The organism is Halomonas salinarum, assembly GCF_012062845.1.
GTDB lineage: Bacteria > Pseudomonadota > Gammaproteobacteria > Pseudomonadales > Halomonadaceae > Onishia > Onishia salinarum.
Map to the genome: position 1 here is coordinate 57306 of NZ_WWNB01000005.1, position 57671 is coordinate 114976.

Annotated in this window: 44 protein-coding genes (1 of these 44 only partly in view); 13 read left to right on the forward strand and 31 right to left on the reverse strand. The window is 62.9% G+C overall.

Translation table 11 applies throughout. The annotated features are described in order from the left end of the window. Both HF027_RS05500 and HF027_RS05505 read left to right on the forward strand, forming a co-directional pair. Nucleotides 1-116: the end of an alginate lyase family protein gene (locus HF027_RS05500; RefSeq protein WP_168013659.1), read on the forward strand. 1132 nt of this gene lie to the left of the window's left edge; 116 of the gene's 1248 nt are visible here — the last part of the coding sequence; its start codon lies off the left edge, out of view; its stop codon occupies nt 114-116. A 38-nt stretch (nt 117-154) separates the two neighbouring features. Next, nucleotides 155-2920, forward strand: coding sequence for a tetratricopeptide repeat protein (locus HF027_RS05505; RefSeq protein ID WP_168013661.1), 2766 nt, complete (start codon nt 155-157; stop codon nt 2918-2920). Nucleotides 2921-3053: 133 nt separating this feature from the next. Here the strand turns inward: HF027_RS05505 and HF027_RS05510 are convergent, their stop codons facing one another. The 11 genes from HF027_RS05510 to HF027_RS05560 form a co-directional block, all read right to left on the reverse strand. Then, on the reverse strand, nt 3054-4349 hold the full coding sequence (locus HF027_RS05510; protein WP_168013663.1) for an adenylosuccinate synthase: 1296 nt from the start codon (nt 4347-4349) through the stop codon (nt 3054-3056). A gap of 52 nt (nt 4350-4401) precedes the next feature. After that, the gene (locus HF027_RS05515; protein ID WP_168013665.1) at nt 4402-5583 is read right to left on the reverse strand and encodes an ATP phosphoribosyltransferase regulatory subunit; all 1182 of its coding nucleotides are present in this window, start codon (nt 5581-5583) and stop codon (nt 4402-4404) included. A gap of 258 nt (nt 5584-5841) precedes the next feature. Next, a complete protein-coding gene (gene hflC / locus HF027_RS05520) occupies nt 5842-6726 on the reverse strand; it encodes a protease modulator HflC (RefSeq protein ID WP_168013667.1) in 885 nt (294 codons plus the stop codon). Further along, nucleotides 6726-7964 (reverse strand): FtsH protease activity modulator HflK, encoded by a 1239-nt coding sequence (hflK, locus tag HF027_RS05525; protein ID WP_168013669.1) that lies wholly within the window; start codon nt 7962-7964, stop codon nt 6726-6728. Before hflK ends, hflC begins: the two co-directional genes overlap by 1 nt. Nucleotides 7965-8125: 161 nt before the next feature. Next, a complete protein-coding gene (gene hflX / locus HF027_RS05530) occupies nt 8126-9442 on the reverse strand; it encodes a ribosome rescue GTPase HflX (RefSeq protein ID WP_168013672.1) in 1317 nt (438 codons plus the stop codon). 14 nt (nt 9443-9456) lie between these two features. Continuing rightward, entirely contained in the window at nt 9457-9702 is a 246-nt protein-coding gene (gene hfq / locus HF027_RS05535; RefSeq protein WP_136253071.1) for an RNA chaperone Hfq, read from the reverse strand. Nucleotides 9703-9826: 124 nt separating this feature from the next. Continuing rightward, nucleotides 9827-10789 carry a tRNA (adenosine(37)-N6)-dimethylallyltransferase MiaA gene (miaA, locus tag HF027_RS05540; RefSeq protein WP_168013674.1) on the reverse strand — a complete coding sequence of 321 codons (963 nt, stop codon included), beginning with the start codon at nt 10787-10789 and terminating at the stop codon, nt 9827-9829. After that, nucleotides 10789-12759, reverse strand: a complete 1971-nt coding sequence (gene mutL, locus HF027_RS05545; protein ID WP_168013676.1) for a DNA mismatch repair endonuclease MutL — start codon at nt 12757-12759, stop codon at nt 10789-10791. Before mutL ends, miaA begins: the two co-directional genes overlap by 1 nt. Nucleotides 12760-12878: 119 nt before the next feature. Continuing rightward, nucleotides 12879-14207 carry an N-acetylmuramoyl-L-alanine amidase gene (locus HF027_RS05550; RefSeq protein ID WP_425338666.1) on the reverse strand — a complete coding sequence of 443 codons (1329 nt, stop codon included), beginning with the start codon at nt 14205-14207 and terminating at the stop codon, nt 12879-12881. A gap of 95 nt (nt 14208-14302) precedes the next feature. Next, on the reverse strand, nt 14303-14788 hold the full coding sequence (gene tsaE, locus HF027_RS05555) for a tRNA (adenosine(37)-N6)-threonylcarbamoyltransferase complex ATPase subunit type 1 TsaE (RefSeq protein WP_168013680.1): 486 nt from the start codon (nt 14786-14788) through the stop codon (nt 14303-14305). Next, nucleotides 14766-16271, reverse strand: a complete 1506-nt coding sequence (locus HF027_RS05560; RefSeq protein ID WP_168013682.1) for an NAD(P)H-hydrate dehydratase — start codon at nt 16269-16271, stop codon at nt 14766-14768. The genes tsaE and HF027_RS05560 overlap by 23 nt, the downstream gene beginning before the upstream one ends. 116 nt (nt 16272-16387) lie before the next feature. Here HF027_RS05560 and queG point away from each other — a divergent pair, with 116 nt between their 5' ends. After that, a complete protein-coding gene (gene queG / locus HF027_RS05565) occupies nt 16388-17494 on the forward strand; it encodes a tRNA epoxyqueuosine(34) reductase QueG (RefSeq protein WP_168013856.1) in 1107 nt (368 codons plus the stop codon). An 83-nt stretch (nt 17495-17577) separates the two neighbouring features. Here queG and orn read toward each other — a convergent pair whose 3' ends face one another. Then, on the reverse strand, nt 17578-18165 hold the full coding sequence (gene orn / locus HF027_RS05570) for an oligoribonuclease (RefSeq protein ID WP_168013684.1): 588 nt from the start codon (nt 18163-18165) through the stop codon (nt 17578-17580). A 58-nt stretch (nt 18166-18223) separates the two neighbouring features. Here orn and rsgA point away from each other — a divergent pair, with 58 nt between their 5' ends. From rsgA to asd, 3 genes are all read left to right on the forward strand, one after another. Continuing rightward, nucleotides 18224-19249 (forward strand): small ribosomal subunit biogenesis GTPase RsgA, encoded by a 1026-nt coding sequence (gene rsgA / locus HF027_RS05575; protein WP_168013686.1) that lies wholly within the window; start codon nt 18224-18226, stop codon nt 19247-19249. An 85-nt stretch (nt 19250-19334) separates the two neighbouring features. Further along, nucleotides 19335-20165: a sulfurtransferase gene (locus tag HF027_RS05580; protein WP_168013688.1), complete on the forward strand. Its 831-nt coding sequence runs from the start codon at nt 19335-19337 to the stop codon at nt 20163-20165. 79 nt (nt 20166-20244) lie between these two features. After that, the gene (asd, locus tag HF027_RS05585) at nt 20245-21117 is read left to right on the forward strand and encodes an archaetidylserine decarboxylase (protein WP_168013690.1); all 873 of its coding nucleotides are present in this window, start codon (nt 20245-20247) and stop codon (nt 21115-21117) included. A gap of 70 nt (nt 21118-21187) precedes the next feature. On the opposite strand, the gene epmA is transcribed toward asd, so the two are convergent. Together epmA and efp are read right to left on the reverse strand one after the other, a co-directional pair. Next, nucleotides 21188-22162, reverse strand: coding sequence for an EF-P lysine aminoacylase EpmA (epmA, locus tag HF027_RS05590; protein WP_168013692.1), 975 nt, complete (start codon nt 22160-22162; stop codon nt 21188-21190). Between the two features lie 118 nt (nt 22163-22280). Continuing rightward, nucleotides 22281-22847 (reverse strand): elongation factor P, encoded by a 567-nt coding sequence (efp, locus tag HF027_RS05595; RefSeq protein ID WP_168013694.1) that lies wholly within the window; start codon nt 22845-22847, stop codon nt 22281-22283. A 97-nt stretch (nt 22848-22944) separates the two neighbouring features. On the opposite strand from efp, the gene epmB reads away from it, so the two are divergent. Then, nucleotides 22945-24003: an EF-P beta-lysylation protein EpmB gene (epmB, locus tag HF027_RS05600; protein ID WP_168013696.1), complete on the forward strand. Its 1059-nt coding sequence runs from the start codon at nt 22945-22947 to the stop codon at nt 24001-24003. A gap of 165 nt (nt 24004-24168) precedes the next feature. Here the strand turns inward: epmB and leuA are convergent, their stop codons facing one another. The 3 genes from leuA to HF027_RS05615 form a co-directional block, all read right to left on the reverse strand. Continuing rightward, complete coding sequence (leuA, locus tag HF027_RS05605) at nt 24169-25884, reverse strand: 2-isopropylmalate synthase (RefSeq protein ID WP_168013698.1); 1716 nt, start codon at nt 25882-25884, stop codon at nt 24169-24171. A 349-nt stretch (nt 25885-26233) separates the two neighbouring features. Continuing rightward, complete coding sequence (locus HF027_RS05610; RefSeq protein ID WP_168013700.1) at nt 26234-27061, reverse strand: ion transporter; 828 nt, start codon at nt 27059-27061, stop codon at nt 26234-26236. A gap of 426 nt (nt 27062-27487) precedes the next feature. Further along, a complete protein-coding gene (locus HF027_RS05615) occupies nt 27488-27745 on the reverse strand; it encodes a TIGR02647 family protein (protein ID WP_168013702.1) in 258 nt (85 codons plus the stop codon). A gap of 261 nt (nt 27746-28006) precedes the next feature. On the opposite strand from HF027_RS05615, the gene HF027_RS05620 reads away from it, so the two are divergent. After that, complete coding sequence (locus tag HF027_RS05620) at nt 28007-30148, forward strand: PAS domain S-box protein (protein ID WP_168013704.1); 2142 nt, start codon at nt 28007-28009, stop codon at nt 30146-30148. Nucleotides 30149-30167: 19 nt separating this feature from the next. Here HF027_RS05620 and serB read toward each other — a convergent pair whose 3' ends face one another. The 5 genes from serB to pgi form a co-directional block, all read right to left on the reverse strand. Beyond that, nucleotides 30168-31394: a phosphoserine phosphatase SerB gene (serB, locus tag HF027_RS05625; protein ID WP_168013706.1), complete on the reverse strand. Its 1227-nt coding sequence runs from the start codon at nt 31392-31394 to the stop codon at nt 30168-30170. An 11-nt stretch (nt 31395-31405) separates the two neighbouring features. Then, nucleotides 31406-33658 carry a DNA topoisomerase IV subunit A gene (gene parC / locus HF027_RS05630; protein ID WP_168013708.1) on the reverse strand — a complete coding sequence of 751 codons (2253 nt, stop codon included), beginning with the start codon at nt 33656-33658 and terminating at the stop codon, nt 31406-31408. 250 nt (nt 33659-33908) lie between these two features. Further along, nucleotides 33909-35789, reverse strand: a complete 1881-nt coding sequence (parE, locus tag HF027_RS05635; protein ID WP_168013710.1) for a DNA topoisomerase IV subunit B — start codon at nt 35787-35789, stop codon at nt 33909-33911. Between the two features lie 113 nt (nt 35790-35902). Continuing rightward, nucleotides 35903-36541 carry a YqiA/YcfP family alpha/beta fold hydrolase gene (locus HF027_RS05640; protein ID WP_168013712.1) on the reverse strand — a complete coding sequence of 213 codons (639 nt, stop codon included), beginning with the start codon at nt 36539-36541 and terminating at the stop codon, nt 35903-35905. A 28-nt stretch (nt 36542-36569) separates the two neighbouring features. Then, nucleotides 36570-38306 (reverse strand): glucose-6-phosphate isomerase, encoded by a 1737-nt coding sequence (gene pgi / locus HF027_RS05645; protein WP_168013714.1) that lies wholly within the window; start codon nt 38304-38306, stop codon nt 36570-36572. 125 nt (nt 38307-38431) lie between these two features. Between pgi and cmoA the strand changes: the two genes are divergently transcribed. Both cmoA and cmoB read left to right on the forward strand, forming a co-directional pair. Then, on the forward strand, nt 38432-39175 hold the full coding sequence (gene cmoA, locus HF027_RS05650) for a carboxy-S-adenosyl-L-methionine synthase CmoA (protein WP_168013716.1): 744 nt from the start codon (nt 38432-38434) through the stop codon (nt 39173-39175). A 3-nt stretch (nt 39176-39178) separates the two neighbouring features. Continuing rightward, the gene (cmoB, locus tag HF027_RS05655; RefSeq protein ID WP_425338667.1) at nt 39179-40180 is read left to right on the forward strand and encodes a tRNA 5-methoxyuridine(34)/uridine 5-oxyacetic acid(34) synthase CmoB; all 1002 of its coding nucleotides are present in this window, start codon (nt 39179-39181) and stop codon (nt 40178-40180) included. Nucleotides 40181-40206: 26 nt separating this feature from the next. Here the strand turns inward: cmoB and HF027_RS05660 are convergent, their stop codons facing one another. From HF027_RS05660 to HF027_RS05685, 6 genes are all read right to left on the reverse strand, one after another. Next, entirely contained in the window at nt 40207-41028 is an 822-nt protein-coding gene (locus HF027_RS05660; protein ID WP_168013720.1) for a peptidylprolyl isomerase, read from the reverse strand. Between the two features lie 129 nt (nt 41029-41157). Continuing rightward, nucleotides 41158-41835 (reverse strand): respiratory nitrate reductase subunit gamma, encoded by a 678-nt coding sequence (gene narI, locus HF027_RS05665; RefSeq protein WP_168013722.1) that lies wholly within the window; start codon nt 41833-41835, stop codon nt 41158-41160. Further along, nucleotides 41832-42614: a nitrate reductase molybdenum cofactor assembly chaperone gene (gene narJ, locus HF027_RS05670; protein ID WP_245184540.1), complete on the reverse strand. Its 783-nt coding sequence runs from the start codon at nt 42612-42614 to the stop codon at nt 41832-41834. The genes narI and narJ overlap by 4 nt, the downstream gene beginning before the upstream one ends. Further along, complete coding sequence (gene narH, locus HF027_RS05675; protein WP_168013724.1) at nt 42607-44190, reverse strand: nitrate reductase subunit beta; 1584 nt, start codon at nt 44188-44190, stop codon at nt 42607-42609. Before narH ends, narJ begins: the two co-directional genes overlap by 8 nt. Then, nucleotides 44187-47951 carry a nitrate reductase subunit alpha gene (locus HF027_RS05680; protein WP_168013726.1) on the reverse strand — a complete coding sequence of 1255 codons (3765 nt, stop codon included), beginning with the start codon at nt 47949-47951 and terminating at the stop codon, nt 44187-44189. Before HF027_RS05680 ends, narH begins: the two co-directional genes overlap by 4 nt. A 61-nt stretch (nt 47952-48012) precedes the next feature. Next, nucleotides 48013-50667 (reverse strand): nitrate/nitrite transporter, encoded by a 2655-nt coding sequence (locus tag HF027_RS05685; protein ID WP_168013728.1) that lies wholly within the window; start codon nt 50665-50667, stop codon nt 48013-48015. 232 nt (nt 50668-50899) lie between these two features. Here HF027_RS05685 and HF027_RS05690 point away from each other — a divergent pair, with 232 nt between their 5' ends. Next, a complete protein-coding gene (locus HF027_RS05690; protein WP_168013730.1) occupies nt 50900-52252 on the forward strand; it encodes a histidine kinase in 1353 nt (450 codons plus the stop codon). Then, nucleotides 52239-52892, forward strand: a complete 654-nt coding sequence (narL, locus tag HF027_RS05695) for a two-component system response regulator NarL (protein WP_168013732.1) — start codon at nt 52239-52241, stop codon at nt 52890-52892. The genes HF027_RS05690 and narL overlap by 14 nt, the downstream gene beginning before the upstream one ends. A gap of 19 nt (nt 52893-52911) precedes the next feature. Here the strand turns inward: narL and HF027_RS05700 are convergent, their stop codons facing one another. From HF027_RS05700 to hmpA, 3 genes are read right to left on the reverse strand one after another with little or no spacing between them, the layout of a single operon-like run. Beyond that, a complete protein-coding gene (locus tag HF027_RS05700) occupies nt 52912-53304 on the reverse strand; it encodes a SirB2 family protein (protein ID WP_168013734.1) in 393 nt (130 codons plus the stop codon). Nucleotides 53305-53326: 22 nt separating this feature from the next. Continuing rightward, a complete protein-coding gene (locus HF027_RS05705; protein WP_209316412.1) occupies nt 53327-54559 on the reverse strand; it encodes an NnrS family protein in 1233 nt (410 codons plus the stop codon). 11 nt (nt 54560-54570) lie between these two features. Continuing rightward, nucleotides 54571-55752 carry an NO-inducible flavohemoprotein gene (gene hmpA, locus HF027_RS05710; RefSeq protein WP_168013736.1) on the reverse strand — a complete coding sequence of 394 codons (1182 nt, stop codon included), beginning with the start codon at nt 55750-55752 and terminating at the stop codon, nt 54571-54573. Between the two features lie 290 nt (nt 55753-56042). Between hmpA and norR the strand changes: the two genes are divergently transcribed. Further along, nucleotides 56043-57611: a nitric oxide reductase transcriptional regulator NorR gene (norR, locus tag HF027_RS05715; RefSeq protein ID WP_168013738.1), complete on the forward strand. Its 1569-nt coding sequence runs from the start codon at nt 56043-56045 to the stop codon at nt 57609-57611. Nucleotides 57612-57671 lie beyond the last annotated feature (60 nt).

Sequence of the window (57671 nt, forward strand, 5' to 3'; positions counted from 1 at the left end):
GCAGCGCCGGCGGTTACATGACGCTTTACTTCATGGACCCCGATGCACAGCGCCATATCGTCATGAATCAGGAGAAGCGCGAAACCACGGCGTTCAAGGGGCTCGGCCAGGAGTGATGCCGTCCCTTAACGCTCAACACGAGGTCAAAAAACACATGTATAAGTCTCTCTCCCTACCCCGAACCACCCGCCCCCAGGGGGTGACGCCCTGGCTCACCCTTACGGCCATGCTGCTGGTGATGACGGGCTGTGCCAGTACCGCCCAGGATCTAGGCACCCACGGCACTGCCGCCCTGCCTGCCGAGTATCAGGACTGGTTCGACGGCGGGCAGCCCAAATATCTGGAGTTCCGCCACAAGAATACGGTCCGCAAGGCCGACGAGGCACTGGCCGCCGGCAATCCGCGCGAGGCGATCCAACTCTTCGAGAGCCTGACCGCCCAAGGACTACCGAAAGGATATTACGAACTGGCCAAGGTCTATGACCATGGCGAGGAAGTACCTCGCGACCCGGCCAAGGCGGCGCAGCTGTATGGCCAGGCCGTGAGCACCCCGTCCTACATCCTCGGCAATGCCTCGCTGAACCTCGCCAAGCTATACCGGGAAGGCGACGGGGTCGAACGCAACGACCTGCTGGCGTACTACCTGCTGCAGCAGGCCATAGAAGAAGAGGTCGGGCGCGACGCCCCCGTGATGCTGGCCGAGTTGCTGGCCAAGGGCGCCGAGGGTATCAAGGCCGACCCAGCGCTCGCGGCGTCTCTGTATCGCAAGGCCGCCGAACAGGGCCAACCCGATGCCTTGCTTGCTCTGGCCAAGGCCCATCGTGCCGATGGCTGGCTGGCCGCCTCCCCCGAACAGGCCAACGATTACGCACAACGCTATGCCCGGGCCCTTGAGCGCCAGGCAGGCGACGGCGACGTGAACGCCATGATCCAGCTCTCCAAGCTCTACACGCCCACCGGCCTGCTGGGTGATCAGCCGCAGCAGCAGCTTCACTGGCTGATGCAGGCCGCCCAGGCGGGCGACACCGGCGCCCTGCAGCAAGCCGGTAAGGCATTGCTGGAACGCGGCGACGTGGAGCAGGGGCTATCCATGCTGCAGCGTGCCGCCAACAACGGCGATGTCGACGCCATGGGCACGCTGGGCAAGGTGCTACTCGAAGACCGCCTGGTACCGGCACGTCCCGATAGCGCACAGCGCTGGCTGAATACAGCCCTCGAGCAGGGCTCCACCGATGCGGCCGTGATTCTGGGACGTGCCTTGGTCGCAGGCGACGGCATGCCCGCGAATCCCCAGCGCGGCATTGCGCTGCTCAAGCAGGCCGCAGCTCAGGACGATGGCCTGGCACTGGCGGCACTGGGTGATATCTATCTGAGTGGCGAAGAGGTCCCGACCCAGCCGTATATGGCCGCCGACTACCTGAAGCGGGGTAGTCAACTCGGGCACCCCTATGCCAAGCAACAACTCGGAGAGCTCTACCTCAATGGTCGCGGCGTGACCCCCGACCCTGAACGCGCCGAAGCCTTGCTGCGCGAGGCGGCCGAGCAGGGACAGACCGGGGCCCTGCGGGTGCTGGGTGAAGGCTATTTGTCAGGCGAGGTGCTCCCGGCTCGCCCGCAGCAGGCCAAGAGACTACTGCAAAAAGCCGTCGATGCCGGCGATACCACGGCTATGACACGCCTCGGCGAAGCCTACATGCTGGGTCAGCTGCCCGCCGACCGGCCCTCTCAAGGGCTGGCATTGCTGGAGCAGGCCGCACGGGAAGGCGATGCCTACGCCATGGTGGTCATGGGGCGCGCCTACCGCGACGGCGAGGGCGTGTCGCGTGATCTTGCCAAGTCAAACTACTGGCTAGAGAAAGCCCGCGATGCTGGCCACCCCTCGGCGGAAGAAGCCCTCAGCCGCACCCGTCAGGACCAGGGGGCGGCCGGCAATATACGCGCCCTGGTCGAGGCCGCCGAGAATGGTCATCCTGGCTCCATGGCCGATCTCGGCGAGGCCTTTCTCAAGGGCCAGGGTGTCCAGCAGGATCTGGCGCGTGCCAGCCGCTGGCTCCGCCGGGCCGCCGACCAGGGACATGCCGGCGCGGCAGCCAGCCTGGGCCGCATGTATCTCGACGGCACCGGCGTGACCCGCGACCCGGCCAAGGGCCTGCACTATATCGAGCAGGCGGTCGCCAGGGGACATGCAGGTGCAAGGGCCGACCTCGGCGAGATGCTACTGAACGGGGAAGGCACCACGGCCAACCCCGAGCGAGGCATCCGCCTGTTACAACAGGCGGCCCGCGGCGGCCACCAGAGCGCACGTTTGAGGCTGGGTGAGGCCTACCTGTCAGGCGAGCACGTGGCACAGGATACCCAACGGGGCCTCGAGATGATCCGCACTGTTGCTGAGAGAGGCGATGAGTATGCCGCCCAGATTCTCGGTAAGGTCTATCTGGAAGGGACCGGTGTCGACGCTGACCCGAACAAGGCGGAACGCTGGCTGACCCAGGCCAGCGAAGCAGGCAACCTGTCGGCACAGTCGCTGCTCGGCACCGCTCTTCTGCGTGGCGACGGCAGTATGTCTCAAGATACGGCTCGGGGGGAGCGCCTGCTGACACAGGCCGCCGACCGAGGTCATGCCGGCGCTCAGGCGACCCTGGGGCGTGAATACCTGCGGGGTGATCACATCGAGATGAACCGTCGCCAGGGGGCCGACTACCTGCTAAAGGCAGCCCGCCAAGGGCATGAAACCGCACGCCTGGCGTTGGCCAAAGCCTACCTGTCCGCCAACGGGCTGGAGAATGCCAACAACGAACAGGCGCTGGTATGGCTGGACGGCGTAATGGGCGGAGATTCAGAGATGGCCTCTGAGACGCTGCATGAACTCCTGTCAGATGAAAGTGCACTCGCGTCTATACAGGCTACTGCTAGTCGCTAATCAAACCGATGGGGCAGAGCGCGTCTCCCCCATCGACAAGATGAACGCAGAAGATAGATACACAAAGGCCGGCAATATTGCCGGCCTTTGTGTGTTACTTACTTGTGTCATGCGCTGATGTGGCTTCGACGGCTCACTCGTCGAACGGGTTACGCAACACGATGGTTTCGTTGCGGTCCGGCCCGGTGGAGATGATATCGATCGGCGTGCCGACCTGTTCTTCCAGGAAGTGGATATAGCCACGGGCGTTGACCGGCAAGTCCTCGAGACGCTTGGCACCCAGGGTCGATTCGCTCCAACCCGGCAGATCCTGATACAGCGGCTCGATGGCTTCATACCCTTCGGAATCCACCGGCGTATCCAGCACCTCGCCATCCTTGCTGCGATAGCCGATGCAGACGCGGATGTTTTCCAGACCGTCGAGTACATCAAGCTTGGTCAGGCACAGGCCAGAGACCGAGTTGATCTGTACCGCATGGCGCAGGGCCACGGCATCGAACCAGCCGCAGCGCCGCGGACGCCCGGTAGTCGCACCGAACTCGTGCCCCTTCTCGGCCAGGTGGCGACCGTGATCATCGAATAGCTCTGTGGGGAACGGGCCGGAACCGACGCGGGTGGTATAGGCCTTGGTGATACCCAAGACATAATCGAGATACAGCGGGCCGACACCCGAGCCGGTCGCGGTACCGCCAGCCGTCGTGTTAGAGCTGGTAACGAACGGGTAGGTGCCGTGGTCGATATCCAGCAGGGAACCCTGGGCACCCTCAAAGAGGATGTTCTCGTCGGCCTTGCGGAAATCATGAACCAGGCCCACGGTGTCGCAGACCATCGGGCGCAGGTCCTCGCCCATCTGCATGGCCTCGTCGAGTACTTCCTGGAAATCGACCGGCTCTTCACCGTGATAGCGTGTCAGCACAAAGTTGTGATACGCCAGCACCTCGCCGAGTTTGGAGGCAAAACGCTCACGATGTTGCAGATCCCCCAGGCGTAAGCCACGACGGGCAACCTTGTCTTCGTAAGCCGGGCCGATGCCGCGACCGGTGGTACCGATCTTGGCCACGCCGCGATCCTTCTCGCGCGCCTGATCGAGGCGCACATGATAGGAAAGAATCAGCGGGCAGGCCGGCGACAGGCGCAAGCGCTCACGCACCGGTACGCCCTTTTCTTCCAGCTCGTGGATTTCCTTGATCAGCGCCTCTGGTGAAAGCACCACCCCGTTGCCGATGACGCAGGTCTTGTCATCCCTCAGGATGCCGGAAGGAATCAGGTGCAGGACGGTTTTTTCACCGTCGATGACCAGGGTATGGCCGGCATTGTGGCCGCCCTGAAAGCGCACCACCGCGGCGGCTGATTCTGTCAGCAGGTCGACGACCTTGCCCTTGCCTTCGTCACCCCACTGGGTGCCCAGTACGACTACGTTCTTGCCCATTGCTCTCGTCTCTTGATCAAAGAATCCGTCAATCGAAGCCTCATCACCGGCCTCAGGCCAGGTGAGACACCTGCCAGTCATCGCCCATGCGCACCAACTGGCGATTGCAGCGGTGCTCGGCGGGTCCAGTGCGTTGGCCGGGCAGAGCCTGCACGACACGCTCTCCGGCCTGGCGCAGGCCCTGGACGGCCTGGGCAAGGCCCGGGGCATCGTCGGCCGGGGCCCAGATACCGTCGCAGGGAGGCTGCTGCTCATCAAGGGTCGCCAGCAGCTTCAGGTCCATCGAGAAGCCGGTGGCCGGGCGAGCACGCCCAAAGGCTCGCCCGGTATCGTCATAGCGCCCACCCTTGGCCAGCGCCTGGCCATATCCCGGGACATAGGCCGCAAACATCATGCCGGTGTGATACTCATAACCACGCAGTTCGGCAAGATCGATATACATATCGAGTTGCGGGTCGGCCGCCGCCACGCCATCACACAATGCCGCCAATTGATCCAGGGCCGCAGCGACCGGTGCCGGCGCTTCGGCGAACACACGCCTGGCCTCATCAAGCACGTCAAGCCCGCCATGCAGGTCGACTAGCGCGAGGAACATCTCGGCAAGTGCCGGGTCCGTGACGCTCGATTCGACGCAGGCTGACAAATCGCCAGGTGATTTGAGTTCCAGCGCCGCGAAGATAGCGCGCTCCTCGTCTCGATCCAGCTCGGCCGCCTGCACCAGGCTGCGATAGAGGCCGATATGCCCCAATGCCAGATGGACTTCATGAGCACCGGCAGCCTTGACGCTAGATAGTGCCAGACGAAGGATCTCGAGATCCGCTTCGAGGCCGGCATGACCGAACAGCTCGACGCCAACCTGGACAGGGCTGCGACTGCCCTGGTGCTGATCAGACTTGGCCCGCAGCACGTTGCTGCAATAGCAAAGCCTCACCGGCCCCTGGCGTTTCAGGGAGTGCGCATCCATCCGCGCGACCTGAGGGGTCACGTCGGCACTGGCCCCCATCATGCGCCCGGTAAGCTGATCGGTAAGCTTGAAGGTCTGCAGGTCAAGGTCGGTACCGGTCCCGGTCAGCAGCGAGTCGAGAAACTCGAGCGGGGGCGGCATCACTTGGTCATACCCCCAGCGATGGTAGAGGTCGAGCAGCGCCCGACGCAGCTCTTCCATGCGCGCCGCCTGGGGCGGCAGCACTTCATCCATGCCGTCGGGGAGCAACCAGCGGTCAGCGATGGTCATGTTCTGTCCTGCCAAGGTTGAATGGCCTAACCGGGCGCTGGCCGGGACGACAAGACCGTCAAAAGGCCTCGGAATCCATGCCATGGAATGCATACCCCGTGAGAACGGAGTCGCACGATCCGTAGAAACGCCCACAAAAAAACCGGGCAACGCCCGGTCTCAGGATTCTACCACGTTTGCTGCAGTGATGAACCCTGAGCGGGGTGATCGTAACCCCGCTCGTTGGTTCACGCTAACGCACGCTTCACGCCGGCGCGATCACTGCTCGCCCTCTGGCGACGGGCTCTTGAGGTAGCGGAAGAAGTCACTCGACGGATCGAGCACCATCATGTTGCCACCACCGTCAAAGCTCTGACGATAGGCATCAAGACTGCGCCAGAAGGAGTAAAACTCCTCATCCTGCTGATAGGCCTCGGAGTAGATGGCTGCCGCCTCGGCATCACCTTCACCACGCAGCGTTTCAGAACGCGACTGAGCCTGCGCCAGCAGCACCTGGCGGCGACGGTCGGCATTGGCGCGGATACGCTCGGCCTCTTCCTGACCCTGCGCACGCCATTCCCGTGCCTGACGCTCACGCTCGGAGCGCATGCGGGAGTAAACCGCCGAGGATACGTCTTCCGGCAGGTCGATGCGCTTGACGCGGATGTCGCGAATCGCCACACCCAGTTCTTCGCGCATTAGCCTGTCAAGTTCCTGCGTCGGACCGGTCATCAGGTCATCACGGCGCTCGGAGATGATCTGCTGCAGATTGAGGCGACCGAACTCGTTACGCAGACTCTCGTCGACGCGGGGCTGAATCAGACGCACGGCCATCATCTCGTCACCGGCAGTCGCCTCGTAGTAACGGGTAGGGTTCACCACCTGCCACTTGACGTAGGAGTCGACGATCACCGCTTTTTGTTCACGTGTCAGGTAGCGGCTGGCATCGGTATCCAGCGTCAGCACACGCGTGTCGAAGGTCCTCACTGTCTGGGTGATGGGAATCTTCACGTGCAGGCCAGGCTGAATATTTTCTTCGATGATCTCACCAAAGCGCAGTTTAACGGCGCGCTCGGTTTCATCAACGATATACAGGCTGTTGCTGGCCAACCAGGCGGCAGCGGCGAGGCCGCCGACGATCAGCAGGGAGCGATTATTAATCATTACCGGCCCTCCCTCTGGATACCGCTGGTGCTATTGCTGGAACTTGAACTGCGACTGGACTGCTGGCTCTGGCCACGCTGGCGCTCAAGCTGCTGAGAGTCGAGATTCTGAGCATTGGCATCCTGATTGTTCTGACCGTTTTGCCTGGAGGTGCTGCCCGAACGCAGCTTATCCAGCGGCAAGTACATCATCGGGCTCGATTCTGCATCGACCAGCACCTTGTCGGTGCGACCCAGAACCTCGCTCATGGTGTCGAGGTAGAGGCGTTCACGCATCACACTCGGCGCATTCTCATACTGGGTCAGCAACGAGTTGAAACGGTTGGCCTGACCTTGCGCCTCGGCGACCACCGACTCGCGATACCCCTGCCCTTGTTCGATCAGACGCTGCGCCTGCCCCTGAGCTTCGGGGATGATCGCGTTGGCATAGGCCATGGCCTGGTTGATCGTACGCTGGCGATCTTCGCGAGCACGGATGACGTCATCGAAGGCATCCTGAACCGCATCCGGTGGCGCGGTCGACTCGATGTTGATGGTCTGCAGCAAAAGCCCCGTGCCATAGCTGTCCAGATAGGACTGCAGGCGGCTGCTGACCGCACTGCCGAGAATCTCACGACCGGAGGTCAGGATATCGATCATCTCGGTGCCGCCGACCACGTGGCGAAGCGCAGAGTCCAGCGCATTCTCGAGGCTAACCTCGGGATTGCGGACATTGAGCACAAAATCACGCGGATCGGAGACCTGATACTGGGCCGAAATTTCGACGGAGACGATGTTCTCATCTTCCGTGAGCATCGTTTGCGTCTGGGTCAGCGAACGAACACGCGTCACATTGACCATATGCACATCATCCACCAAGGGCGGATTCCATTGCAGGCCAGGTGTGACGATTTCCTGGAACTTGCCAAAACGCAGTACGACACCACGCTCTGATTGGTCGACCAGATAGAACCCTGAGGCTGCCCATACGGCCAACGCAATCACGATCAACAAGCCCGGAAGTGCGAAGGTGTTCCGCCCACCGCCTCCCGATTTATTGCCGCCGCCGCCACTACGCTTACCACGACCACCTAGGAGGCTATTGATCTTGTCCTGAAATTTCTTAAGGGCTTCATCGAGGTCGGGTGGCCCCTGATTGTCGCCCCCTCCTCCATTGTTACCGCCGCCACTACCACCGCGTCGGCCGCCCCCACTCCAGGGGTCATGCTGCTTGCCTCCACCAGGCTCATTCCAAGCCATACGTATTCTCCACTCTGCGTTGACTGCGTCGTGGATCGAGAGCGTCGCGTCTCGACCCATCATGCGATGCGAACGATCGTCATGCTCTATTCTGTGCCCCGGCCGTCCTGCCAGTAGCGCTAAGCGCCATCTTGCCCTTAATCAAGGGCATCAGAAAACCCTTAAGGTTCCCATACCGGCTTTTCCTGTTCTTCAGGAGGCAGATAGGTATCGGCTTTTTCACCGAGTCGCGCCATCAGCTGCATGAACTCACGCCTGGGCAGACGGATATCAAGCAGTGTGCGGCCTTGCTCATCGAAACGCTCTTCGCGCACGGCGCCCAGATCATGCAGGCCGGCACGCAGCTTGCCCTGCTCAGGCGCCAGCGCAATGGAGGTATCCAGCACATCTTCGACAAGGCATTCGGAGAGTGCCTGCTGCAGCAGGTCAAGCCCCAGCCCTTGCTGGGCCGACACCCATACCGACTGGGGGCGTCCATCACCATCACGTTCGATGCGTGGCGCACTGCCGAACAGATCGATCTTGTTCATCACCTTAAGACACGGCACCTCGTCGGCACCGATCTCTTCGAGCACCTCATCGACCTGCGCAACATTGAGCTCGCGATCCGGGTCAGCGGCATCGATCACGTGCACCAGCAGGCTGGCCTCGGCGGCCTCCTGCAGCGTGGCGCGAAAGGCCTCGACCAGCTTGTGCGGCAGGTGGCGGATGAAGCCCACGGTATCGGCCAGCACCACAGGCCCTACGTCCTCGATTTCGAGACGGCGCAGGGTCGGATCAAGCGTCGCGAACAGCTGGTCGGCGGCGAAGACACTAGCCTGGGTCACGCTATTGAACAGCGTCGACTTGCCGGCGTTGGTATAGCCCACCAGCGAAACGCTGGGGATTTCTGCCCGCGCCCTTGCTCGGCGATTTTGCTCGCGCTGAGAGCGCACCTTGTCGAGACGCTTGTGAATCGACTTGATCCGCCCGCGCAACAGCCGACGGTCGGTCTCAAGCTGAGTCTCGCCCGGGCCACGCAGGCCGATGCCGCCCTTCTGACGCTCAAGGTGGGTCCAGCCGCGCACCAGGCGTGTGGACATGTACTCGAGCTGGGCCAATTCGACCTGCAGCTTGCCCTCATGGGTGCGAGCGCGCTGAGCGAAGATATCGAGAATGAGCCCGGTACGATCGAGCACCCGACACTTCAACGCCTGCTCGACATTGCGCTGCTGAGACGGGCTCAGGGCGTGGTTGAAGATCACAAGCTCAGCATGATGTATCTCGCGAAGCTCCTTGAGCTCCTCGAGTTTGCCACTGCCGATAAAGGTACGAGAATCGGGGCGGCTCCGGCTGCCCTGCATCAGGGTAGCCGGCTCGGCACCAGCAGAACGCACCAGCTCGAGGAATTCTCCCGAGTCTTCGCGCTCCTTCTCATCCTGAAAGTCGACATGGACGAGGATCGCCGTTTCTCCGGCGTCGGGACGTTCAAAAAACAATCAGTACCTCGTAATCAGCTTTCCTCGGCCGCCGCAGGGTCCTGGGCGGGCAGGCGCACGTTACGCGACGGCACGACCGTCGAGATAGCATGCTTGTATACCATCTGGCTGACAGTATTACGCAGCAGGATCACAAACTGATCGAAGGACTCGATCTGTCCTTGCAGCTTGATACCGTTGACCAAGAAGATCGATACCGGAATGCGCTCCTTGCGCAGGATGTTCAGGTAAGGGTCTTGGAGGGACTGCCCCTTGGACATTTTGCTCTCCCTAATCTGTCTCTTTGATGTCGTTTTTATCGGCCTCGGCGCGGCATCTGCCACTCCTCGGCACGGATAGTGTGCGGCTCGAAAAGAACGAGCCAATCCAACCAACTATCTTACGCTATGTCCCGCAGTGGCGCACGAGATTCAAGGCTTCCTCGAACGGTTCAGCACCTTGGCTATCGATCCAATGCAGATCCGGCCAACGGCGCAGCCACGTCAGCTGACGCTTGGCCAGCTGACGGGTCGCTATCACCCCACGCTCGCGAAGTTCTGCCCGGCCATAGTGGCCATCCAGATGCTCCCATGCCTGACGATAGCCGACACTCTTCATCGAGGGCAGTCCCGGATGCAGATCCGGCCGCTCGCGCAGGGCAGCGACCTCAGCGAGGAAATCGCCGGCCAGCATGGCATCGAAGCGCTCGGCGATGCGCGCGTGCAGCAAGCCACGATCACTGGGGGACACGGCCATGGACAGCGTACGATAGGGAAAGGTTTCACGCTGCTGCTCACGCCATAGCTCGCTCATCGCCCGCCCACTGATACGCTGCACCTCAAGCGCTCGCATCAACCGCTGGGGGTCATTGGCATGAATGCGCGCCGCCGACTCGGGATCGACTTCGGCAAGCGCCTCATGCACCGCGCCAAGCCCGCCCTCGGCAGCCAATGCCTCGATATCGGCGCGCACCGCCGGGTCACTGCTCGGCAGGTTGGCGACGCCCTCGATGAGATGCTTGAAATACATCATGGTGCCGCCCACCAGCAACGGGACTCCGCCGGCCTCGCTGATGTTCGCCATTTCTCGCAGCGCGTCCTGGCGAAAATCCTCCGCCGAGTAGGTATCGGCCGGATCACGAATATCGATCAGTCGATGCGGGGCTCGGGCAAGCTCTTCGGCACTGGGCTTGGCGGTACCGATATCCATGCCACGATAGACCATCGCCGAATCAACGCTGATCAGCTCACAACCCAGACGCTCATGCAGCCCCATGGCAAGATCGGTCTTGCCCGCCGCCGTCGGCCCCATCAGCAGGATCGCCAGCGGGCGATCATCAGCCTTACTGGTCGTTGATGTCGCGCTCATCATTGCCCCCGCAGAAAACGCTTGTCGAGCTCATGCATCGACATCTCGAACCAGGTCGGGCGGCCATGATTGCATTGTCCGCTGCGCTCGGTGCGCTCCATATCGCGCAACAGGGCATTCATCTCGGCGATCGACAGGCGCCGATTGGCACGCACGCTTCCATGGCAGGCCATGGTCGAGAGCAACTCATTGATATGGGCCTCGAGACGATCCGAACGGCCATAGCGCTCGAGATCACCGAGCATGTCACGAATCAGCGGCTCGACATCTGCATCGGCGAGCAGGGTCGGCACCTGGCGCACCAGCAGCGTTTCCGGGCCAGCCACGTCGAGCTCGACGCCCAGACGGGTAAAGGCGTCGCGCTCTGACTCGGCGGTGGCGACCTCGCCGGGACTCGCTGCCAGAGAGACCGGCACCAACAGCGGCTGAGCCTCCAGCGCATCGCCGTGTACCTGGGTTTTCATGCGTTCGTAGGTGATCCGCTCGTGGGCGGCGTGCATATCAACCACCACCATGCCGCGTTCGGTCTGGGCGAGAATATACACGCCGTGCAACTGGGCGACGGCATAGCCCATGGGCGGCGCCTGAGTGGCATCGTCTTCGGGCATCGGCGTCGAGGGCGCACGGGTGGCCTTCGCCTCTTCGCGCTCGGCCAGTGCCGTACCGGCGGCCACCCCGCCGGGCGGCGTCACCTGGGGGGTCAGCAGGCTTTCTTCATGATCGGGGTGCAGGGCATGGTACCCCGCCATGAACTCGCGAACCTTGTTGGCACCGGGATGGCGCTCATCACTTGCCGGGCGCAGCGCCATCGGCTGCTGCTGCCAGCGACCCGACTCGCCAGCATGATCACCTGACGGGCCGGCCGAACCAGGCGACACCACGCCGTTGTGATCGACGCCCTGCTCGAGAGGTGCTCCACCCGCTTCACTCTCTTGACCAGGCGCATCGCTATTGGGCCGCACCTCGCCGAGCGCCCGATGCAGGCTCGAGAACAGGAAGTCGTGTACCAGACGCCCATCGCGAAAGCGCACCTCGTGCTTGGTGGGATGCACGTTGACATCGACCACCGAGGGGTCGAGTTCCAGATAGAGCACGAACACCGGATGGCGACCGTGGAAAAGCACGTCCCGATAGGCCTGGCGGACCGCGTGGGCCACCAGACGGTCGCGCACCACGCGGCCATTGACGAAGAAATACTGTTGATCGGCCTGAGCACGGGAGTGCGTTGGCAGCCCCACCCAACCCCACAGCCGGAGCCCGCTGGCTTCAATATCCAGGTGCAGTGCGTTGTCCAGAAACTTGCTGCCCAGCAGCGTGCCGATACGACGCTCACGCGAGGCGCCATCATCGCCCGGGCGCAGCTGGTGGACGGTCTTCTGGTTGTGGCGCAGGGTCCAGCCAATGTCGAAGCGCGACAGTGCCAGACGCCGGAAGGTCTCCTCGACGTGGCCGAACTCGGTCTTCTCGGTGCGCAGGAACTTGCGTCGTGCCGGGGTATTGAAGAACAGATCGCGCACGATCACCGAGGTCCCTCTGGGGTGCGGCGCAGGCGTGACACGGGGCTCCATGCGACGCCCCTCGGCCACCACTCGCCAGCCCTCACGGGGGTCGTCGGTAACGTTCGATGTCAGCTCCAGCCGCGAGACCGCACTGACAGAGGCCAGTGCCTCGCCGCGAAAGCCAAGGCTCGCCACCCCCTCGAGGTCATCGAGCGAGGTAATCTTGCTGGTCGCGTGGCGCGCCAGCGCCAGCGGCAGGTCGTCCTCGTTAATGCCTGACCCATCGTCACGCACCTTGATCAGCCGGGCACCACCCGCCTCGAGTTCAAGCTCGATGCGCTGGCTGCCAGCGTCGATGGCGTTCTCGACCAACTCCTTGATCACCGAAGCGGGGCGCTCGACCACCTCACCGGCGGAGATTTGGTTGGCCAGGCGCGGATCGAGCACCTGGATGGCATGCCTATCTGTCATAGCATCTCTGATCTGTCTGAAACGGGGATGAGGCACCGGACACCGGCCGAGGGCCGGTGTCATCGCCGATATCGGGCGCCGTATTGCCTGGTCAGTCGGAGCGCCCTCGCCCGCGAGGCTCAGCTGCGCGGAATGCGCAGCACCTGGCCCACCCGGATCTTGTCCCCGTTGATCTCGTTGGCCTGCTTGAGCATGGCCAGCGACACCTGATGGCGGGCAGCGATCTCGGATAGCGTGTCACCGGGCTGAATGCGGTACTCGTTACTGGCCTGGCCACGTCCCTGATCGCGCTGCCAGGCGAGCAGGCTACCCGGCGGCGGATTGCGGGTGAAGTGCGCCTCGATACCCGAGAAAATGGCCTGCGCCAATCCGCGCTGGTGCGATGGATCTTTCAGGCGCCGCTCTTCCTGAGGGTTCGAGATAAAGCCTGTCTCGATCAGCAGCGAGGGGATATCCGGCGACTTAAGCACCACGAAGCCCGCCTGCTCGACCCTTGGCTTGTGCAGCGTGTTGACCCGCTTGAGCCGATCGAGCACCTGCCCGCCAATGGCCAGCGAATCATTGAGCGTCGCCGTCATGGTCAAATCAAGCAGCACCCCGCGTAGCACCTCGTCCTTGTCACGCAGTGACAGGTTACCGTCCACGCCACCGATCAAGTCGGCACGGTTCTCGCTATTGGCGAGCCATTTGGCGGTTTCCGAGGTGGCACCACGCTGGGACAGGGCAAACACCGAACTGCCCTTGGGCCGAGAACTGGTGAAGGCATCGGCATGAATCGAGACGAAGAAGTCGGATTTCTGCTCCCGGGCGATGCGCGTGCGCTCACGCAGGCCGACATAATAGTCGCCGTCACGGATCAGCACCGCGCGAAAGCCCGGCTCTGCGTCGATGATGCGCTTCAATGCGCGGGCGATGTCGAGCACCACATCCTTCTCACGAGTACCGTGACTGCCGATTGCTCCGGGATCCTCGCCCCCATGACCGGCATCCACGGCCACGATAATGTCGCGCTTGGGATGCGGTGCCGCCTTGGCCTGCCCAGTGGGCGCCGCCGGCTGAGCGTCATCTTGCTGAGCGCGAATCATGTCCTCGATCGGATCCTCGACCGCACTCTCCCCCGGATATTCGAGATCCACCACCAGACGGTGGCCATACTGATCGTTGGGGCTCAGCGAGAAATGGCGTGGCTCGACACGCCGGCCAAGGTCCAGCACCACGCGCAGGTCGTTGCCACTGCGCACGCCCGTCCTTACCGAGGTGATGGCACTGCCCTCAAGATTCAACGCCTCGCTGTCGGTTTTAAGCGTGCTGTCCTTGAGATCGATCACCAGCCGGTCAGGGTTATCCAGAGTAAAGACATCGGCATCGACCGAGGACGATAGGTCAAACACCAGACGCGCATGGTCGGGTGCTGCCCACAGCCGCATGTTGTCTACATCGGCTGCCATGGCAGGCCCTGAAAGCATGCCACAGAGTGTTGCCAGCAACAGGACCGAAGGTGTAAGGCCGCAACGCCTAAGGCCTGAAATGGTAGCGATCACATTCATGGTGTCGTCGAAAAGTCCCTGTTGGCGGCCCAGTCGGCAAGCTGAGTAAGTACCAGACGTCCCCAATCCGTGTTGGCCTCAAGCCAGGCGCTACGCCCGGTATCCTGCACCTCAAGCTTGACGTTCAGGTCCGGTATCGGCAGCCAGCCAGCGCCGCGGCTTGGCCACTCAATCAAGCTCAGTTGATCATCGCCCAGCAGGTCACGGGCGCCCATGAACTCAAGCTCTTCTGGATCGCCAAGCCGGTAAAGATCGAAGTGCTGGATATGGACGTCACCAAGCTCATAAGGTTCGACCAGCGTATAGGTCGGGCTCTTGACCGCGTCCTCATGCCCGTAGGCGCGCAGCACCCCTCGGGTCAAGGTCGTCTTGCCGGCACCCAGCTCACCTTCCAGATGGACCTGCCCGCGTCCCTTTAGGGCGAGTCCCAGGGCTTTGCCGAAGGCGACCTGAGTCTGTTCATCCGGAAGTATCACGTACATCGTCTTTCCTGCCATTGATCAATCGTCGCGCATAGGATGCCAGATCACCGGCCAGCAAACCACGCTCCCCGGCCTCTGCCACGGCCTGATCCGCTGCCCTGGCGTGCAGCACCACACCAAGCCGTGCCGCTTCAGGCAAGCTGAGCCCTTGGGCGATCAATGCGCCCAGTATACCGGACAGCACATCACCCATACCGCCGCTTGCCATGCCAGGGTTGCCGAAAGGACAGACCGCGAGATCCTGAGCATCAGCGACCAGGCTGCCGGCCCCCTTGAGTACCATCACGCCACCATAGCGATCCACCAGAGAACGCGCCGCCTTCGGGCGATCGGCCTCAATCGCAGCGCCGTTGCTACCCAGCAGCCTCGCCGCCTCGCCAGGGTGAGGGGTCAGTAGCCAGTCGTCGCGCCCGACGTCGGGCCAGTGACTGGCCAGCAGATTCAAGGCGTCTGCATCCACCACCAGCGGCTTACCGGCGCCCAGCGCCGCCTGCAACATGGATTGCCCCCAAGCGCCAAGCCCCAGCCCCGGTCCCACCACCAGCACCGTGGCAGCACTTAGCAGCGATCCCAGGTCATTGGCGTTGCGCGCGCCATGCACCATGACTTCCGGGCAGCGCGTCAGGCTCGCCGTGACATGCTCGGGGGCGGTAGCCAGGCTGACCTTGCCGGCGCCGAGTCGCGCCGCGGCTTGGCTTGCCAGCAGCGCTGCCCCACCGAAGCCCGGCGCGCCGCCGATCACCAGCACATGACCGAATGCCCCTTTGTGACTATCCCGGTCGCGAGGGGGCAACGCTGTGTCTGCGCCGAGCCGCCATGCCGCCGGCTCAATATCCGCATGGTCGAGCGGCTCGACGCCCAGCGCTTCAAGGCGCACCTCGCCGCAGCATGCCGGGCCGGCACCGGTATGCAGGCCAAGCTTGTCGGCAATGAAGGTAACCGTAAGACTTGCCCGCACCGCCGACCCCAGCACAGCGCCTGTGTCGGCCGAGAGTCCCGAGGGAATATCCACCGCGAGCACCGGAGAGGCACTTGCATTGATCGCCTCGATCGCCGCATCGAAGGGCGAACGCACCTCACCGGCAAGGCCGGTACCGAGCAGCGCATCGACGATCAACTCGCCGTCAAGCGAGTCCTCGGCCGTCCAGGTGCTCATGCCGACACCCGCCTGACGGGCCATCATCGCCGCTCGGCCGGCATCGCCCTGAAGCGCGGCGGGATAGCGCAGGCTATAGAGCTGCACGTCGAGCCCATCCAGGGCCGCTAATGCGGCGATCACATAGCCATCGCCGGCATTGTTACCCGCGCCGCAGAACACACTCAGTCGCCTCGCTGCCGGCCAACGCTCGCGCAGGCGGCGGTATGCCGCTGCAGCAGCACGCTGCATCAGCGCAAAGCCTTCGATCCCCGCGGCGATGGTGCGCTGGTCAAGTTCACCTACCTGAGCCGCCCGGTAGAGCGGGCGTCCTGCCTCGTTGTGCATGTGTGGCTCCTCATATGACGACACCAAGAGACTAGTGTAGGGTGTGGGCGCTCGTCGCCCGACTGGCGACGCCAAGCCGCCACTTCAGCCGCCATCCACGCCGTGACTCCTTTCGCATGTCGACTTCCGTCTCCGCTAATCACGAGCTTTCCGCCCCAGACCTGCAGGCACTCGCCGCGCGGATCAAGACCTGGGGCCGTGAACTTGGCTTTCAGGAACTTGGCATCACCGACACGGACCTCGCCACCCACGAGCGCTATCTCGAACGCTGGCTCGAAGCAGGCCATCACGGCGAGATGGGCTTCATGGCCAAGCACGGCACCAAGCGCACCCGCCCGGAAGAGCTGGTGCCCGGCACGCTGCGCGTGATCAGCGTGCGCATGGACTACCTGCCGCCCGAGGTTGAGACCACCAAGGTGCTGGGCCAGCCCGATACCGCCTATGTATCACGTTATGCGCTGGGCCGGGACTATCACAAGCTGATCAGAAAACGCCTGGCCAACCTCGCCAAGCGGATCGAAGCCGAGGTCGGGGCCTTCGGTTACCGAGCCTTTGTCGACTCGGCCCCGGTGATGGAACGTGCCCTGGCGCAGAAGGCCGGGCTGGGCTGGTTCGGCAAGAACGCCATGCTGCTCAACCCCCAGGCAGGCTCGCTGTTTTTCCTGGGTGAGCTCTACACCGATCTGCCGTTGCCGGTGGATGCGCCTTTCGAGTCTGAGCACTGTGGCAAATGCTCGTCCTGCCGCACCGCCTGCCCGACCGGCGCCATCGTCGAGGACAAGGTCGTCGACTCGCGGCGCTGCATTTCCTACCTGACCATCGAGCTGCACGGCTCCATCCCCGAGCAATACCGGGAGGCAATGGGCAATCGCGTCTACGGCTGTGATGACTGCCAGCTCGTCTGCCCCTTTACGCGCTTCACAAAGATCAGCGAAGAAGATGACTTCTCGCCCCGCCACGATCTCGACCGCATCGAGCTGAAAAAGCTCTTTGCGTGGAGCGAAGAGGAATTTCTGGACAAGACCGCAGGCAGCGCAATTCGCCGCATCGGCTACGAGCGCTGGCTGCGCAACTTGGCAGTAGGGCTCGGCAACGCCCCCTGGAGCGAATCCGTGGAAGCCGCCCTCAAGGCGCGGCTGGCTTACCCCTCGGACCTGGTGCGCGAGCATGTGCGCTGGGCGCTTGAGCGCCAGTATCACAAGCGCGCCCAGCGCATCGTCTAAATATTTGCCTAGCTATGCCGTTACCTTTCTGAGCTAGCGTCTCTTTCTCAGATGGTCTGCACCTTTCTCACACTGCCAATCGCTTACTCTTCCTCGTCACGGGCCTGATTCGGCGGCTGCAGGAAGGTGTTGCGGTAATGTGCCAGCTCGGCCACGGACTCACGAATGTCGTCCAGTGCCTGGTGAGTGCCCTTCTTCTCGAAGCCGACAAGTGCGCCCGGATTCCAGCGCTTGGCCAGTTCCTTGAGGGTCGAGGGGTCGATATTGCGATAGTGGAAGAAAGCCAGCAGTGCCGGCATCTCACGCTCCAGGAAGCGACGGTCCTGATGCACGCTGTTACCGCACATCGGCGAACTCCCCGGCGTCACATGGGCTGCCAGGAATTCAAGCGTCTGGCGCTCGGCCTCCGCGGTATCGATGGGGCTCTTCTTGACCCGTTCGATCAGCCCCGAGGCGCCATGCGTCTTCTTATTCCAGTCATCCATGCCGTTCAGCAGGACATCAGATTGATGAACGGCGAGCGCCGGGCCTTCAGCAACCAGATTCAGTTCGCTGTCGGTGATCAAGGTAGCGATCTCGATGATGCGTTCACGGTTCGGGTCCAGACCGGTCATCTCCAGATCGATCCAGATCAAGAGGTCATTGCGTGGCGCGCCCTGCTCATCGGCCATGGTGGGGTGTCTCCTGGGTGGGTACAATGCAGGCCATTGTACAGACCCTTGGGCCCGCATGAGCAAACGCAAATTGACCCGCCAGCAGCGCTGGCGCATCGAGAAAATTCAGGCCGAGCGCACCAAGCGCGCAAGCCGCAACGACGTCGATGACAACGCCGCCCTGGGCGCGGGCGAATACGGGCCCGAACGCGAGGGCCGCGTGATCGCTCACTTCGGCCGCAGCCTGGCCGTCGCCGCCAGCGAAGACGGCGCCCAATACCGCTGCCATCTGCGCGCCAACCTCGAGAGCCTGGTCACCGGCGACCGGGTGGTCTGGCGCCTGGGTGAAGAAGGCAGCGGCGTCGTGGTCGCAAGGGGTGAGCGCAGCAACGTCCTCGAACGCCCCGATGCCCGAGCTCAGCTCAAACCAGTGGCAGCCAACATCGACCAGATCCTGATCGTCTTCGCCGTCGAGCCGGCTCCCCATGCCAACCTGATCGATCGCTACCTGGTGGCCGCCGAGGCCACCGGCATCACCCCGGTGCTGGTGCTCAACAAGATCGACCTGCTGCCCGACGATGGCGGTGAGCTCAAGGTGCTGCTCGACCGCTATGCAGCGTTGGGGTATCCGGTCGTCGAGGCCACCATCCAACGCCCGGATGGATTGGAGGCCCTGCATGCTCGCCTGACTGACAGCACCTCGGTGTTCGTTGGTCAGAGTGGCGTCGGTAAGTCCTCACTCATCGACCGCCTGTTACCCGATGAGGCGCTGCGCATCGGTGCGCTATCCGAGGACTCCCGCAAGGGCACCCACACCACCACCACCGCCCGACTCTACCGGCTGCCCTCGGCCGATGGCGGCGAGCTGATCGACTCCCCCGGCATTCGCGAGTTCGGCCTGGGCCACCTGACCGAGGACGAGGTCACACAGGGCTTTATCGAGTTCCGCGACCACCTCGGCCGTTGCCGCTTTCGCGACTGTCGCCATCGCCATGAGCCCGGCTGTGCCTTGCTGGCCGCCGTGGAGCGCGGCGAGATCGATCCGCGGCGCTTCGACAGCTACCGTCGCATCCTCGAAAGCCTCAACAATCCAAGTCGCTAAACGCCAAAGTGGCGCAGCATTAGAAACTGCCCAGCCGGCTGTGCCATGATCTTGGTATTCTCTGATTCATTGTGAGGCGTGACCCATGAGCTCCGAAGATAACCTGCTGCCACTGATCGTCGAACCCGAGCAACTCGAGGCTCGGCTTGGTCACCCGGATCTGCTGATCATCGATGTGCCGGCGAAAGCCGACAGCTACCTTGAAGGCCATGTACCTGGCGCGGTATTCCTCGACTTCAAGCACCTGCTACGTGGCAACAGCGACGTGCCTAACGACATACCCAGTGTCGAGCAGCTCTCCGCGCTATTTTCTTCACTGGGGCTAGAGCGCGACACCCATGTGGTGGCCTATGACGACGAGGGCGGCGGCTGGGCCGGACGTCTGCTCTGGACCCTGGAATTGATTGGCCACACGCGCTATTCCTACCTCAACGGCGGCATTCACGCCTGGCGCCAGGAAGGGCTCGCCACCGAGACTCGCCCCCATGAGCCGGTCCTCAGCCACTATGAGGCCGAGATCCTGCATCCCGAGGTGAGCATTGACGCCGAAGGCATCCAGGCGCGTCTGGGCGACAGAAACTTTGCCGTCTGGGACGCGCGCTCACAGGCCGAATACGACGGCGAAAAAGGCGAGAACAAGCACTTGGGACACATTCCCAGCGCTGTCAATATGGACTGGCTGGATGTGATGGATCGCGACAATGCCCTGCGCCTGCGCGACTATGCCGAATTGATCACCGAACTCGAAGCTCTGGGGCTGACGCCTGACATGGACATCGTCACCCACTGCCAGAGCCATCACCGCAGCGGCCTGACCTGGCTCGCCGGCAAGGCCCTGGGCTTTGACAAAATCCGCGCCTACCCCGGTTCCTGGAAAGACTGGGGGAATCGTGACGATACCCCGATCGAGCGCTAAGCGGAGCTAATCGACACCCCTCGAGCACTGGTCGAACCATGATCGATGCCCCACCGAACACCAACGGACGCCCTAATACGTGACCCGCGACAAGCTGTTTGCCCTGATCCAGTACCCCCTGCCCCATCACCTGATCTCCCGGGTGGTGGGCTTTCTTGCCGAGACGCGCCTGGGGTGGCTGAAGAATGCCCTGATCCGCGCCTTCATCAAGCACTTCAAGGTCGACATGGACGAGGCCGCCGAACCGGACCCGACCGCCTACGCCTGTTTCAACGACTTCTTCATCCGCGCACTGCGCAAGGGCGAACGCCCCATTGCCGAGGGCCTGGCATCGCCCGCCGATGGCACCCTGTCACAATTCGGCCGCACCCACCACGGCACCCTGATCCAGGCCAAGGGCCAGGCCTATTCGCTGACCAGCCTCCTTGGCGGCGACATGCACCGGGCCGCGCCCTTCCGTCAGGGCAGTTTCGCCACCGTCTACCTGTCGCCCAGCAACTATCACCGGGTGCACATGCCGCTGACCGGCACACTCAAGGAGATGGTCTATGTGCCAGGGCGCATCTTCTCGGTCAACCAGGCCACTGCCGATCATGTGCCGGCCCTCTTCGCCCGCAACGAGCGGCTGGTGTGCATCTTCGACACCGAGGAAGGCCCGCTGGCCATGGTGCTGGTAGGCGCGATGATCGTCGCCGCCATCGAGACAGTATGGGCCGGCCAGATCACCCCACTGAGCAATCAGGTGCAATCCATTCGCTTCGACGAGCCGATCACCCTGGAGAAAGGCGCCGAGATGGGACGCTTCAAGCTCGGCTCGACGGTCGTGATGTGTTTCGGCCACGAGGTCGACTTCGATAGCGCCAGCCTGAATGCCGGCGTACTCATGGGCGAGCGCCTCGGCGAGATATCAGATCAGCAGAGTACCCGTCACGCGCCTGAGACAAACCCCTGAATTGTCGCCCCGTCATCGGCGCATCTCGTCTTGATGGCGGCCTGCGCCCGGCCATCCCCTGGCCGGGCGTTCAACAGCAAGGCGTTGAGAAGGCCATCACCTCGGCGACGCTATCTCTACCTAGCGCCAGCTGAAACAGCCGGTCGAGGCCCAGCGCCACCCCACTGCCCGCGGGCATGCCTGAGCGAAGTGCCGCCACCAGGCGCTCATCTGGTGTGACTTGCGGCTTGCCAAGCGACCGGCGGGCGGCGTTGTCCTCGTGAAAACGTGCCTGCTGCTCGTCGGCGTCGGTCAGCTCGTCATAGCCGTTGGCAAGCTCCAGCCCCTCGAGATAGACCTCGAAGCGCGAGGCCACCCACTCACCGCCCTCGGGGTCACGGTGCCGTCGCGCCAGCGCCGCCTGGCTGGCCGGGTAGTCGATCACCACATCCAGCCCCTGACGCCCCAACCTCGGCTCGATGGCAAGACTCATTAATAGATCCAGACAGTCATCCCGCTCGGCACCCGCCATGTCCAGGTCGCCTCGTGTGCCGGCCAGCTCACGCAGCGTATCGATACTTTCCGTGAAGGGGTCGATGGCCACGCTCTCGCGAAAGAGGTCGCGATAGCGATGGCGGCGCTGCGGTCCGGGGTCTTGCGGCAACACCTCGCGAATCAAGGCATCGGTCTCGTCGATCAAGGCAGCAAGCGAGAAGCCCGGCCGATACCACTCGAGCATGGTGAACTCGAGGTTGTGGCGCTTGCCTACCTCACCGTCACGAACGCTGCGGGCAAGCTGGAAGATGGGGCCACTGCCGGCGGCCAGCAGGCGCTTCATATGAAACTCCGGCGAAGTCTGCATCCATAGTCGCTCTCGCCCCGCAGAGGTCGTAGCTTCGCAGGACAAGGAATCAAGGTGCACATCGGTGCTGCCACCATGACCAAGCATTGGTGTCTCGACCTCGAGCACCTGCCGGGCAGCGAAGAAAGCCCGCACCTGTCCTGTCAGACGGGCTCGCTCGCGAAGCGTCGCGATCTCGGCGGTAGGTCGCCAATCAATGCTCATCGATAGTTCTCCAGAGACAAAAAGGCCACACCCCAGAGAGTGTGGCCTTTTATGGACGAGGTTCAGCCACCTGGCGCCCTCTGCGAGCGCAGGAAGGACCCGGAATCAAGCGCGGGAATCAAGCGCGGGAGACGTACTCGCCAGAGCGCGTGTCGATCTTCAGCACCTCGCCCTCATTGATGAACAGCGGCACGCGCACCACGGCACCGGAAGACAGGGTCGCCGGCTTGGAGCCGCCCTGAGCGGTATCACCCTTGAGGCCGGGGTCGGTCTCGGTGACTTCGAGCTCGATGAAGTTCGGCGGCGTGACGTTGATGGCGTTGTCATTCCAAAGCGTCACGGTATAGGGCACCTGCTCCTTGAGCCACTTCTCGGTCTCTGCCAGGGCGCGCTTCTCGACCGCGTACTGCTCGAAGGAGCCGTCGGTCTTCATGAAGTACCACATGTCGCCGTCGGAGTAGAGATACTCCATTTCCAGCTCGAGCACGTCGGCACCTTCGAGGGAGTCACCCGACTTGAAGGTACGCTCCCAGACGCGACCGGTCATCAGATTGCGCAGCTTGACGCGATTGAAGGCCTGGCCCTTGCCCGGCTTGACGAAGTCGTTCTCAACGATCGCGCAGGGGTCGCCATCGAGCATCACCTTCAGACCGCCTTTGAATTCGTTGGTAGAATAGTTCGCCATGATTCCTCACCGATAGTTGGTCACGCCGGCCACGAGACGGACGTGAATCGAAAATGTGACGCGGGCCCAGGCCCTCGCCCTATGATAGTGTGCGCGCATGATAACCCGAAGCCCTGCCAATGTGCAGATTGCAAGCGATCTCGCCTCTTCGCTTGCATCGTCGCCCTCCTCTCCTCCCGGCGCGCCTGCTTGGCAGCGCCAGCTGGCCAATGTGGTCCGCGACCCCGTCGAGCTGTGCCGCCGACTGGGGCTCGACGACGATGCCCTGCCCGGCGCCCGAGACGGCCACGCCCTGTTCGAGGTGCGCGTTCCCGAGGCCTATCTGACTCGCATCCAGCCAGGCGACCCGACCGATCCGCTGCTGCGCCAGGTGCTACCGCTGGTCGCGGAGACCGATGCGGTGGACGGCTTCGTGGCCGACCCTCTTGAAGAGACCGATCACACGCCACGCCGGGGACTGATTCACAAATACGCCGGCCGCGTGCTGCTGATCGCGAGCCCTGCCTGCGCCATCAACTGCCGCTACTGTTTTCGCCGCCACTTCCCCTATCAGGAGAATTCGCCCTCGAGGGCTCAGTGGCAGGAGACCCTGGATTACCTGCGCGAGGACACCTCGATCCATGAGGTCATACTTTCCGGCGGCGACCCGCTGGCGGCAAGCGATCGCCAACTCGCCTGGCTGGTGGCACGCCTCGAGGAGATCCCGCATCTCAAGCGGCTGCGCATTCACACCCGGCTGCCGGTAGTGATCCCCGCCCGTATCGATGAAGCACTGCTCGAATGGCTGGGTAGCAGCCGACTGCAGAAGGTAGTAGTGCTGCACTCAAACCATGCCCAGGAGATCGATGCGGAGGTGGTGGCAGCCTGTGCACGACTGAAAGACGCAGGGGTTACCCTGCTCAATCAGAGCGTGCTGCTGCGCGGCGTCAACGACAGCGTGGCGGCCCTGGCCGCGCTCTCGGAACGGCTCTTCGAGGCCGGCGTGCTGCCCTACTACCTGCATGTGCTCGACCCGGTGAGTGGCGCCGCTCACTTCGATGTGCCCGACGAGGAAGCCCGCCACCTGGTCGAGACGTTGCGTGACCAACTGCCCGGCTTCCTGATGCCGCGCCTGGTGCGCGAGGTGCCCGGCGCTGCCAGCAAGACGCCACTCTAGGTCGCGGTCGCGTCCAGCGACAATGCAGCCCCAGCAAACGGAAGCCCCAGCAAACGAAAGCCCCCGCGGCCTGTCGGCCACGGGGGCGATACGGTCTGGCGAGGGGTGCACGCCTTGTCATGCCAACCGGCAGCCTCGGTGCCATTGACACCGGGGCCGCGACGATTACTTGACGGCTTCCAGCGTCTCGGCAGTGACGTTGGCGGCCACCGGCTCGTCGGCCAGATGACGATTGAGGGCGCCGATCACGCCCTTCATGGAAGCGGCCGTGATGCTCTCGTCGAGCCCCACGCCAAAGATCGCTTCATCACCCGCACGCACCTCGACATAGGCGATGGCTTCGGCGTCGGCGCCCTGGCCGCGAGAGTGCTCATGGTAGTCGATGATCTCGGCTTCCACGCCGTAGGCCACCAGTGCCTTGATAAAGGCGGCCAGCGGCCCGTTACCTTCACCACTGATCGTCTTGCGCTCGCCGTTGTGCTCGATCACTGCCTCGAGATGGACACGCGGGCTGTCCGGCTCCGAGGACATGCGGTGGTTGATCAGAGCGAAAGGAGTGTCCTTCTCCAGGTACTCGTCACTGAAGGCCTGATAGATCATTTTTGATGTGATCTCACGTCCGGTGCGATCGGCGACTTCCTGCACTACCTGGCTGAACTCGATGGACAACCGGCGCGGCAACTCGATGCCGTGCTCCTGCTCGAGCAGATAGGTGATACCGCCCTTCCCGGACTGACTGTTGACGCGGATCACCGCCTCGTAGCTACGACCGACATCCATCGGGTCGATCGGCAGGTAGGGCACTTCCCATGCCGCTTCCGGGTCTTCACGACGCGCGGCCATGCCCTTCTTGATGGCGTCCTGGTGGGAGCCGGAGAAGGCGGTGAACACCAGATCGCCGACATAGGGGTGGCGCGGGTGAACCGGCAACTGATTGCAGTGCTCGACCTCACGCATGATCGGGGTGATGTTGGAGAAGTCGAGGCCCGGATGTACGCCCTGGGTATAGAGGTTCATGGCCAGGGTGACGATATCGACGTTACCGGTGCGCTCACCATTACCGAACAGGGTACCCTCGACACGGTCTGCGCCGGCCATCACGGTCAACTCGGCGGCCGCAACGCCGGTGCCACGGTCATTGTGCGGGTGCACACTGACAATCAGGTGATCGCGGTGGCTGATGTGACGGCAGAACCACTCCACCTGATCGGCGTAGTTGTTGGGGGTCGCGCACTCAACGGTCGCCGGCAGATTGACGATCATCGGCTTCTCGGCGGTAGCGCCGTAGGTAGCCATGACCGCATCGACGATCTCGACGGCGAAATCCATTTCAGTGGTAGTGAACAGCTCCGGCGAGTACTGGAAGGTCCAGTCGGTTTCCGGCGCCTCTTCCATGCGCTGACGGATCAACGCAGTGGCATCACAGGCGATCTTGATGCAGTCGCTCTTGTCGACGTTGAATACCACGCGGCGAAATACCGGGTCGGTGGCGTTATAGACGTGCACAATGGCCTTTTTCGCCCCCTTGAGGGCGTCGAAGGTCTTATCGATCAGATGCGGGCGCGCCTGAGTGAGCACCTGAATGGTCACGTCGTCCGGCACCAGGTCATCCTCGATCAATTCGCGGGCAAAATCGAAGTCGATCTGCGAGGCGGACGGAAAGCCGATCTCGATATGCTTGAAGCCGACCTGTACCAGCAGATCGAAGAAGCGTTTCTTGCGCTCAAGATCCATCGGGTCGATCAGCGCCTGGTTACCATCACGCAGGTCCACGCTGCACCAAAGCGGCGGCGTCTCGATACGCTGGCTGGGCCACTGGCGATCGGGCAAATCAACAGCAACGAAAGGACGGTATTTGCTGGACGGGTCGGTGAGCATCATGGCGTGAACTCCTGGCGCGAGGCGAGTGATGGCGTGTGCAAACGACGACGCCCCGGCTGCTGAATGCAGTCCGGGGCGCCGGTCGGTAAAAAATAGCGATAAGCAGATGCAAAGAGTGAGCTTCGAGGGTCGAAAACCCTGGAAGACGCTGCGCTACGTACGCTTGAAAACATATGGCTGACTGACATCTTGCTACCTCAACGACCTGCAAACTTGGACTCTACAATGCGACGCGACGCGCCGCCCAGCGGGCTCAAAGGCCTGCTAGTAGTAGTCGTAGATCTAGGCGAAGGGCTGAAGATGTCGTATTCATACCACTAAGCAAATCAGTACAGCGAGCGCTTGTCAACTATCGCTCCCGGGAAAGCCCCTCCTCCAACCGAGATATCTGTTCGCTCAGCGCTTTGACATCGCGGCGCAACGCATGCAATTCACCGGCTTCTCCGGTACCACTCTCGATCTCCATCTGTACGCTTTCCTTCTGCATCACGTCGAGCACGATACCGATCATCATGTTGAGAAAAATGAAGGCGGTCAGGAAGATGAAGGTCAGGTAATAAAGCCAGCTCCAGGCATACAGCTCCTGGGTGGCGTACATCACATCCGTCCAGTCCTCGAAGGTAGCGATACGAAACAGCGTCAGCATGGCGACCGAGATGTTGTCCCACAGGAAGGGATCAACCTCATGGAAAAGAAAGCTGCCAAGCGCTGCATAGATATAAAAGATGATGAACATCAGCAGGGCCACGTAACCCATGCGAGGGATCGACTTGATAAGCGCGGCCAGCAGAATGCGCAGTTCAGGAATCATCGACACCAGGCGCAGCACCCTGAAGACCCGGAGCAGGCGCGCAAGCAGGACCATTTCCGAATCATCCAGCGGTATCAGGCTTGCCGCGACGATCAGCGTATCGAAGACATTCCAGCCGCTTTTTAAAAAGTCCTTGATCGAGCGTTCGGCAGCTAGGCGGATGAGGATTTCGACAAGAAAGAATAGCGTCACCGCCCAGTCGAAATAGTACAGCACCTGTTCGAAACGGCTGGTCTGCTCTTCATAGGTTTTAGCACCGATCAACAATGCCGAGACGAGAATGATGGTTATCACGCAGGTCTCGAACAGCTTGTTGGCGCGCAGCCGCTCGAAGCGGGCCTGCCAGGTATTGAAGGGCTCACTCATCGGGGGTCCAGGGGGTCTCTCTCCAAGGGGCACGGATCACGCAATGGGGAGGGAGAATAGCATGTCAGCATGGTGGCAATCTCAATGACATGCCGATAAAACCAACGCTCTGGCATGCATCCATGCCAAGAGCACGGATGCATAGGTGTAAAGGGATTATAGGGAGAATCAGGCGTCTGGAAGAAGACTCGCCAGGCCGTGGCATTTATTTCGTTGATGGAGGCGAAAAGCGTCGCTTTGGATGTCAGCCAGAGTGAACCTGACCCTTCTGTGACACATCATCAATGCCAACCTCCATCAACATGCCGACGAAGCACTGCCGACAGAGGCAGCAATCAAATCGCGATGCTCAAGCACCGTGCTAAAGGTAACGCCCCACCCTCACCTGGTGGAACGGAGCGTATTAGTCCTAGGCAGGCATAAACACTAGCTGGCCAGCCGCTCGCTAACTAGGATGGTCAATAGGTCTTGGGCGTGCTGGGCAGCCTCATGACCGAGCGTTGTCAGATAGCCACCATCATCTTTGGTAATCAGCCCCTTTTCATAGAGCCGGCGCGCCGCCTCAATCGCTTCAGGCGCAGCCGTCGAGTGAACCTTGATGCCCTCCTGAGTGGTGGAAAGATTGAACAAGCCAAGAATCTTTATTTCCTCGAATAGTTCAGGTGAATAGTGGGATGTGAGCATGGCGACCTCATGACGGTAAGTGACTCTCACAAATTAGCTCTCCAGACGACAGTTCACCAGCACCACAACGTCCTTAATTTTTAGCGGCAACGTGCCGATAACCATCATGGAGATCTGAGACGTCTGCCGAATCACGCATCACCGGCGCGAAGACCTGCATGAAGAGCGGGATCAAAAAGGAAATCCAGCAAAACGCTATTTTCACGACTCTCAGAATAACAATACCCAGAACTCAGCGGTTCTGTCGTGAAGGAGTCAACTGTGAGTCCCCCAGGGAAAAAAGAAGAGCACGGCCAGCGCGCCGGTGATGTGACCGATGCGCACCGGATTCAGCAATTACAGGCTGAGCTTGAGCACACGCGGCACGAGCGCGATCTCTGGCAGCAAGAGGCTGAACAGATCTTCGCGGAGATGTTTCGTCACAATACGGCGCCTAAGCTGCTGATCGAGCCTGATAGCGGCCAAATCGTCGATGCCAATGATTCAGCCCTCGCCTTTTACGGCTATTCTCGATCGGCGATCGAACAACTGAACATTCGTGACATCAATCTCCTCGATGAAGCGGCCCTGCAGCAAGAACTTCACTTGGCCCATCGCGAAGAGCGTCGTTTCTTTCGCTTTCAGCATCGCCTGGCAAGCGGCGAATGTCGTGACGTTGAGGTCTACAGCGGCCCGATAATGCTAGGCGGTCGCCCGCTGCTCCACTCGATCATCCACGATGTCACTGAACGTACCCGGGCTGAAGCTGAACTGGCCGCTAAGAAAGAAGAATATCGCGACCTGGTCGAGCAGCATCCACAGTTCGTGATGCGATTCCTTCCCGACACCACGCTCCTTTTCCTTAATTCGCCACTGGCGAATCTCCTCGGCAAGACGCCACAGGCCCTCATGGGTCAACGCTGGATTGACCTGCTGCCCACCCTTGAGCACAAGGCCATCACCGACCATCTGGCGGGTTTTACCGAAGAGACGCCCATTCGCGCCTTTGAGAACCTAGTGGCCGACAGCCAGGGAGAGAAACGCTGGGTGCACTGGACCAATCGCGCTTTCTTTGACGAATGCGGCACGCCAACGGCGTTTCAGAGCGTCGGCATCGACATTACCCAACGTCGCCAGCTCGAACAGGAGCATCGACGCTTGAGTGAAATCATTGAGGCAAGCCCCGACCTGATCTCGATGGCCGACACCGAGGCTCGCCCGTTTTATTACAACCCGGCTGGCCGGAAAATGATGGCCGGTGCACAGGGCTCAATATTTCTCGATGAACATATCGTGCACAAACACCTGACAGATATCTGGCAGCATCTCAGACACAACGCCATGCCTCAGGCACTGAGCAAGGACTACTGGCAGGGAGAAGGCAACATTCGAAATACACAGGACAAGGAAGTTCCTGTGCGCCAGACGCTGATCGCCCACCGCACCCCGCAGGGAGCCGTCACGCATTTTTCCACCATCATGCATGACCTGACGAACCAGAAGGCCCTGGAAGCCGAACACCGGCTAATGGCGACCACCTTTCATACTGGCCAGGGTGTGATGATCGTCAACAGAGAGCGGGTTATCGAGCGTGTCAACGACGCTTTTACCGCCATAACCGGCTATGGGCCCGCAGACGTCGTGGGTCGATCACCTCAGTTGCTTCAATCCGGCCAGCATGATGAGACCTTCTATCAACGCATTGAATTCAGCCTTTCGATCAGCGGTTACTGGGAGGGGGAATATTGGTATCGGCACCGCAGCGGAGAAATCGCCCCTCTTTGGCAATCCATTGCCACGCTCAAAGATGCTCAGGGCGAGATCGAGCACTTTGTGCATATTTTCCATGACATCCGCCAGCAGAAGACATTGGAGAAAGAGCTCCAGCACCTGGCCGAACATGACCACCTGACCGGCACCTGCAACCGCACGCGGCTCTATCGGCTGTTATCGCAGTCCATGAAAGAGCTTGAGCGCCACGACACGCCCTTTTCATTGGTCATGCTCGATATCGATCGTTTCAAGCGCATCAACGATAATTTCGGTCACGATGTAGGCGACCAAGTACTCAAGGCACTAACCGATATCATCACCCGCCAACTGCGTGAGAGCGATGAAGTCGGTCGTTGGGGCGGCGAGGAATTCATGGTGCTGGCTAGCCACACGCACCTGGAAGGTGCACTGACTCTGGCGGAACGGATTCGAGGCACCGTTGAAGCGACGCCTTTCGAAGGCATCGGCGGCTTAACTATAAGCCTTGGAGTCGCCGAGATTCACCGGGACATGACCCTGGCTCAGGCAGAAAAAGCTGTCGATAACGCGCTTTATCATGCCAAGCGGCGAGGAAGAAACCGGGTGGAAGAGGCCCCCGGTGGCGCAGAAGACAGCACCGAGGACCCATTCAACTCTGCGTGGCGCAAGTGAAAGGCTGGCCAAGGCAGCCTCAGCTTTCCAGATCGCTCTGGCGATAGCCGATGAGGTAAAGGACTGCATCGAGTCCCAGGGTCGAGATCGAGTGGCTGGCCTGCTCACGCACCAGCGGCTTGGCCCGAAAGGCGATGCCGAGTCCGGCAGTGGCCAGCATCTTCAAGTCATTGGCGCCATCGCCCACGGCAATGGTCTGCTCGAGTGTAAGCCCCTCGCGTTCGGCTATCTCGCGCAGCAGATAGGCCTTGCGCTCGGCATCGAGTATTGGCTCTCGCACCTCGCCGGTGACCTTGCCATTCTCGATGACCAGCTCGTTGGAATGCACCTCGTCGAAACCCAGCGCCTGCTGCAAGTGATCGGCAAAATAGGTGAAGCCGCCGGAGAGGATGGCGGTGCGATAGCCAAGCCGTTTCAGGTGCCCCATTAGCCGCTCGACGCCATCCATCAGCGGCAGATTCTCGGCAATCTCGGCCAGTACGGCCTCATCGAGGCCCTTCAACTTGCTCATGCGCTCGCGGAAGCTCTGCTGGAAGTCCAGCTCGCCGCGCATGGCGCGTTCAGTGACGGCGGCCACTTCATCGCCCACACCATGACGCCTGGCCAGCTCATCGATCACCTCGGTCTGAATCAGCGTCGAATCCATGTCGAAGCACACCAGGCGGCGGTGACGCCGCCAAATCGAGTCTTCCTGAATGGCGATATCCACGCCGTGCATGGCACCCAGCGCCAGCGCCTTCTCGCGTAGAGACGGCAAGTCGATCTCATCACCACGCAGCCAGCACTCGACACAGGCGCCCATCGGATGACGATCCTCACCCTCACCAGGCACGCTGCCATCCAGCGGCTCACGGCCTGAGAGCCTGTGCATCAGCTCGACGGTCAGGCCATGCTCGGACGTGAGGGCGCCTACCTCGGCCAGAATGCCCGCCGGCAAGTGAGGGGCCAGCAGCGTCAGGATCAGGCGCGGTTGGCTTTCCTGGGCACTCCAGCGTTGATAATCCCCGGCGCCCACCTGCACTGCCTGGATATCGAGCCCCAAGGCATTGCCGGCCTCAGCGAGAATCGCCTCCAGATCGCTGTCCTGATCAAGCCCGACCAGCGCCTCAAGCGAGAGGATATCGAAGGTCACGCTCTGGTTGATGTCCAGCAACCTGGCCCCGGCACGGGCCAGCGCTTGTCCGAGCCCGGCGAGCTGGCCAGGATGGGCCTGGCCCGTGGCGCGAATCAGGAGTCGTCGTGTCATAGGGCCTACCCTCAGTCATCAATGGCGAGACGGTCAACCTTCTGGAAACCACGCGGCAGCTTACTGCCACGGCGTCCGCGGTCACCGGTATAGTAATCGAGATCGCTCGGTTTGAGCGTCAGCTTGCGCTTGCCGGCATGCACCACCAGCGCGGCGCCATCAGGCAGCAGCACCAGATCGCGCATGAACTCCTCACGCCGCGCGGCGCGGCTCCCAGGAATATCCAGCATCTTGTTGCCCTTGCCCTTGGCCATCGCCGGCAGTTGCTCAAGCGCAAACACCAGCAGGCGCCCCTCGTTGGAAACGGCAGCAACCTTGATGCCCTCGCCGCTGGGTACGGCTAGCGGCGGGATGACAGCACAGCCCTTGGGTATCGAAAGAATGGCCTTGCCGGCCTTGTTCTTGCCAATCAGATCATCGAGCTTGGCGACAAATCCATAGCCACCGTCAGAGGCCAGCAGATAGCGAGTGTCGGGAGGCGCCAGCATCAGGCCCGCCATGTGTGCACCGGCGGCGGTATTGACGCGCCCGGTAATCGGCTCGCCCTGACTTCTGGCGCTGGGCAGGTTATGGGCGGCGAGCGTGTAGGCGCGCCCGGTATCGTCAAGCAGCACCAGCGGCTGATTGGTCTTGCCCCGCGCCGCCAGATGGAAGCGGTCACCGGACTTGTAGTTGAGACCAGCAGGGTCGATCTCATGGCCCTTGGCGGAGCGAATCCAGCCCTTCTCGGAGAGCACCACGGTGACCGGATCGGCGCCGAGCAACTCGACCTCGGATAGCGCCTTGGCCTCGCCACGCTCGACCAGCGGGGCACGGCGTTCATCGCCATGTTGCTTGGCGGCCTCGCGCAACTCCTCCTCGATCAGATCGGTGAGCGCTTCCTCGCTGCCCAGCAGTTTCTTGAGGTGCTTGCGCTCGGCGACCAGCTCGTCCTGCTCGCCACGAATCTTGAACTCTTCGAGCTTGGCCAGATGACGCAAACGCAGCTCAAGAATCGCCTCGGCCTGGCGTTCGGACAGCCCGAACGCCGTGATCAATGCAGCCTTGGGCTCGTCTTCCTCGCGGATGATGCGGATCACTTCATCGATATTGAGGTAGGCGGTCAGCAGGCCTTCCAAGATGTGCAGGCGATCCTCGACCTTGCCTAGCCGATGCTCGAGACGCCGGCGCACCGTGGTTCGCCGATAATTGAGCCATTCGCCGAGCAGCTGCGGCAATGGCATGACCCGTGGGCGGCCATCGAGGCCAATCACGTTCATGTTGACGCGGATGTTCTTCTCGAGATCGCTGGTGGCGAACAGGTGCGCCATCAGGGCCTCGATGTCGACCCGGTTGGAGCGAGGTTCGATGACCAGCCGGGTCGGCGTCTCGTGGGTCGACTCGTCGCGCAGATCAGCGACCATCGGCAGTTTCTTGGCCTGCATCTGGGCGGCAATCTGCTCGAGCACCTTGGAACCACTGACCTGGTAGGGCAGCGCGGTGATCACCACCTTGCCCTCTTCCAGGGTGTAGCGGGCACGCAGCTTGACCGAGCCACGCCCGCTCTCGTAGAGCTTACGCAGGTCAGAGCGCGGGGTGATGATCTCGGCGGCAGAGGGAAAGTCCGGCGCCGGCACATGCTCAAGAAGATCGACCGTCGTCGCCTCGGGATGGCGCAACAGATGGCAGGTTGCCTCGACCACCTCGTTGACATTGTGCGGGGGAATATCGGTGGCCATGCCCACGGCGATGCCAGTGCCGCCATTGAGCAGTACATGGGGCAGCTTGGCTGGCAGCACCACCGGCTCGTTCATGGTGCCGTCGAAGTTGGGCGTCCAATCCACGGTGCCCTGACCGAGCTCACTGAGCAGCACCTCGGAAAACTTGGACAACCGCGCCTCGGTGTAGCGCATGGCGGCGAAGGACTTGGGGTCATCGGGACTGCCCCAGTTGCCCTGACCATCCACCAGCGGATAACGGTAGCTGAACGACTGGGCCATCAGCACCATCGCCTCGTAGCAGGCGCTGTCACCATGAGGGTGGAACTTGCCGAGTACGTCGCCTACGGTACGCGCCGACTTCTTGTACTTGGCATTGGCATTGAGTGCCAGCTCGCGCATGGCGTAGATGATGCGTCGCTGCACCGGCTTCATGCCATCGCCGATGTGCGGCAGCGCACGGTCGAGAATCACGTACATCGAGTAGTCGAGGTACGCCTTTTCGGTGTACTCGCGTAGCGAGAGGCGCTCGACGTCGCCTTCCGCCACCTGGATATCCATGGTCATAGCACGTCGACCTTATTCGCGATCGTGGAATCGTTTGGGGATTGTCCCACCGAAAACTCATCGGAGTCCGCGGCTTAGCATCGCGGCTGATCCGGCGACAGCCCTGCGAGGAGGCGCTGTGCCCCATCCCTGGGCGCTACCTTTTCCTTCCCTGGAAAAGGACCTCCTCTTCGGGCTGTCCCCGGTGCCGCTCGCCTTGGCATTTCTTCCAGCTTCAAGCCTATGGCTTACAACTCCCGGCGAAGCCGGGTCAGACCTCGATATCCGCCAGATTGCCGTAGTCCTCGAGCCAGCTCTTGCGATCGGAGGCACGCTTGCGGGCGAGCAGCATGTCCATCATCTCCATGGTGCCGTCGTCCTCCTCGCGGGTCAGCTGAACCAGACGGCGCGTGTCGGCGGCCATGGTGGTCTCGCGAAGCTGCAGCGGGCTCATCTCACCCAGGCCCTTGAAGCGCTGGACATTGACGGTGCCGCGTTTGCCTTCCAGGCGCTTGAGAATTGCTCCCTTCTCGCTTTCATCGAGGGCGTAATACACCTCCTTGCCCAGATCGATGCGATACAGCGGTGGCATGGCGACGAACACGTGGCCCGCCGCGACCAATGCCGGGAAGTGACGCACGAAGAGCGCACACAGCAGGGTGGCGATATGCAGGCCGTCGGAGTCGGCATCGGCGAGAATGCAGATCTTGTGATAACGCAGCTTCGACAGGTCATCGCTGACCGGATCGATGCCGATGGCCACGGCGATGTCGTGGACCTCCTGGGAGCCGTAGATGTCATGCGACTCGACTTCCCAGGTATTGAGGATCTTGCCGCGCAGGGGCAGGATCGCCTGCGTTTCGCGATCACGCGCCTGCTTGGCACTGCCGCCGGCGGAGTCGCCCTCGACCAGGAACAGCTCACTGGCTGACGGGTCCTGTCCCGCGCAATCGGCCAGCTTGCCCGGCAAGGCCGGCCCAGACGTCACCTTCTTGCGAGCGACCTTCTTGGCGCTCTTCTGGCGGCGCTGGGCGGCGCTGATCACAAGTTCCGCCAGCGCCTCGGCCTGGTCGACGTGATGGTTGAGCCACAGCGAGAAAGCATCCTTGACCACGCCGGAGACGAAGCCTGCCACGACCCGCGAGGACAGTCGCTCCTTGGTCTGGCCAGCGAACTGCGGATCGAGCATCTTCACCGAGAACACGTAGGAGACACGCTCCCAGAGGTCATCGGCGGTCAGCTTGACGCCCCGCGGCAGAATGCTGCGGTATTCGCAGAACTCGCGCAGCGCTTCGAGGAGCCCTGAACGCAGGCCATTGACGTGGGTGCCACCGAGCGGCGTGGGAATCAGGTTGACGTAGGATTCCATCAGCGGCTCACCGCCTTCCGGCAACCACTGCACCGCCCAGTCCACCCCTTGCTCATCATCGGCAAAGTGGCCAATGAACGGCGAGGCAGGCAGTACCTCGAAGCCATCGGTAGCCTGGGCCAGGTAGTCGCGCAGGCCATCCTCGTACTGCCACTCGCTCTGGCTGCCATCGGTCTCGGTGAGGGTCACCTTGAGGCCCGGGCAGAGCACCGCCTTGGCGCGCAGCAGGTGCTTCAGGCGTGGCAGGGCAAGCCTTGGGCTGTCGAAGTAGCTCTCGTCGGGCCAGAAGCGCACCAGGGTGCCGGTGGCTCGCTTGGCGCAGCTGCCGATGATGGCCAGGTCCGATACCTTCTCGCCGTGCTCGAAGGCAATGGCGTGGCGGTTGCCGTCGCGGCAGACCTCGACCTCGAGGCGCCGCGACAGGGCGTTGACCACCGACACGCCGACCCCATGCAGACCACCGGAGAAGCGGTAGCTCGACTGGGAGAACTTGCCACCGGCATGCAGCTTGGTGAGGATCAGCTCGATCCCCGAGACGCCGTGTTCGGGGTGGATGTCGATGGGCATGCCGCGGCCATCATCGGCGACCTCGATGCCACCATCGTCAAGCAGGCGCAGCTGGATATGACGGGCATGCTCGGCCAGGGCCTCATCGACGCTGTTGTCGATGACTTCCTGAACCAGATGATTGGGGCGGGAGGTATCCGTGTACATGCCGGGGCGTTTACGCACCGGTTCGAGTCCGGAAAGAACCTCGATGGAACTAGCACTGTATTGCGTCATGCGTTGTCCAGGTGTGTGGCAATGAACGAGGCGGACGGCACGCCGCCGGGCTATGCCTGAAAAGCGTCTGCGCTCGACGGCTCTTCAAGCGAAGCCTATCGTCATGCGGGTTATTAGATCGTGGTGATGCGGCCCGGTCTCAGGCGACGTCCACCGTGCGCCAGTATCGCCGGCAGATAGTCGGCGAGCGCGCTGAAGCCATGATCGCCGCCGGGATGCAGGATGGTGGAACATCCGGCATAGGCCGTGAAGGCCTCGCGACAGTCCAGGGTCTCATCAGCGGTGCCCAGCAGCAGCAAATAATGCGCAGGCGTCAACCGCGGCGGTGTCAGGGCCTCGAGCGCCTCATGATGATGATGGTCGATCACGAAGTGCTCGCCGGTATCGTCGTTGACGAAGGCCTCACCGATCCAGCCCCGCACCAACTGCGCCGGTCGCACCGCCGGGTTGATGACCACCGCCGGCAGGCACAGTCGCTCGGCAAGGCAGCTGACCAGAAAACCGCCCATGGAACTGCCCACCAGCAGCGGGCGCGCCCCCAGCCTCTCGAGTGCCGCCTCGGCGACAGCCAGGGCCTGGTCGGGGCGATGCGGTAGCTGCGGCGCCGCACAGGGCAAGGGTTCCCCCTCGACAGCGTCACAGGCGGCACGCATCAGCCGCGACTTGGGCGAACTGATGCCGCTGTTGAAACCGTGTAGATAGAGTACGCCACTGGCCGGCGCCGTCTCACGATCGATGGCTGGGCTCAGCATACCGCACATCCTGTATACACATCCAGCATCAAGACTGACCTGCGCTCGACGTTGCGGCTTCCTTGCTGGCCTGATCTTCGGCGTCCCACAAGGCCTCGATCAGTCCGCGACTGGAGTCGTCCATCGTCTCCAGGCCCTCGCGGGAGCCGAGGATGCGCTCGGTCTCACCGGCGATCTGCTTGCCGAGCTCCACGCCCCACTGATCGAAGGGATTGATGTCCCAGATCGTGGCCTGAACGAACACCTTATGCTCGTAGAGCGCGATCAGCGCGCCCAGCGTGTGTGGCGTCAGGCGGTCGAGTAGCACAGTGCTTGATGGCTGGTTGCCACGATAGCGCTTATGGCTCGGCCGTGGGCCATCATCCTCGATGGCATCGTCACCCAGCATCAGCAGGCGCGATTGAGCGAAGCAGTTGGCCAGTGTCAGGCGATGCTGTGCCTTGAGATGGGCGCGGGTGTCGTCGTTCTCGACGCGATCATAGCGGCGCAGTGGGGCAATGAAGTCGCACTCCACGGACTGGGTGCCCTGGTGCAGCAACTGATAGAAGGCATGCTGCGCATTGGGACCCAGTTGGCCCCACAGCACCGGACAGGTGGAGTAAGCGGTCATCTCGCCTTCGTTGGTCACCGACTTGCCGTTGGATTCCATCTCGAGCTGCTCGAGATAGCTCGCGAAATACTCGAGCCGGCCGTCGTAGGGCAGGATGGAGTGCGCGCGAATGTCCAGAAAGTTGACGTTCCAGATGCCGGCGAGCCCCAGCAACACAGGCAGATTGTCCTCGAGCGGCGCCTCCTGGAAGTGACGGTCCATGGCATGCGCCCCACCCAACAACGCGCGGAAGTTGGGCATCCCCACCATCAAGGCGATGGGCAACCCAATGGCGCCCCACAGCGAGTAGCGCCCACCGACCCATTCCCAGAACTCGAGCTGATTGGCCGGCGCGATGCCCCATTCCGCCATCTTCCCAGGACTCGCCGAAACACCGATGAAGTGCTGGCGCATTACCAGGGCCCGGTCGATGGCATGGGGCTCCTCGTGATCATTGTGGACCAGCCGACCCAACAACCAGTCCCGCGCCGTGCGAGCATTCGACAGGGTATCGATGGTCGTGAAGGACTTCGAGGACAGCACGAACAGGGTGGTCTCGGGATTGAGACGCGTCAGGTAATCGGCGAGCTGGGAGCCGTCCATGGTCGAGGCGAAGTGCACGTTGATCTCGTGCACGCCGTCGGGTCGATAGTCCGCGAGCGCATGCGTCACCATCAGCGGGCCAAGATCCGAGCCCCCGACCCCCAAGTTGACCACGTCACTGATCGCCTTGCCGGTCGCGCCACGCCACTGGCCGGCGAGGAACTTGTCGACCATCGCCTCCATGCGGTCGAGGGTTTCATGCACCGCGGGCACCAGGTTTTGGCCCTCGACCTCGAGATGGGCGTCCGCCGGCAGGCGCAGCGCGGTGTGCAGCGCCGGGCGATCCTCCGATTGGTTGACCCGCTCGCCGGCCAGCAACCGCGAAATGGCCTCGGGCACGCCGGCTTCCCGCGCCAGCGCCAGGAGCCTTGTGTGCGTCTCATCGCTCCAGCGCTGCTTGGAAAGATCCAGCGTCAGCCCCGCGGCACGACGACTGTAGAGGGTATAGCGCTCGTGACCAGCGGCGGTGGCATCCTGGAACAGCTCCCTGAGGTGGACATCACGCATTTCCCGGGCATGGGCATCCAATGCCTGCCAGGCGGGCTGCTGATCGATCGGGGACGGGTGACTCATAGACTCTTTCTCTCCTTGACGAGCACGACGCTTTGGCGAACAGGGCGCGCTCGGTGCAGCGGGTGCAGCCGGGCGGCGCAGGGCGTAGAATGCCGGAAATTCCGCTGTGACCCCGACATGACGCCATGAGTGACGCATCTTACCGTGACGCGATCTTTTCGACACCCCTGGACCGGGTGGCACGCTTTTCCTTCGACGAGCAGGTGGTGGCCTGCTTCCCCGACATGATCCGTCGCTCGGTGCCAGGCTATGGCCAGATACTCGGCATGCTCGGGGTGATTGCCGAGCGTCATCTGCGCCACGGCGCCCATGTCTACGACCTCGGCTGCTCGCTCGGCGCCGTGAGCCTGGCGCTGGCCGGTCGCCTGCCGCCACAGGCCTTCAGCCTGACCGGCGTCGACCTGTCGCCGGCGATGGTCGGCCGCGCCAGCGAGACGCTCGCCACCGAGTGCCCCGAGCATGCCATCGAGGTGATCGAGGGTGACATCCGCGCCATGGACTACCGGCCCTCGGGCATGATCGTGCTCAACTTCACCCTGCAGTTTCTGCCTCCCGCGGATCGCGAGGCGGTGATAAAGGCGCTTTTTGATGCACTGGAGCCCGGCGGCGTGCTGGTGCTGTCCGAGAAGGTCGTCGCCGAGGACGAGCAGGAGAACGCCTGGCTGGTCGAGCGCTATCACGACTTCAAGCGCGCCAACGGCTACAGCGACATGGAAATCAGCCAGAAGCGCACCGCGCTCGAGAACGTGCTGGTGCCGGACACCCTGGCCGCCCACCATGCGCGCCTCGCCCGCGCCGGCTTCCCGCGCAGCCAGACCTGGTTCCAGTACCTGAACTTCGCCTCGATCATCGCCTTCAAGGACGCCTGAGTGTTGTCACCGGATTCCCATCGCCGCCTCTACCATGCCTTTATCGACCAGGGCCTCGAGTCCTGGCTTGCCCGCCTCCCCGACCAGCTGGCCCGCGGCCTCGACCGCAAGCGCCATGGCGACCTGCCCGCCTGGGAGAAGGCGGTGGCCAAGCTGCCCGCGCTGACCGATGAGCGCCGGGTGGCACTCGACCAGGACACGGTCAGCGTCGAGGTGGCCCTGTCCGAGCCCCAGACGCGCCAGTGCCACAACCTCCTGAAGAAACTCGCGCCCTGGCGCAAGGGACCCTATGCGCTCGGCGGCATTCATATCGACACCGAATGGCGCTCGGACTGGAAGTGGCAAAGAGTGGCCCCGCACCTCTCGCCACTTGCCGGGCGCCGGGTGCTCGACGTGGGCGGCGGCAGCGGCTATCACGCCTGGCGCATGGCCGGCGCCGGGGCGGCCTTCGTACTGGTGATCGACCCGTCGCCGCGCTTCTTCTACCAGTTCCAGGCGGTGCGCCACTTCGTGGGCGACGCCGACGAGGGCCGCACCCACTTCCTGCCGGTGGGCATAGAAGACGTTCCCGAGAGACTCGAGGCCTTCGATAGCGTGTTCTCGATGGGGGTGCTCTATCATCGCCCTTCTCCGCTCGACCATCTCCATCAGCTCAAGGACACCCTGTGCCCCGGCGGTGAACTGGTGCTGGAAACCCTGGTGGTGGAGGGGAATGTCACGACAGTCTTCATGCCCGGCGAGCGCTACGCAGCAATGCCCAACGTCTACTTCCTGCCCTCCTCCACGGCCCTCGCTCACTGGCTCGAGCGCTGCGGCTTCACCGATGTACGGGTAGTCGACGAGGCCGAGACCAGCCTCGATGAACAGCGCTCGACCGAATGGATGTGCTTCCAGTCGCTGGCCGACTTCCTCGACCCGGAAGATCCTCGTCGCACGATCGAGGGCCACCCGGCACCACGGCGTGCCGTATTGATCGCCACCAAGCCCGGGAAAGAGGCGTCATGAGACGCGTAGCGCTTACGCTGCCGACTTCATTGCATAAGGGGACCCTCGGCACCGCCATCTAGCGTCAGGCCCTCGACCCCGTAGGCCTCTTCCAGCGCCAGCAAGTAGTGGCGCAGGGCGCGGCGGCTGGCCTGCTCATGAAGCCGGTGACGCACCCGCTCGGCGACCGCCTCAAAGGAGGGCACTCGTCCCTCGCGGCAGGCATCGACGACCACCAGATGCCAGCCGTAGCGCGAGGCCAAGGGCCGCTCGTGCAATCCCTCCGACAGGTGCTCAAGCGCATGATCGAGTTCCGCTACGGTCTGCCCGGGAGCCAGCCAGCCGAGTTCGCCCCCCTCGTCCCGAGAGGGGCAGGCCGAATGACGCTGGGCCAACTCGGTGAAGCGCTCGGGTGCCTGGCGCAGCTCGCCGATCAAGCGCTCACCCAGCTGGTACTGCGCATCGCGGGCCGGAGCGTCGTCGGGCGCCGCCGCCAGCAGGATATGGCGAACATGGCGCTGGGTGGGCGTACTGAAGCATTCGGGGTGCGCCGCGAAAAAGCGACGACAGGCCGACTCATCGGGCTCGGGCACCGCCAGTTCGCGCTCCAGCAATGCGGTCATGGCCGCATCGTTCTCCACTCCCTGATCATCGACTAGCCGCGGCAGCCCGAGCTCTTGCGCCCGCTGGCCCAGCAGCTCGCGCACCACCAGTGCCCTGGCGGCCAGGCGTTGGGCTTCCGCCGCCGACTCGCCCGGATGATACTGCATCTCCCGGGCGATGGTTTCCTCATCGATCACCACCTCGCCAACCTGCACCGGAGGCACTTCACGGCCGCCCGGCAGGTGTTCGATATCGATCTTCTGCATGGTCATATCTCGCTGATAGATGTTCCTATCCCAGGAAACGAGGGACACCAGATACAAGTGGGGACACAGCCCCCTCCTAGGCCTGTCGCTGGCGTCACCTCTCACAGGCGGATGTTGAAGGGCTCACTTTCAGCCACGCCGACGGACGATCTGATACCGCCGTCCCAGATAGCCGAGCGGGATGCTCCAGACGTGCACCAGGCGGGTAAAGGGGAAAATAAGCACGATAGTCAGCCCCACCAGGATATGCAGCTTGTAGATCAGGCCGATCCCCTCGAGATTCACCGCTGCCCCGCCCTGGAAGAAGACGATGGCCTGAGCCCAGTTTGCGAGCCTGAGCATCACGCCGCCGTCCAGGTGACCGAGGGCGGGAATGATGGTCAGAAGCCCAAGGATTACCTGAACCACCAGCAGCAGGATGATGGCGGTATCCATAGGGCTGGAGGAGGCCCTGATCCTTGGGTTGGTCAGGCGCCGATGCGCCAACATGGTCCCTCCCACCAGACACATGAGGCCGGCGAGGCCACCGATCAGGATCGCCACCAGCTGCTTGGTGCCGGCGCTCATGAAGGGCGCGTAGACCCAATGAGGAGTCAGCAGACCCACCAGATGCCCAAAGAAGATCACCAGAATGCCGACATGGAAGAGGTTGCTGGCCAGCCGCATGTGCTTCGAGGACAGCAGTTGGCTGGAGCCGGCCTTCCAGGAATACTGGCCGTGGTCGAAGCGCACCAGGCTGCCGATCAGGAAGACAGTGCCAGCGAGATAGGGATAGAGCCCGAACAACAGCGTATTGAGGTAGTTCATGATTGACCTCCTTGAACCCGCGCGGGGTCGAGGACCCGTACCGCTTCACTTGGCGTCACCCGCTTACGCTCGGCGAGGCGCCGCCCCTCGGCGGACTGCAGGGCGCAATCCTGGTCCGACTCGGCTGAGAAGCGCACCGCTTCCTCCTCCCAAACCTCATCCAGTGCCTCGGGGGTATGATCCGGCGCCTCGTCCTTGACCTTGGGGCGATGTGCCTCGACCTCGTCCTCGGCCCCGATCAGCCCCAACAGCGCCAGCGGCACCAGAGCATGATCGGCGTCGCGCTCCTCCAGGCGCGCGACCAACAGCGCCAGAATATGACGGATCTCGCCCAGCCAGCGGCCGATCTCTGCCTCGGACCGGGTCGAGAGAAACTCAAGGAACAGCGGCAGGTAATCGGGTAATTCGCGGGCGTCGAGCTCGAACCCGGCGGCCCGGTATTCGGCCAGCAGGTCGACCATCGCCTGACCGCGATCGCGGGACTCGCCATGCACGTGCTCGAACAGCAGCAGCGAGGTCGAGCGGCCACGGTCGAACAGGCCGACATACTCGGCCTGCTGGTCGAGCAGATCCGTCTCAGCCATCCGCCGGCACCAGTCGGTGAGCCGGGCTCGCAGCCCGGCTTCCAGTCGCGCCTCGGCGGCGATGACCCCCTCTAGTTCGCCGGCCGCCGCCTGCAACTCGGCACTCGGGTAGTCCAACAGGCGGGCCAGTGCCCGCAGGCTAAGCATTCCCGGTATTGCATCTGGCGGCATGGCTGCCGCTGGCTGACTAGTCATGGCGCACCTCGTCACTCTTGTTATCACTGCGAACACCGCTCTGGGGATCGAAGGTTCCCACCGGCTTGACCAAGGTAGTGGTCTGCTTGCGTCCGCCGAACAGGCTGGCCTCGTTGCCGCCGCCCTGGCAGCCGTTGCCGAAGCTGAAGCCACAGCCACCGCGCTCGGGGAAGGCCTCGGTGGCCATCTCGCGATGGCTGGTGGGGATCACGAAGCGGTCCTCATAGTCGGCAATGGCCAGATAGCGATACATCTCTTCGACCTGCGCCTCGGTCAGGCCAACCTCGTCAAGCACCGCGGTATCGGCCGCACCCTCCACGTGCTTGCCACGCATATAGACCCGCATCGCCATCAAACGCTTCAGTGCCAGCACCACTGGTGCCTCCTCGCCGGCAGTGAGCATATTGGCCAGGTACTGCACCGGGATACGCAGTGACTCGATCTTCGGCAGCACACCGTCTGTCTCAAGGTCCCCCGCCTCCGCCGCGGACTGGATCGGCGACAGCGGCGGCACGTACCAGACCATCGGCAGGGTGCGATATTCCGGATGCAGCGGCAGCGCCAGGCCCCAGTCGATGGCCAACTTGTAGACCGGCGAGGCCTGGGCCGCGTTGATCACGTTATCCGGCACGCCGTCGGCTTTGGCCTGGGCGATTACCTCCGGGTCGTGGGGGTCGAGGAAGATCTCGCACTGGCGGTGATAGAGGTCGCGCTCGTCCTCGGCGGCTGCCACTTCTTCGATACGATCAGCATCGTAGAGCAACACCCCCAGATAGCGGATGCGCCCCACGCAGGTCTCGGAGCACACGGTCGGCTGGCCGGACTCGATGCGCGGATAGCAGAAGATGCACTTCTCCGACTTGCCGGACTTCCAGTTGTAGTAGATCTTCTTGTACGGACAGCCGGAGATGCACATCCGCCAACCGCGACACTTATCCTGGTCGATCAGCACGATGCCGTCTTCCTCACGCTTGTAGATCGCGCCGCTCGGGCACGACGCCACACAGGTCGGGTTCAGGCAATGCTCGCAGAGCCTCGGCAGGTACATCATGAAGGTGTGTTCGAACTGGCCGTAGATGTCGGCCTGGATCCGCTCGAAATTGGCGTCCTTGCGTCTCTTGGCGAACTCGGTGCCGAGGATCTCCTCCCAGTTGGGGCCCCATTCGATCTTCTGCATACGCTGGCCGGAGATCAGCGAGCGCGGCCGGGCCACCGGCTGATGCTCGCCGGCCTTGGCCTGATGCAGGTGCTGGTAGTCGAAGGTGAAGGGTTCGTAGTAGTCGTCGATCTCCGGCAGGTCGGGATTGGCGAAGATGTTCGCCAGCACCCGCCACTTGCCGCCAATGCGCGGCTCGATACGGCCGTCCTGACGTCTGAGCCAGCCGCCCTTCCACTTGGCCTGGTTCTCCCACTCCTTGGGATAGCCGATGCCAGGCTTGGTCTCGACGTTGTTGAACCAGGCATATTCCATGCCCTCGCGGCTGGTCCAGACGTTCTTGCAGGTCACCGAGCAGGTGTGACAGCCGATGCACTTGTCGAGGTTAAGGACCATGCCTACCTGGGAACGAATCTTCATTTCACGGCCTCCTGTACGCTGTCATTGCCTTCTCCATCCAGCCAGTCGACATGCTTCATCTTGCGTACGATGACGAACTCGTCGCGGTTGGAACCCACTGTGCCGTAGTAGTTGAAGCTGTAGGACAGCTGCGCATAGCCGCCGATCATGTGGGTGGGTTTGGGACACACCCGGGTCACGGAGTTGTGGATACCGCCGCGAGTGCCGGTTATCTCGGAGCCCGGCACGTTCACGATGCGCTCCTGGGCGTGATACATCATCACCATGCCGACCTTGACCCGCTGGCTGACCACCGCCCGCGCGGCGATGGCGCCGTTGGCGTTGTAGAGCTCGATCCAATCGTTGTCTTCGACGCCGATGGCACCGGCATCCTCCTCGGACAACCAGACGATGGGCCCGCCCCGGGACAGGGTCTGCATCAAGAGGTTGTCCGAGTAGGTGGAGTGGATGCCCCACTTCTGGTGCGGGGTGATCCAGTTCAGCGCCCGTTCCGGATTGCCGTTGCCCTTGGGCACGGCGACGCTGGCGGCGGCCTTGGTATCGATCGGCGGGCGATAGACCAAGAGACTCTCGCCGAAGGCGCGCATCCAGGCATGGTCCTGGTAGAACTGCTGGCGACCACTCATCGTGCGCCAGGGAATCAGCTCGTGGACGTTGGTGTAGCCGGCGTTGTAGGACACGTGCTCGTCCTCGAGACCGGACCAGGTAGGGCTGGAGATGATCTTGCGCGGCTGGGCGACGACGTCGCGGAAGCGAATCTTCTCGTCATACTTGGGCTTCGCCAGATGGGCATGCTCGCGGCCTGTGATCTTCGACAGCGCCTCCCAGGCCTTCACCGCCACCTGGCCGTTGGTCTCCGGCGCCAGGGCCAGGATCATCTCGGCGGCGTCAATGGCCGAGTCGATATTCGGCTGCCCCTTGGCCGGGCCATCGCGTTTGACATGGTTCAGGCCCCGTAGCAGCTCGACTTCCGTCCCGGTCTGCCAGGCGATGCCCTTTCCCCCGTTGCCGATGGACTCGAGCAACGGCCCCACCGCGGTGAAGCGCTCGAAGGTGGCTGGATAGTCGCGCTTGACCTCAATGAGGTTCGGCATGGTCTTGCCGGGCACCGGCTCGCATTCGCCGCGCTTCCAGTCACGGACCTCGGGCTGGGCCAGCTCCCCGGGGGAGTCGTGCTGCAGTGGCAGGGTGACCAGGTCGGTCTCCTCGCCCAGATGGCCGACGCAGACCCGCGAGAAGGCCTTGGCGATGCCCTTGTAGATCTCCCAGTCGCTGCGTGACTCCCAGGCCGGGTCGGTGGCCGCGGTCAGCGGATGGATGAAGGGGTGCATGTCCGAGGTATTGAGGTCGTCCTTCTCGTACCAGGTCGCGGTGGGCAGTACCACGTCGGAGTACAGGCAGGTGGTGGACATGCGGAAGTCCAGGGTCACCAGCAGGTCGACCTTGCCTTCGGGGGCGTCATCACGCCAAGTGACCTCCTCCGGCATCTTGCCACCCATCTCCCCCAGATCCTTGCCCTGGATGCCGTGGCGGGTGCCCAACAGGTACTTGAGCATGTACTCGTGGCCCTTGCCCGAGCTGCCCAGCAGGTTGGAGCGCCAGATGAACATGTTCCGCGGGAAGTTCTGGGGGCTGTCCGGGTCCTCGGCGGCGAAGCGCAGCTGCCCGCTCTTGAGCCGTTCGACCACGTAATCGGCGGTGGACTGACCGGCGTCCTTGGCCGCTCCCGCCAGGCGCAAGGGATTCGTATCGAGCTGGGGGGCGGACGGCAGCCAGCCCATGCGCTCGGCGCGCACGTTGAAGTCGATCAGGCTGCCGCGATAGTCCTCGGGCCTGGCCAATGGCGAGAGGATCTCCTTGACATCGAGCTTCTCGAAGCGCCACTGGCTCGAGTGATTGTAGAAGAAGGAGGTGCCGTTCATGTGCCGTGGCGGACGCGCCCAGTCCAACCCGAAGGCCAGCGGCAGCCAGCCGGTCTGCGGGCGCAGCTTCTCCTGGCCCACGTAGTGCGCCCAGCCACCGCCGCTCTGGCCGATGCAACCGCACAGGATCAGCATGTTGATCAGGCCACGGTAGTTCATGTCCATGTGGTACCAGTGGTTCATGCCGGCGCCGACGATGATCATGCTGCGCCCCTGGGTCTTGTCGGCATTGTCGGCGAACTCGCGAGCGATGCGGGTGACCTGCGCCGCGGGCACCCCGGTGATCTGTTCCTGCCAGGCCGGGGTGTAGGGCTTGAGCTGATCGTAGGATGTGGCGCCGTCGTCCTCGCCCTCCTGACCGAACCCACGGTCGATGCCGTAGTTGGCGCACATCAGGTCGAAGACGGTCACCGCCAGCACCTCGCGGCCGGAGGCCAGGGTCAGCCGCTTGGCAGGCAGGCTGTGATGCAAGACGTCGTCGCCAGCCACATGGGCGAAGTGCTCATGCTCGATGCCGCCGAAATAGGGGAATCCGACCCTGGCCACGGCATCGTGACGCTCGGCCAGCGACAGGGCCAGCGACACCTCGTTGCCGTCCGCATCCCGGGGCTCCAGATTCCACCTGCCCTGGTTCCCTTCCTGTTCCCCCCAGCGAAAGCCGATGGAACCCCGCGGCACCACGAGACGATCGGTGCTCTCGTCCCAGGCCAGGGTCTTCCACTCCGGGTTGTTGTCCTGGCCCAGATTGGCGTCGAAGTCGCTGGCGCGCAGCTGCTTGCCCGGCACATAGCTGCCGTCGTCACGTGCCTCCAGCTCGACCAGGCAGGACATGTCGGTATAGCGACGCACATAGTCGGTGAAGTAGGTGCTGGGCTTGTCGAGGTGGAACTCCTTGAGGATCACATGGCCCATGGCCATGCCCAAGGCCGCATCGGTGCCCTGCTTGGCGGAGAGCCACTCATCGCAGAGTTTGGAGACCTCGGCGTAGTCCGGGGTGATGGCCACCGTCTTGGTACCCTTGTAGCGCACCTCGGTGAAGAAGTGGGCATCCGGGGTGCGGGTCTGGGGAACGTTGGAGCCCCAAGCAATGATATAGCCCGAGTTGTACCAATCGGCGGACTCCGGCACGTCGGTCTGCTCGCCCCAGGTCTGGGGGCTGGCCGGCGGCAGGTCGCAGTACCAGTCATAGAACGACAGGCAGACGCCACCGATCAGCGACAGGTAGCGCGCCCCGGACGCGTAGGAGACCATCGACATGGCGGGAATCGGCGAGAAGCCGATGACGCGATCCGGTCCGTACTGCTTGGCGGTGTAGACGTTGGAGGCGGCGATCAGCTCGCTCATCTCGTCCCAGTCGGCGCGCACGAAGCCGCCCATGCCGCGGGCGCGCTTGTACTGCCCGGCCTTGGCCGGGTCCTCGACGATCGAGGCCCAGGCCTCCACCGGATCGCCGTGTTGGCTGCGCGCCTCGCGCCATAGCGTGATCAGGGCCTGGCGCACCAGCGGGTACTTGAGCCGATTGGCGCTATACAGGTACCAGGAGTAGCTTGCGCCCCGCGGGCAGCCCCGCGGTTCGTGGTTGGGCAGGTCCGGACGGGTGCGCGGGTAATCGGTCTGCTGGGTCTCCCATGTGACCAGACCGTTCTTGACGTAGATCTTCCAGCTGCAGGACCCGGTGCAGTTCACCCCATGAGTGGAGCGCACCACCTTGTCGTGCTGCCAGCGCGCGCGATAGCCGTCTTCCCAGTCACGGCTCTCGTCGCGAGTCTCACCATGCCCGTCGGCAAACTCGGGGGGCTTGTTGACCAGGTACTTCAGGCGGTCCAGAAAATGACTCATGTGTCTCTCCTCCTCAGCGATTGGCCCGATGTCACGGGGTCACAGCCGTGGCGATGCGGTGTTAGTCGAAGCGAATCTCGGCGTTATCGCGGGTGTAGTAGAACCAGGTCAGCCCCACGCAGATCGCGTAGAAGGCGATGAAGCCGTAGAGCGCCATCTCGGCCCCTCCGGTCAGGGCGATGGAGCTGCCAAAAGTCTTGGGAATGAAGAAGGCACCGTAGGCGGCGATCGCCGAGGTGAAGCCGATGGTGGCCGCCGCTTCCTTTTCGCCTTGCTGGCGCTGGTCATCGGCCGACAGGTGCGGCATCAGACGGGGAATCTCCTGACGAAAGATCGCCGGAATCATCTGGAAGGTGCTGGCGTTGCCCACCCCGGTGAAGAAGAACAGCAGCAGGAACATGGCGAAGAACCCCCAGAAGGCGCCCGGCTGGTCCTTGATGCCGAGGAAGAACAGCACCCCGGCTACGCAGGCGATCATCGCCGCGAATACCCAGAGGGTGACGCGCTGACCGCCAAAGCGGTCGGAGAGCCCGCCGGTGAGCGCCCGACTCAGGGCGCCGACCAGCGGCCCCAGGAAGGCGAACCTGAGCACATCGACCTCGGGAAACTGGTTGGATGCCAGCAGCGGAAAGCCCGCCGAATAGCCGATGAAGCTGCCGAAGGTGCCGGTGTAGAGCACGCACATCAGCCAGTTGTGCTTGCGGGTGAAAATCACCGCCTGATCCTTGAACGACGACTTGGCGCTGGCGATGTCATTCATGCCGAACCAGGCCGCCACGGCGGCGATAACGATGAAGGGCACCCAGACGAAGCCGGCATTCTGCAGCCACAGCGAGTCACCACCGCTCACCGACTGGGCGTCGCCGGCGACCACGCTGAACACGCCAGTGGTAATCACCAGGGGCACCAGGAACTGCATGACGCTGACCCCCAGGTTGCCCAGGCCGGCATTCAGGCCCAGCGCCTTGCCCTTCTCCTGCTTGGGATAGAAGAACGAGATGTTGGCCATGCTGGAGGCGAAATTGCCGCCGCCGAAGCCACACAGCAGCGCCAGGATCAGCATGACCAGATAGGGCGTCTCGGGGTTCTGCACCGCGAAGCCGATCCACATCGCCGGCAGCAGCAGTGAGGCGGTGGACAGCGCCGTGAAGCGTCGCCCGCCGAAGATGGGGACCATGAAGCTGTAGAAGATGCGCAGTGTGGCACCAGACAAGCCCGGCAAGGCTGCCAGCCAGAACAGCTGATTGGCGCTGTAGTCGAAGCCCACCTGAGGCAGCTTGGCGACCACCACCGACCACACCATCCATACCGAAAAGGCCAACAGCAGATTGGGGATCGAGATCCACAGGTTGCGCGAAGCAATGCGCTTGCCCTTCTCCTCCCAGAAGGCGGGGTCTTCGGGGCGCCAATCCTCGAGCACGAACTTGCTGGGGGTGGAAAACTCCGGCAGATCGGTGGACTCACGCTGCATGCCCCACTCGAGACGCTTGACCCTGGCGATCGCGTAGTGCATCCAGATCAAGGCAGCCGCAGACACCACGAACAGCAGCATGAAAGCGCTCTGCCAGATGCCGATCACATCATTGAGCATGCCGAAGGTCAGCGGCAGGAAGAAACCGCCCAGGCCCCCGACCATCCCGACCGCACCTCCCACAATGCCAACGTTCTGGGGATAGTAGACAGGGATATGCTTGAACACGGCCGCCTTGCCCAGCGACATGAAGAAACCCAGCACCATGGTCAGCGCCACGAAACCCACCAGGGGCATGGCGAAGGAAAAGCGAATCTCGCCAGAGACGCCGCGGATGGCATAGTCGGTGGGGGGATAGCTGAGCAGGAAGGTCGTGATCACCGAGGCGATCAGGGTCCAGTACATCACCCGGCGCGCCCCATAGCGATCGGACAACCAGCCCCCCAGGACGCGAAACAGCGAGGCGGGAATGGTATACAAGGCGGCGACGATGCCTGCAGCGGCGATGCCCAGGCCATAAACCTCGACCAGATAATGCGGCAGCCACAATGCCAACGCCACGAAGCCGCCGAACACGAAAAAGTAGTAGAGCGAGAAACGCCACACACGCAGCTCGGCCAGTGGTGCCAACTGCTCCTTGAGCGGCACCGGATTGGCTCGACGCTGGGCGCTCATCGTGTCGGTTCTGGCCAGGAACATGAAGGCCACACCCATCACCGCGATCACCGTGGCATAGACCAGCGCGGTGCCCTGCCAGCCCAGCGCCAGAAGGAGGAAGGGAGCACCGAAGTTGGTCACCGCCGCCCCCACATTGCCGGCGCCGAAGATGCCTAGCGCCGTGCCCTGCCGCTCCTTTCCAAACCAGGCCGAAGTGTAGGCTATCCCGACGATGAAGGAGCCGCCGGCCAGACCGACCCCCAGCGCCCCGATCAACAGCATGGGGTAGCTGGTGGCGAAGGTCAGCAGGTAGACGCAGAAGGCGGTGGCCAGCATCAGTAGCCCGAACACCCAGCGCCCGCCGAAGCGGTCGGTGAGCAGGCCGAGGAACAGCCGACTGATCGAGCCAGTGAGTATCGGGGTGGCCATCAACAACCCCAGCTGAGTATCCGATAGCCCGAACTCGTCCCTGAGTTGCAGGCCGAGTATCGAAAAGATGGTCCAGACCGCGAAACACAGGGTGAACGCCAGGGTCGACAGCCCCAGCGCTCGATTCTGCTCGCGGCGTGTAACGGTGAGTGATGTCACGGTGCCTCCCCCTCAGGTCGCAATGAAACGGATTGCTGTAGGGAGACTCTGCGGGTTGGCACCACGGGTATCCTTGACTCAGATCAAGGGGAATGACGGGACTTTGATGGAAAATTCAACAACTTACGCCTAACTTATTAGTCTATGAAAGTTAATAACGCATTGAATACAGAGCCTATAAAGAAGATGGCTATTACTTTATAGGTAGATAAAATCAACAAGGATTTCATTGGTGATAACCACGCAGCGACGCTGCTCGCTGACCCTGACGCTGAGCCTGGTTTTCGGCATTATCTCGCTGCTGGCGATCGCGAGCATGCTGTCGACGCTATACCTGGCCGATACCGCCCAGGGCGATGCCCGCGCCATCAACCTGGCCGGGTCGCTGCGCATGCAGGCCTGGCGGGCGCTGGCTACCGCCGACACGCCGACCTCCCGCGAGCGCTACCTGGCGGGCATCGAGGAGAGCCACGCCCGGCTGGGCGAGACACGCCTCGTTAACGACGGCGACGGGGACATCGCACGACGGCTGGCAACGATTCGCCGGCAATGGCATCAGGCACTGGCCCCACGCCTGACCGCTGGCGAGCGAGGAGAGCCGCTGACGACGCGACTCGATGCCCATGTCGAAGCCCTGGATGCCCTGGTCGGCCGCCTGGAAGCGGCCGCCGAGCAGCGTCTGCGCCGACTGAAATGGCTGCAGCTAACGCTATTGACGTTGACCCTGCCGCTACTGGCCTACGGTGGTTACCGCCTATTCCGCCACGTGCTGATGCCGTTGCGCGACCTGCTGGGTGTCATCGAACGCCTGCGTCAGGGCGACTTCGCGGCCCATAGCGGTTACCGTCGCCGGGACGAGATCGGCCTGCTGGCCACCACCGTGGACGACATGGCTGCCCACCTCGAGGCGGCCATCGCCGAGCGCGCCCGGCAGCGTCAGGCACGACGCATGGCGCTGATGGAGGAACGCGCGGTGATCGCGCGTGAGCTTCACGACTCCCTGGCCCAAGCGCTGAGCTATCAGAATATCCAGGCCCTGCGGCTGCAACGCCACCTGGCCGCCCGCGATGGCGACCCACAGAGTAGTGCCATCGTCGATGAGCTGCGTGGCGGCATCGCGCACGCCTACCGCCAACTGCGCGAACTGCTGACGACCTTTCGCACCCGGCTCACCGAACATGGCCTCAGGGCAGCAGTCGAGGATGCCGCCGCGACCTTCGCCCAACGCGGCAACATCGCGATTCACCGAGAGGTGACGCTTGACGACGACATCCTGGCTCCCGACGAGGAACTGCACCTCATACAGGTTCTGCGCGAGGCATTGGCCAACGTCGTGCAGCACGCACACGCTTCGCGGACGACCATTCACCTGACCGGGGACAGCGACGGCGTAACGCTGCGGGTGGACGATGACGGCCGCGGCCTGCCAGACGATCTCAGCCGCCCGGAGCACTACGGCATCATCATCATGAAGGAGCGCGCGCAGGGCCTGGGTGGCCAGCTGTACTTCGCCGCCAGCGATTGGGGAGGTGCACGCCTTGAGCTCCACTTCATACCAAACGGAGAACCGCATGACGTCACCTGATACTCGCCGCGGCGTGCTGATCGTCGACGACCATCCACTGTTCCGACGGGGGGTGCGTCAACTGATTGAAATGAGCGAGCGACTGACCTACCTCGGCGAGGCCGGTGACGGCCAGGCGGCCCTCGAAAAGGCTCGAGCGCTATCGCCGGATCTGATCTTGCTGGACCTGCAGATGCAGGCCATGGATGGCATCAACACCCTCAAGTCCTTGCGGGAAGCCGGCCTCGACGCACGAGTGGTATTCCTGAGCGTCTCCGATCATCAGGAGGACGTGATCGCCGCCATTCGCGCCGGCACCGATGGCTACCTGCTCAAGGACATGCCACCTGATCAGCTGCTTGAAGCTTTAGAAAAGCAGGGTGATGGCGAGATGGTCTTCGACCCCCGCCTTACCGCTCTGATGGCTGGCGCCATACGCCATAGGTCGGCGACCAGCACTCCGACCCTCGATCACCTCACCCGCCGGGAACGCGAGATCCTGCATCTACTCACGAAGAGCTACGCCAACAAGCAGATCGGCCAGCACTTGGCCATCTGCGAGGGCACCGTCAAGGTTCACGTCCGCCATCTGCTGAAGAAGCTCGAGATGCGCTCGCGCACCGAGGCCGCCGTCTGGGCCGCCCAGCAGGGGCTGGGGTAGGCCGAGAGAATCGCGAGGCTTAAAGGTAGGAGAGCCAGGAAAACGGGCTGTGGTGCAGAGCCGCACCAACGATATAGAGAAACACCGTCACCGCTGCAAGCGCCGCCAGGCCGCGACTGGCCGGCGTACGGCCGCGCTTGATGGCGATGCTACCCAACAGGATATAGACCAACAGGCCAAGCAGCTTGGCCGCCAGCCAGGGCTGTTGGTGCGGCCAGGCCTGCAGCATCAGCATCAGCGTGACTCCCAGCGTCAGCAGCGCGGTATCGACGATATGGGGAAGGATGCGCACCCAGCGTGCCTTCAGGCGAGGCGACGCGCACACCGACCACCAGGCCCGCAACACGAACAGCGCAAGACTCAATCCTGCGGCGCTCATATGCAGGTACTTGATCAGTAGATACGACGACATCCCCTATCCTCGAGAGCGCTCCTCACCCTTCTTTGCCATCGGGTCGCGCCGATAACAGCGGCCAGGCGTAATGCAGGACGAAGACCGTATAGGCGAGGCACCACAGCAGAATGCTCAGGCTCAGCGTCCAGTGGGTAATCTGGGGCCATAGTGTCGGCACCAGCGCCCGAAGCGCCGCCGCAAGCAACATCATGCCCAAGGCCACGCCGATCCCCGGTAGGGCCTTGATGGTGCGGCCGGTATGCCCAAGCGAGACCCGCGACAGCATCGACAGGATCATGGTAGCCATGCCACCCACGGTCAGGGCATGGATCGCCAAGGATAGCGACAGCACCTCGAGGGCCGACAAGCCAAACATGACAAGCCCCAGGCCAACGAAGGCATAGCTCGCATGAAGCCCCCACAGCAGCGGTTCATGACGCGTGCGCCAGCCCTCCCAGCGCGCCAGACGCACCAGGTTGGCGACGCCGGCCACGATGGCAAGCACCGCAGTCAGAATGGCCGGCGCCTCGATCCCCACCGCCCTCGAAAGCCCAATCAGCACCAGCGACGCGACGCCGCCGATGGCCAGCCACTCCAGCCTGGCACAGGGCTCGGCCTTGGGCCGATTCAGATGACGCGAGGTGAAGAAGGGAATCACCCGGCCACCGAGCACCACCATCAGCAGGGTGATTAGCAGTACCGCAAGATGCGCCCCCGTGCGCACCAGGGCGGCATCACCCTGAGCCAGGCCCCAGTGCATCAGGGCATTGGCCGTTACCAACAGCGCCAGCACCGGCACGAAGATCAGGTTACGCCACTGTTTCACCCTGATGACCCGACGCGCCATCGCCCCCGCCACCAGCGGCAGGAAGGCCAGGTCAACCAGCGCAACCGGGAGCCCGCTCGGCCCACCGAACGGGCTCATCAGGCCGGGGAAGGCGATCACGAGGCGTCCGGCCAACCACACCAGCACGACGGCGAGCAACGACCAGCCATGCAGGCTGCGCTGGCCTGTCCAGTTCTGGACGGCGGTCAGCAGGAAGCCCGCCACGATCGCCGCGACGAAGCCGAACAGCATTTCATGCTGGTGCCACCAGACCATGCCGCCCTGAGGCGCAAGCAGTAGGCTACCGTGCCAGAAGGCGCCCCAGACCCCCATCGCCAGCAGGCTGAACAGCGCCCCAAGCAGGAAGAAGGGGCGAAAGGCCAGCCGCCACAACGGCATGACCCGGCTCAGAGCAGATAATCGCGGCTGACTGACCTCTCCGGCCATGATGTTCCTCCTCAGGCGGCATGAAGCGAGCGCGAGGGCCCGAAATGCTCGAAGTGGCGATGGTCTTCGGCAACACCCAGGGATGCCAGGGCACTATCAACCGCGGCCATGAAGCCCTGAGGGCCGACGAAGTAGCAATGCGGCTCGCCCGCCGGTAGATAACGTGCGATCAGCTCACGGTCAAGACGGCCCACATGATCGACGGACGTCTCATCCGCTGCGTTCTCATAAAGCGTCACGGTCTCCAGCTGCTGTGGATAGGCCGACACCAGCGCCGCGAGCTCCTCGGCGAAGGCATGGTGCTCACGATCCAGTGCCGCATGGAGATAAACGACGTGGCGACCCTGCTCCAGCGCTTGCGTTGCCAGCGGCAACATTGGCGTCTGACCCACACCGCCGCTGGCGAGCATCAGTGGCTCATCGCCCTCGGCAAGCGTCAGATCCCCGGCTGGCGGTAGCAGCGACAGCGTGTCGCCAACGCCCAGTACATCATGGAAATGCCGGCTGACCCGTCCCTCGGCCTCGCGCTTGATCGACAGCCGATAGCTACGCCCGTTGGGTGAGGCCGAGAGGCTGTAATGACGATATACCGGCTCACCATCAATCGTGAGCCGCACCCCGATGTATTGGCCCGGCGAGAAGTCGGCCACTGGCCCGCCATCTTCAGGGACCAGTACGAAAGAGCGGATGACCGAGCTCTCCTGTTCGGTTGCGGCGATGCGGAAGGTCCGCATGCTGCGCCAACCGCCCTCACGCTGAGCAAATTCGTGGTAGCGATGCGCTTCAAGCTCAATCAGCAGCCCGGCCAGTTCGTCGTAGAGCGCGCTCCAGGCATCGGCAATCTCGGGTGTCACGGCATCACCCAACACCTCGCCGATCGCCGCCATCAAACACTCACCGACGATCGGGTATTGTTCGGGGCGGATGTCCAGCGACACATGCTTGCTGACCACCGTGGCCAGCACCCGGCGCGCCTCGGCGGGATCACGGCGCAACTGCACATACGCAAGCACCGCCCCTGCGAGAGCCTTGGGCTGAGCCCCATCGACCTGGTGGGCCTGATTAAACAGTGGCGCGACGTCAGGATAACGTTCGAACATCAGCGGGTAGAAGCGCTGAGTAATGGCGTCAAGGTGCTCGGCCACCACAGGGGCAGTCGCATCAATCAGGCGTTCCTGTTCATTGGTCAACATGCAAGTTCTCACTCTGGGTAAAGTCGCTTGGTGCAACAGCCTTTGTTGCAACGCTATACGGGAGTAGAGACATCGCGTCCCATGCCCGTTTTCACAGCAACTAGAGCAACTGCCATGCCAATAACGCCCATTCCACCAAAACATTATCGAAAGTCCCGGGCCATGGGGCGTGTGCCGATACTCCACCCGACTCACCGGTGGCTCGATGAATGGATCTCAGCGGTAACAATTGACAATATGACAGCCAAACTGGTGTCATAAAGACAAACCATTGTCATTATGACATCTATATGACTTCTTTTCTGGATGCCCTGCGCGACCTGCTCGCTCGCCTTTCCAAGGGCGACACCGAAGACACCCTTCACGGTGACTGGACTCGGCTGCTGCATACGCTGGTCGGCGAGACCCGCGCCGACGCCAGCACCCTGATGGTGATGGATCAGGATGTCCTGCGGCCTGTAGCAGTTCTGGGACTACCCGACGATGTGCGGGGCCGCCCTTTCCGACTACAGGAACACCCGCGCCTGGCCGCCATTGCCGCGCATCCCAGCATTTGCCGCTTTCCCCCCGACAGCGACCTGCCCGACCCCTTCGATGGCCTGCTCGACGAGGACTTGAGCCAAGTGCATGACTGCCTGGGCGTCGCCCTCAGAGACGGTGATCGGCTGCTTGGCCTGCTGACGCTCGATGCCCTGACCGTCCAGGGGCTGTCCAGTCTGGATGAAGATCAGCTACTGGCTGCCGCGCGCCTGCTCGGTACCTGTCTGCGCGTAGCGGAGCAACTCAGCACCACGCGCCGCCAGCTCAGCGAGGCGCTGGAAGACGAACAGGGCAAGGCCCCCCTGCAACACTGGCACAGCCCGCCCATGAGCCGCCTGATGAATGCCCTGTCGTTGGTGGCGCCCACCGACATGAGCGTGCTGCTGCATGGCGAGACCGGGGTCGGCAAGGAAGCGGTGGCGCGTGCCCTGCATGCCCGCTCCCACCGCCACGGCGGCCCGCTTGTTCAGGTCAACTGCGCCGCCCTGCCCGAGCACCTGATCGAGAGCGAGCTGTTCGGCCACCGCCGCGGTGCATTCTCTGGGGCCATGTCGGAGCGGCGTGGCCACTTCGCCATGGCCGATGGCGGTACCCTGATGCTCGATGAGGTTGGCGAGCTACCGCTTGCCCTGCAGCCCAAGCTGTTGCGGGTCCTGCAGGAAGGCGAGATTCAGCCACTGGGCAGCGAGCGTGCGATACGCGTTGATGTGCGCATCATCGCCGTCACCAATCGTGATCTGGCAAGCGAGGTCGAGGCCGGCCGTTTCCGCGAGGATCTTTACCACCGCCTGAATGCTTTCCCGCTCGCTGTTCCGCCACTTCGCGAACGGCCTGAGGATATTTCTCTGCTGGCTGGCCATTTCCTCGAGGACAACCGGATACGCCTCGGCGTCGCCAACCTGCGCCTAGACGCCCACGCCATGGCCGCCCTGACCGCCTGGCAGTGGCCGGGCAACGTGCGCGAGCTTGAACACACCCTGGCTCGGGCGGCGCTGAGGGCTCTCGGTGAGCAGCGAGCTATCCATTCCGCAGCGCGACACCAGACGATCCTCCGCCTGTCGCCACACCATCTGGCGTTGCCCAATCAGCCAACCGAGGCGATGCCGGTCTCCGGCGAAACCGCCAGCGCACCGTCAGAAGCTATGACCAGCGATGCGCTCAACCTGCCTCTGCGCGAAGCGACCGACAACTTCCAGCGACGCCTGATTCAGGCCCATTTAGCAGCAAACGCCGACAACTGGGCCGCTACCGCCAGGGAGTTGGGCATTGATGCCGGTAACCTGCACCGCGTGGCCAGGCGCCTGGGTCTGAAGGACTAGCCCAAGACACGGCTCTCATGACTCGCCTCATGAGCATGAAAAAGCCCCGCCACCCAAGGG

What these genes read in the sequence shown, in the direction of transcription:
- mutL (WP_168013676.1), bottom strand. Translation starts at nt 12,759, where the DNA reads ATGACAGATAGGCATGCCATCCAGGTGCTCGATCCGCGCCTGGCCAAC.
- HF027_RS05705 (WP_209316412.1), bottom strand. Translation starts at nt 54,559, where the DNA reads ATGGCCGGAGAGGTCAGTCAGCCGCGATTATCTGCTCTGAGCCGGGTC.
- HF027_RS05700 (WP_168013734.1), bottom strand. Translation starts at nt 53,304, where the DNA reads ATGTCGTCGTATCTACTGATCAAGTACCTGCATATGAGCGCCGCAGGA.
- cmoA (WP_168013716.1), top strand. Translation starts at nt 38,432, where the DNA reads ATGAGTGACGCATCTTACCGTGACGCGATCTTTTCGACACCCCTGGAC.
- HF027_RS05660 (WP_168013720.1), bottom strand. Translation starts at nt 41,028, where the DNA reads ATGCAGAAGATCGATATCGAACACCTGCCGGGCGGCCGTGAAGTGCCT.
- HF027_RS05610 (WP_168013700.1), bottom strand. Translation starts at nt 27,061, where the DNA reads ATGAGTGAGCCCTTCAATACCTGGCAGGCCCGCTTCGAGCGGCTGCGC.
- HF027_RS05580 (WP_168013688.1), top strand. Translation starts at nt 19,335, where the DNA reads ATGAGCTCCGAAGATAACCTGCTGCCACTGATCGTCGAACCCGAGCAA.
- leuA (WP_168013698.1), bottom strand. Translation starts at nt 25,884, where the DNA reads ATGATGCTCACCGACCCGTCCAGCAAATACCGTCCTTTCGTTGCTGTT.
- hmpA (WP_168013736.1), bottom strand. Translation starts at nt 55,752, where the DNA reads ATGTTGACCAATGAACAGGAACGCCTGATTGATGCGACTGCCCCTGTG.
- serB (WP_168013706.1), bottom strand. Translation starts at nt 31,394, where the DNA reads ATGACACGACGACTCCTGATTCGCGCCACGGGCCAGGCCCATCCTGGC.
- hflK (WP_168013669.1), bottom strand. Translation starts at nt 7,964, where the DNA reads ATGGCTTGGAATGAGCCTGGTGGAGGCAAGCAGCATGACCCCTGGAGT.
- HF027_RS05640 (WP_168013712.1), bottom strand. Translation starts at nt 36,541, where the DNA reads ATGCTGAGCCCAGCCATCGATCGTGAGACGGCGCCGGCCAGTGGCGTA.
- HF027_RS05550 (WP_425338666.1), bottom strand. Translation starts at nt 14,207, where the DNA reads ATGGCAGCCGATGTAGACAACATGCGGCTGTGGGCAGCACCCGACCAT.
- narJ (WP_245184540.1), bottom strand. Translation starts at nt 42,614, where the DNA reads ATGACTAGTCAGCCAGCGGCAGCCATGCCGCCAGATGCAATACCGGGA.
- HF027_RS05510 (WP_168013663.1), bottom strand. Translation starts at nt 4,349, where the DNA reads ATGGGCAAGAACGTAGTCGTACTGGGCACCCAGTGGGGTGACGAAGGC.
- hflC (WP_168013667.1), bottom strand. Translation starts at nt 6,726, where the DNA reads ATGATTAATAATCGCTCCCTGCTGATCGTCGGCGGCCTCGCCGCTGCC.
- narI (WP_168013722.1), bottom strand. Translation starts at nt 41,835, where the DNA reads ATGAACTACCTCAATACGCTGTTGTTCGGGCTCTATCCCTATCTCGCT.
- tsaE (WP_168013680.1), bottom strand. Translation starts at nt 14,788, where the DNA reads ATGTACGTGATACTTCCGGATGAACAGACTCAGGTCGCCTTCGGCAAA.
- queG (WP_168013856.1), top strand. Translation starts at nt 16,388, where the DNA reads ATGTCGACTTCCGTCTCCGCTAATCACGAGCTTTCCGCCCCAGACCTG.
- rsgA (WP_168013686.1), top strand. Translation starts at nt 18,224, where the DNA reads ATGAGCAAACGCAAATTGACCCGCCAGCAGCGCTGGCGCATCGAGAAA.
- parC (WP_168013708.1), bottom strand. Translation starts at nt 33,658, where the DNA reads ATGACCATGGATATCCAGGTGGCGGAAGGCGACGTCGAGCGCCTCTCG.
- miaA (WP_168013674.1), bottom strand. Translation starts at nt 10,789, where the DNA reads ATGAGCGCGACATCAACGACCAGTAAGGCTGATGATCGCCCGCTGGCG.
- HF027_RS05515 (WP_168013665.1), bottom strand. Translation starts at nt 5,583, where the DNA reads ATGACCATCGCTGACCGCTGGTTGCTCCCCGACGGCATGGATGAAGTG.
- norR (WP_168013738.1), top strand. Translation starts at nt 56,043, where the DNA reads ATGACTTCTTTTCTGGATGCCCTGCGCGACCTGCTCGCTCGCCTTTCC.
- parE (WP_168013710.1), bottom strand. Translation starts at nt 35,789, where the DNA reads ATGACGCAATACAGTGCTAGTTCCATCGAGGTTCTTTCCGGACTCGAA.
- HF027_RS05505 (WP_168013661.1), top strand. Translation starts at nt 155, where the DNA reads ATGTATAAGTCTCTCTCCCTACCCCGAACCACCCGCCCCCAGGGGGTG.
- epmB (WP_168013696.1), top strand. Translation starts at nt 22,945, where the DNA reads ATGATAACCCGAAGCCCTGCCAATGTGCAGATTGCAAGCGATCTCGCC.
- orn (WP_168013684.1), bottom strand. Translation starts at nt 18,165, where the DNA reads ATGGCCGATGAGCAGGGCGCGCCACGCAATGACCTCTTGATCTGGATC.
- efp (WP_168013694.1), bottom strand. Translation starts at nt 22,847, where the DNA reads ATGGCGAACTATTCTACCAACGAATTCAAAGGCGGTCTGAAGGTGATG.
- pgi (WP_168013714.1), bottom strand. Translation starts at nt 38,306, where the DNA reads ATGAGTCACCCGTCCCCGATCGATCAGCAGCCCGCCTGGCAGGCATTG.
- hfq (WP_136253071.1), bottom strand. Translation starts at nt 9,702, where the DNA reads ATGTCCAAGGGGCAGTCCCTCCAAGACCCTTACCTGAACATCCTGCGC.
- HF027_RS05615 (WP_168013702.1), bottom strand. Translation starts at nt 27,745, where the DNA reads ATGCTCACATCCCACTATTCACCTGAACTATTCGAGGAAATAAAGATT.
- epmA (WP_168013692.1), bottom strand. Translation starts at nt 22,162, where the DNA reads ATGAGCATTGATTGGCGACCTACCGCCGAGATCGCGACGCTTCGCGAG.
- HF027_RS05680 (WP_168013726.1), bottom strand. Translation starts at nt 47,951, where the DNA reads ATGAGTCATTTTCTGGACCGCCTGAAGTACCTGGTCAACAAGCCCCCC.
- HF027_RS05560 (WP_168013682.1), bottom strand. Translation starts at nt 16,271, where the DNA reads ATGCACAACGAGGCAGGACGCCCGCTCTACCGGGCGGCTCAGGTAGGT.
- narH (WP_168013724.1), bottom strand. Translation starts at nt 44,190, where the DNA reads ATGAAGATTCGTTCCCAGGTAGGCATGGTCCTTAACCTCGACAAGTGC.
- narL (WP_168013732.1), top strand. Translation starts at nt 52,239, where the DNA reads ATGACGTCACCTGATACTCGCCGCGGCGTGCTGATCGTCGACGACCAT.